The 57,671-nt window shown below is 52.6% G+C and carries 49 protein-coding genes (1 of these 49 running past the window's edge); 13 read left to right on the top strand and 36 right to left on the bottom strand.

From position 1 onward, the window contains the following. Positions 1-8: 8 nt before the first annotated feature. The 11 genes from HEN33_RS09940 to yfhM form a co-directional block, all read right to left on the bottom strand. The gene (locus HEN33_RS09940) at positions 9-224 is read right to left on the bottom strand and encodes a zinc ribbon domain-containing protein (protein WP_000422357.1); all 216 of its coding nucleotides are present in this window, start codon (positions 222-224) and stop codon (positions 9-11) included. Positions 225-286: 62 nt separating this feature from the next. Further along, positions 287-1,759, bottom strand: coding sequence for a ribosome biogenesis GTPase Der (gene der, locus HEN33_RS09945; protein WP_001353036.1), 1,473 nt, complete (start codon positions 1,757-1,759; stop codon positions 287-289). A gap of 117 nt (positions 1,760-1,876) precedes the next feature. Then, positions 1,877-3,055 carry an outer membrane protein assembly factor BamB gene (gene bamB / locus HEN33_RS09950; RefSeq protein WP_001177040.1) on the bottom strand — a complete coding sequence of 393 codons (1,179 nt, stop codon included), beginning with the start codon at positions 3,053-3,055 and terminating at the stop codon, positions 1,877-1,879. Between the two features lie 10 nt (positions 3,056-3,065). Next, positions 3,066-3,686: an ancillary SecYEG translocon subunit YfgM gene (yfgM, locus tag HEN33_RS09955; RefSeq protein ID WP_000409211.1), complete on the bottom strand. Its 621-nt coding sequence runs from the start codon at positions 3,684-3,686 to the stop codon at positions 3,066-3,068. A gap of 17 nt (positions 3,687-3,703) precedes the next feature. Then, on the bottom strand, positions 3,704-4,978 hold the full coding sequence (hisS, locus tag HEN33_RS09960) for a histidine--tRNA ligase (RefSeq protein WP_176263808.1): 1,275 nt from the start codon (positions 4,976-4,978) through the stop codon (positions 3,704-3,706). 110 nt (positions 4,979-5,088) lie between these two features. Further along, positions 5,089-6,207, bottom strand: coding sequence for a flavodoxin-dependent (E)-4-hydroxy-3-methylbut-2-enyl-diphosphate synthase (gene ispG, locus HEN33_RS09965; protein ID WP_000551807.1), 1,119 nt, complete (start codon positions 6,205-6,207; stop codon positions 5,089-5,091). Between the two features lie 26 nt (positions 6,208-6,233). After that, a complete protein-coding gene (gene rodZ / locus HEN33_RS09970; protein ID WP_032184883.1) occupies positions 6,234-7,247 on the bottom strand; it encodes a cytoskeleton protein RodZ in 1,014 nt (337 codons plus the stop codon). A 284-nt stretch (positions 7,248-7,531) separates the two neighbouring features. Then, the gene (locus HEN33_RS09975; RefSeq protein ID WP_000003317.1) at positions 7,532-8,686 is read right to left on the bottom strand and encodes a bifunctional tRNA (adenosine(37)-C2)-methyltransferase TrmG/ribosomal RNA large subunit methyltransferase RlmN; all 1,155 of its coding nucleotides are present in this window, start codon (positions 8,684-8,686) and stop codon (positions 7,532-7,534) included. A 149-nt stretch (positions 8,687-8,835) separates the two neighbouring features. Further along, positions 8,836-9,267, bottom strand: coding sequence for a nucleoside-diphosphate kinase (gene ndk, locus HEN33_RS09980; RefSeq protein ID WP_000963837.1), 432 nt, complete (start codon positions 9,265-9,267; stop codon positions 8,836-8,838). A gap of 148 nt (positions 9,268-9,415) precedes the next feature. Continuing rightward, positions 9,416-11,728, bottom strand: coding sequence for a peptidoglycan glycosyltransferase PbpC (gene pbpC, locus HEN33_RS09985; RefSeq protein WP_176263809.1), 2,313 nt, complete (start codon positions 11,726-11,728; stop codon positions 9,416-9,418). Beyond that, positions 11,729-16,690 carry an alpha2-macroglobulin gene (gene yfhM, locus HEN33_RS09990; RefSeq protein ID WP_176263810.1) on the bottom strand — a complete coding sequence of 1,654 codons (4,962 nt, stop codon included), beginning with the start codon at positions 16,688-16,690 and terminating at the stop codon, positions 11,729-11,731. A gap of 205 nt (positions 16,691-16,895) precedes the next feature. Here yfhM and sseA point away from each other — a divergent pair, with 205 nt between their 5' ends. Next, positions 16,896-17,741, top strand: coding sequence for a 3-mercaptopyruvate sulfurtransferase (sseA, locus tag HEN33_RS09995; protein WP_160523792.1), 846 nt, complete (start codon positions 16,896-16,898; stop codon positions 17,739-17,741). A 342-nt stretch (positions 17,742-18,083) separates the two neighbouring features. Continuing rightward, positions 18,084-18,209 carry a small toxic inner membrane protein TimP gene (timP, locus tag HEN33_RS26810; protein WP_001380605.1) on the top strand — a complete coding sequence of 42 codons (126 nt, stop codon included), beginning with the start codon at positions 18,084-18,086 and terminating at the stop codon, positions 18,207-18,209. 31 nt (positions 18,210-18,240) lie between these two features. Here the strand turns inward: timP and sseB are convergent, their stop codons facing one another. The 11 genes from sseB to trmJ form a co-directional block, all read right to left on the bottom strand. Beyond that, entirely contained in the window at positions 18,241-19,017 is a 777-nt protein-coding gene (sseB, locus tag HEN33_RS10000; protein ID WP_176263811.1) for an enhanced serine sensitivity protein SseB, read from the bottom strand. Between the two features lie 142 nt (positions 19,018-19,159). After that, positions 19,160-20,443 (bottom strand): aminopeptidase PepB, encoded by a 1,284-nt coding sequence (gene pepB / locus HEN33_RS10005; protein ID WP_000133572.1) that lies wholly within the window; start codon positions 20,441-20,443, stop codon positions 19,160-19,162. A gap of 177 nt (positions 20,444-20,620) precedes the next feature. Beyond that, a complete protein-coding gene (iscX, locus tag HEN33_RS10010) occupies positions 20,621-20,821 on the bottom strand; it encodes a Fe-S cluster assembly protein IscX (RefSeq protein WP_000523616.1) in 201 nt (66 codons plus the stop codon). 11 nt (positions 20,822-20,832) lie between these two features. After that, positions 20,833-21,168 (bottom strand): ISC system 2Fe-2S type ferredoxin, encoded by a 336-nt coding sequence (gene fdx, locus HEN33_RS10015; RefSeq protein WP_001124471.1) that lies wholly within the window; start codon positions 21,166-21,168, stop codon positions 20,833-20,835. Between the two features lies 1 nt (position 21,169). Next, entirely contained in the window at positions 21,170-23,020 is a 1,851-nt protein-coding gene (gene hscA, locus HEN33_RS10020) for a Fe-S protein assembly chaperone HscA (protein ID WP_032184890.1), read from the bottom strand. A 16-nt stretch (positions 23,021-23,036) separates the two neighbouring features. Then, positions 23,037-23,552 carry a co-chaperone HscB gene (hscB, locus tag HEN33_RS10025; protein ID WP_000384413.1) on the bottom strand — a complete coding sequence of 172 codons (516 nt, stop codon included), beginning with the start codon at positions 23,550-23,552 and terminating at the stop codon, positions 23,037-23,039. 95 nt (positions 23,553-23,647) lie between these two features. Further along, positions 23,648-23,971, bottom strand: a complete 324-nt coding sequence (gene iscA / locus HEN33_RS10030) for an iron-sulfur cluster assembly protein IscA (RefSeq protein WP_000028953.1) — start codon at positions 23,969-23,971, stop codon at positions 23,648-23,650. A gap of 16 nt (positions 23,972-23,987) precedes the next feature. Then, complete coding sequence (iscU, locus tag HEN33_RS10035) at positions 23,988-24,374, bottom strand: Fe-S cluster assembly scaffold IscU (protein WP_000331707.1); 387 nt, start codon at positions 24,372-24,374, stop codon at positions 23,988-23,990. 27 nt (positions 24,375-24,401) lie between these two features. Further along, entirely contained in the window at positions 24,402-25,616 is a 1,215-nt protein-coding gene (gene iscS / locus HEN33_RS10040) for a cysteine desulfurase (protein ID WP_001295373.1), read from the bottom strand. 240 nt (positions 25,617-25,856) lie between these two features. Next, a complete protein-coding gene (gene iscR / locus HEN33_RS10045) occupies positions 25,857-26,345 on the bottom strand; it encodes a Fe-S cluster assembly transcriptional regulator IscR (RefSeq protein WP_001241357.1) in 489 nt (162 codons plus the stop codon). A 269-nt stretch (positions 26,346-26,614) separates the two neighbouring features. Further along, positions 26,615-27,355: a tRNA (cytosine(32)/uridine(32)-2'-O)-methyltransferase TrmJ gene (gene trmJ, locus HEN33_RS10050; RefSeq protein ID WP_000940023.1), complete on the bottom strand. Its 741-nt coding sequence runs from the start codon at positions 27,353-27,355 to the stop codon at positions 26,615-26,617. 118 nt (positions 27,356-27,473) lie between these two features. Here trmJ and suhB point away from each other — a divergent pair, with 118 nt between their 5' ends. The 3 genes from suhB (at position 27,474) to csiE (ending at position 30,747) form a co-directional block, all read left to right on the top strand. Further along, positions 27,474-28,277, top strand: coding sequence for an inositol-1-monophosphatase (gene suhB / locus HEN33_RS10055; protein ID WP_000553451.1), 804 nt, complete (start codon positions 27,474-27,476; stop codon positions 28,275-28,277). Between the two features lie 144 nt (positions 28,278-28,421). Beyond that, entirely contained in the window at positions 28,422-29,276 is an 855-nt protein-coding gene (locus HEN33_RS10060; protein ID WP_176263812.1) for an alpha/beta hydrolase, read from the top strand. Between the two features lie 190 nt (positions 29,277-29,466). Beyond that, complete coding sequence (gene csiE, locus HEN33_RS10065) at positions 29,467-30,747, top strand: stationary phase inducible protein CsiE (protein ID WP_032184892.1); 1,281 nt, start codon at positions 29,467-29,469, stop codon at positions 30,745-30,747. Here csiE and HEN33_RS10070 read toward each other — a convergent pair. Together HEN33_RS10070 and hcaR are read right to left on the bottom strand one after the other, a co-directional pair. Next, the gene (locus HEN33_RS10070; RefSeq protein WP_176263813.1) at positions 30,739-31,878 is read right to left on the bottom strand and encodes a 3-phenylpropionate MFS transporter; all 1,140 of its coding nucleotides are present in this window, start codon (positions 31,876-31,878) and stop codon (positions 30,739-30,741) included. The genes csiE and HEN33_RS10070 overlap by 9 nt on opposite strands. Positions 31,879-32,038: 160 nt before the next feature. Next, entirely contained in the window at positions 32,039-32,929 is an 891-nt protein-coding gene (gene hcaR, locus HEN33_RS10075) for a DNA-binding transcriptional regulator HcaR (protein ID WP_000423269.1), read from the bottom strand. A gap of 135 nt (positions 32,930-33,064) precedes the next feature. On the opposite strand from hcaR, the gene hcaE reads away from it, so the two are divergent. From hcaE to HEN33_RS10105, 6 genes are all read left to right on the top strand, one after another. Next, entirely contained in the window at positions 33,065-34,426 is a 1,362-nt protein-coding gene (hcaE, locus tag HEN33_RS10080) for a 3-phenylpropionate/cinnamic acid dioxygenase subunit alpha (protein ID WP_000211172.1), read from the top strand. After that, positions 34,423-34,941 carry a 3-phenylpropionate/cinnamic acid dioxygenase subunit beta gene (hcaF, locus tag HEN33_RS10085; protein ID WP_105288180.1) on the top strand — a complete coding sequence of 173 codons (519 nt, stop codon included), beginning with the start codon at positions 34,423-34,425 and terminating at the stop codon, positions 34,939-34,941. Before hcaE ends, hcaF begins: the two co-directional genes overlap by 4 nt. Continuing rightward, positions 34,941-35,261, top strand: coding sequence for a bifunctional 3-phenylpropionate/cinnamic acid dioxygenase ferredoxin subunit (locus HEN33_RS10090; protein WP_001080102.1), 321 nt, complete (start codon positions 34,941-34,943; stop codon positions 35,259-35,261). The genes hcaF and HEN33_RS10090 overlap by 1 nt, the downstream gene beginning before the upstream one ends. Continuing rightward, a complete protein-coding gene (gene hcaB, locus HEN33_RS10095) occupies positions 35,258-36,070 on the top strand; it encodes a 3-phenylpropionate-dihydrodiol/cinnamic acid-dihydrodiol dehydrogenase (protein ID WP_001281367.1) in 813 nt (270 codons plus the stop codon). The genes HEN33_RS10090 and hcaB overlap by 4 nt, the downstream gene beginning before the upstream one ends. Positions 36,071-36,079: 9 nt before the next feature. Continuing rightward, positions 36,080-37,282, top strand: coding sequence for a phenylpropionate dioxygenase ferredoxin reductase subunit (gene hcaD, locus HEN33_RS10100; protein ID WP_176263814.1), 1,203 nt, complete (start codon positions 36,080-36,082; stop codon positions 37,280-37,282). Positions 37,283-37,378: 96 nt separating this feature from the next. After that, complete coding sequence (locus HEN33_RS10105) at positions 37,379-37,801, top strand: DoxX family protein (RefSeq protein ID WP_032264704.1); 423 nt, start codon at positions 37,379-37,381, stop codon at positions 37,799-37,801. Positions 37,802-37,960: 159 nt separating this feature from the next. On the opposite strand, the gene HEN33_RS10110 is transcribed toward HEN33_RS10105, so the two are convergent. The 6 genes from HEN33_RS10110 to HEN33_RS10135 all read right to left on the bottom strand — a co-directional run bounded on the left by HEN33_RS10110 (position 37,961) and on the right by HEN33_RS10135 (position 46,890). Next, positions 37,961-38,833: an aldose 1-epimerase gene (locus tag HEN33_RS10110; RefSeq protein WP_176263815.1), complete on the bottom strand. Its 873-nt coding sequence runs from the start codon at positions 38,831-38,833 to the stop codon at positions 37,961-37,963. A gap of 11 nt (positions 38,834-38,844) precedes the next feature. Further along, on the bottom strand, positions 38,845-39,939 hold the full coding sequence (locus HEN33_RS10115) for a zinc-dependent alcohol dehydrogenase family protein (protein WP_000700837.1): 1,095 nt from the start codon (positions 39,937-39,939) through the stop codon (positions 38,845-38,847). 32 nt (positions 39,940-39,971) lie between these two features. Next, entirely contained in the window at positions 39,972-40,970 is a 999-nt protein-coding gene (locus HEN33_RS10120) for an ABC transporter permease (RefSeq protein ID WP_176263816.1), read from the bottom strand. A 24-nt stretch (positions 40,971-40,994) separates the two neighbouring features. Next, positions 40,995-42,506, bottom strand: a complete 1,512-nt coding sequence (locus HEN33_RS10125) for a sugar ABC transporter ATP-binding protein (protein WP_176263817.1) — start codon at positions 42,504-42,506, stop codon at positions 40,995-40,997. Positions 42,507-42,528: 22 nt separating this feature from the next. Beyond that, positions 42,529-43,512, bottom strand: coding sequence for a substrate-binding domain-containing protein (locus HEN33_RS10130; RefSeq protein WP_176263818.1), 984 nt, complete (start codon positions 43,510-43,512; stop codon positions 42,529-42,531). A gap of 96 nt (positions 43,513-43,608) precedes the next feature. Further along, on the bottom strand, positions 43,609-46,890 hold the full coding sequence (locus tag HEN33_RS10135) for a DUF5107 domain-containing protein (protein WP_176263819.1): 3,282 nt from the start codon (positions 46,888-46,890) through the stop codon (positions 43,609-43,611). A gap of 117 nt (positions 46,891-47,007) precedes the next feature. On the opposite strand from HEN33_RS10135, the gene HEN33_RS10140 reads away from it, so the two are divergent. Then, positions 47,008-48,201, top strand: coding sequence for an ROK family protein (locus HEN33_RS10140; RefSeq protein ID WP_176263820.1), 1,194 nt, complete (start codon positions 47,008-47,010; stop codon positions 48,199-48,201). A 197-nt stretch (positions 48,202-48,398) separates the two neighbouring features. Here the strand turns inward: HEN33_RS10140 and glyA are convergent, their stop codons facing one another. Then, a complete protein-coding gene (glyA, locus tag HEN33_RS10145; protein WP_000919159.1) occupies positions 48,399-49,652 on the bottom strand; it encodes a serine hydroxymethyltransferase in 1,254 nt (417 codons plus the stop codon). Between the two features lie 327 nt (positions 49,653-49,979). Between glyA and hmpA the strand changes: the two genes are divergently transcribed. Then, positions 49,980-51,170 (top strand): NO-inducible flavohemoprotein, encoded by a 1,191-nt coding sequence (gene hmpA, locus HEN33_RS10150; protein WP_176263821.1) that lies wholly within the window; start codon positions 49,980-49,982, stop codon positions 51,168-51,170. Positions 51,171-51,213: 43 nt separating this feature from the next. On the opposite strand, the gene glnB is transcribed toward hmpA, so the two are convergent. From glnB to purL, 5 genes are all read right to left on the bottom strand, one after another. After that, entirely contained in the window at positions 51,214-51,552 is a 339-nt protein-coding gene (gene glnB, locus HEN33_RS10155) for a nitrogen regulatory protein P-II (RefSeq protein WP_000717691.1), read from the bottom strand. Between the two features lie 60 nt (positions 51,553-51,612). After that, positions 51,613-52,947 carry a two-component system response regulator GlrR gene (gene glrR, locus HEN33_RS10160; protein WP_012599921.1) on the bottom strand — a complete coding sequence of 445 codons (1,335 nt, stop codon included), beginning with the start codon at positions 52,945-52,947 and terminating at the stop codon, positions 51,613-51,615. Then, the gene (gene qseG / locus HEN33_RS10165; RefSeq protein WP_176263822.1) at positions 52,937-53,650 is read right to left on the bottom strand and encodes a two-component system QseEF-associated lipoprotein QseG; all 714 of its coding nucleotides are present in this window, start codon (positions 53,648-53,650) and stop codon (positions 52,937-52,939) included. The genes glrR and qseG overlap by 11 nt, the downstream gene beginning before the upstream one ends. 164 nt (positions 53,651-53,814) lie before the next feature. Continuing rightward, on the bottom strand, positions 53,815-55,242 hold the full coding sequence (gene qseE / locus HEN33_RS10170; protein WP_176263823.1) for a two component system sensor histidine kinase QseE/GlrK: 1,428 nt from the start codon (positions 55,240-55,242) through the stop codon (positions 53,815-53,817). Between the two features lie 575 nt (positions 55,243-55,817). Further along, positions 55,818-57,671 carry the final stretch of a phosphoribosylformylglycinamidine synthase gene (gene purL, locus HEN33_RS10175; protein ID WP_176263824.1) on the bottom strand. Its footprint extends 2,034 nt past the window's final position, so only the last 1,854 of its 3,888 coding nucleotides appear in the window; its start codon lies beyond the right edge, outside the window — the gene reads right to left on this strand; it ends in the stop codon at positions 55,818-55,820.

Raw genomic sequence — 57,671 nt, forward strand, 5'->3', positions numbered from 1 at the left:
AAATAATATTAAGCAACAATAAATTCAACGCGCTTTTTGGATATTAAACCGTGCCCATGCTGGCAGAAATAATCTACTGCACCACAAGCTTTTAACACCTGTAATGGCTGATGGCAGTCAGGACAAAGCGCCTGAATGGTGAAATCTTTGGCACAAGTTGCACAGTGGGCAGTTTCACCGTTGCGTTCGAGAGGGTTATGGCAGGTTGGGCAGTTGAGTTCCATAAATACTCCTCGCCTGTTGTTCAGTTTCCCTCTCCGTTTGGAAAGGGAAACCAGATAAGTGATTACTTACTTTTCTTAATATGCTTCATCAAACGCTTACGCTTGCGCATCTGGGTCGGCGTCAGGGTGTTACGCTTGTTCGCATATGGGTTTTCCCCTTCTTTGAACTGAATACGAATCGGCGTACCCATCACGTCCAGAGACTTGCGGAAGTAATTCATCAAGTAGCGTTTGTACGAATCAGGCAGGTCTTTCACTTGGTTGCCGTGAATCACCACAATCGGCGGATTGTAACCACCGGCGTGGGCATATTTCAGCTTCACACGACGCCCGCGAACCAGCGGCGGCTGGTGATCTTCAACCGCCATGGTCATGATACGCGTCAGCATAGATGTCCCCACACGACGGGTGGAGCTGTCATACGCTTCACGTACTGACTCAAACAGGTTACCAACGCCGCTGCCGTGTAATGCAGAGATAAAATGCACACGGGCGAAGTCGATAAAGCCCAGACGGAAGTCCAGCGTCTCTTTTACTTGCTCTTTCACTTCCTGGCTCAGGCCGTCCCACTTGTTCACTACAATGACAAGTGAGCGCCCACTATTGAGAATAAAGCCCAGCAGGGAGAGATCCTGATCGGAAATACCTTCGCGAGCATCAATCACCAACATCACCACGTTGGCATCTTCAATCGCCTGCAATGTTTTGATTACGGAGAATTTCTCTACCGCATCGGTGATTTTGCCGCGTTTACGTACGCCCGCAGTGTCAATGAGTACATACTCACGCCCATCGCGTTCCATTGGAATGTAGATACTGTCACGCGTAGTGCCCGGCATGTCGTAAACTACGACGCGTTCTTCGCCAAGGATACGGTTAGTGAGTGTAGACTTACCGACGTTAGGACGACCCACTATCGCCAGTTTGATTGGCAGACTTTGCGGGTCAAAGTCGTCTTCCTCTTCTTCTTCGCCGTTCTCTTCCGCTTCAAATTGCGCCCAGTACTCAGCGTCTTCATCCACTTCTTCTTGTGGTGCGATATCTTCCATCCACGGCAACAGCACGTGCTCCAGCAGACTTAATACGCCACGACCGTGAGACGCGGCGATAGGATAGATTTCACCTAAACCGAGCGAATAAAAATCAACAACGGCCTGATCCGGATCCAGACCATCGGTTTTGTTTGCCACCAGGAAGGTCGGTTTTTCGCGGGAGCGCAGATGTTTAGCAATCGCTTCATCCGCAGGCATCAGGCCCGCGCGCGCATCCACCATAAACAGTACGACGTCCGCTTCTTCAATCGCCAGCAGCGACTGTTCCGCCATGCGGGTTTCTACACCGTCTTCTGTTCCGTCAATCCCGCCAGTATCAATACAGATAAACTCACGGCCTTCAATTTCCGCACGACCGTACTTACGGTCACGAGTCAGACCCGGGAAATCCGCAACCAGCGCATCTCGGGTGCGAGTTAGACGGTTAAATAACGTGGATTTTCCTACGTTAGGGCGCCCGACAAGCGCGACCACAGGTACCATGTTTAAAGCCTCATTTTTATAAATCATCAGACAACGCACGCTATATTCGTGTCGTTGTTAAAAACAGGAAAACGGCCCCTGTCCAGGAGCCGTTTTCAAAGTGAACGACAGAGACGATTAACGTGTAATAGAGTACACAGTCCCGTCTTTTGCCTGGATCAGCAGTTTGCCGTCAGCGGCAACCGGTTCAGTCTGGAAACCGGAACTATCAACTTTTTGCTGGGCAACGAAACGACCATCTTCGACGTTGATCCAGTGCAGATAACCTTCACTGTCACCTACCACCAGGTTGCCATTATACAGCACCGGAGAAGTCAACAGGCGATGCAGCAGATCGCTTTGTGTCCACAGCGTAACGCCGCCATCAATGGTCAACGCCATCACCCGGTCATTTTGATCGACCAGATAGATGCGGTTGCCGTCGACGATGAAATCATTCACCGAACCCAGTTCGCGCTTCCACATAATCTGACCGCTGCGCAGATCAAGCGCCGTCAGGTTACCATTATAGGCCAGCGCGAAAACAACGCCGTTAACAATGACGGGAGTCGTGTCAACATCGCTCAGGCGGTCAATTTCGGTAGAACCGGTCGCCTGGGAAATACGCTGCTGCCAAATCATCTGGCCCTGTTCCATTAGCACTGCGCTGACGCGACCATTATCGCCACCCACGACGGCCGCACCAAAAGCCGTTGCTGGCGCAGACTCGCCACGCAAAGAGAGTGAAGGCATATCGAGGTTAACTGTCCATTTGACAGCGCCGTCAGCTTCGTTCAGGGCTTGCAACTGACCATTACTGGTGTGGATTAACACCAGACCGTCGCTGACCACCGGGCGAGAAAGCGCTTCACCCGCGACTTTAGTCTGCCATGCCACAGTACCATCACTGGTATTCAGCGCGTAAACCTGCGCCTTTTCGCTACCAATGTAGACATGTCCGCCAGACACGGTCACGCCGCCAGAAAGTAATGCAGGCTCTTTAGAGAACCAGCCATCTTTCTCGGCCAGACTGACAGACCAGATTTCTTTGCCATCATCCGCATTCAGCGCTTTTACTAAACCAGCGCGGTCTGCTGCATAGACAACGTTGTCCGCCAGTGCCGGATGAAGATTGGAATAGAAGTTGCCAATGCCGCTACCCACGGAAGTGCTCCACGCCGTGGTCGGCGTAAACTGGTTTTCAACGGTCGGCAATGGGGACATCTTTACCACATCTTCTTCGCTGTTAAACAGCGAACAGCCGCTTAAAAGGGTAACGGAAAGCAGTCCTGGCAGCAGTAATTTACGCAATTGCATCGGGTCCCTCTCAGATGGACAAATTATTAATTTTCATCTGCATCATTTCGCTCAGTGCCGGGGTAACATCGCTTTTCACGCCAGCTTCCCATGCACTACGCGCACCTTGCTTATCACCTTTGCTCAGCAATGCTTCGCCACGCAGGTCGGCAACAATGGCAGCCCACCCTTCACCTTTGATGGTATCGAGGGTTTTCAGCGCGGCATCAGCCTGCTTGAGCTGTACCTGAACGCGGGCAAGACGCAGATTTATCACGGCTTTGAGATTTTCATCGCTCGTGTCCGCCAATCCCTGTTGTAACTGGGTGGCAGCTTTCTCTAGTTCATTTTTGTCAACAAATTGCTGCGCAAGTTCCAAAGAAGCCAGCGCACCATAGGTATTTTTATTTTCAGCAGCAAATTTTTCCGCCGCCGGGATGCTATCCGGTTTGCCTTCGCTCACTGCGGTAACCGCATTTTGATAGGCAAGAGAAGCGGAGCGTGTAGAATCAACCTGATGGCTGTTCCAGTAGCGCCAGCCAATCAATGCGCCAACGCCCAAAATCACCCCAACAGCCAGTGCTTTGCCATTTTCAGCAAAAAAGCGTTTAACCGCTTCAACCTGGTCGTTTTCGTTCTCGTAAATTTCCACGCTGTCCTTCTCCTTCCTTAACCCAGTAACGTGCGCAAATGCGCGGCTACGCTATCCTGCGCAACTGCCGTTTGCTCACCAGAGCGCAAATCCTTCACTACTGCTGTGCCGTTAGCCACTTCAGACTCACCCAGCACCACAGCAACGCGGGCGCCCCATTTATCAGCACGGGCAAACTGCTTCTTAAAGTTGCCGCCGCCGTGGTTGGTCATCAGTTTCACGCCCGGTAATTCATCACGCAGACGCTCTGCTAATGCCATAGCCGCAGATTGTGTGTCAGCACCTGAAGCCACCAGATATATATCGACAACAGGATCGGCTTTAAATTCCGGATTAACGGCCTGAACTAACAATACAAGACGTTCGAGGCCCATCGCGAAACCGACTGCCGGTGTTGCACGACCACCCAGTTGTTCCACCAGACCGTCATAACGACCGCCTGCGCACACGGTGCCCTGGGAACCGAGGCTGTTAGTCACCCACTCAAAAACAGTACGGTTATAGTAGTCCAGACCACGCACCAGACGCTGGTTTACGGTGTAAGCGATACCCGAGCTCTCCAGCAGTTTGCACAGACCAGCAAAGTGCTCACGAGATTCCTCGTCAAGATAGTCACCTAATGCTGGGGCGTCGTTGAGAAGGGCCTGCACTTCCGGATTTTTGGAATCCAGCACGCGCAGCGGGTTAGTGTACATGCGGCGTTTGCAGTCTTCGTCCAGCTTTTCTTTATGCTGCTCAAGGAATGCAACCAGCGCATCGCGATAATTGGCGCGTGCTTCCAGCGAACCGATAGAGTTCAGCTCAAGAGTTACGTGTTCAGAGATACCCAGCGCACGCCACCAGCGGGCGGTGAGCATAATCAGTTCAGCGTCGATATCAGGACCTTGTAGACCGAAAACTTCGCAGCCCAACTGGTGGAACTGACGATAACGCCCTTTCTGCGGACGCTCGTGACGGAACATCGGCCCGATATACCACAGACGCTGTTCCTGATTGTACAGAAGACCATGCTCGATGCCGGCGCGTACACAGCCCGCCGTCCCTTCAGGGCGCAGGGTCAGGCTGTCGCCATTGCGATCCTCAAAGGTGTACATCTCTTTTTCAACCACGTCGGTGACTTCACCAATCGCACGTTTGAATAGCGGGGTCTGCTCTACAATCGGCAAGCGGATTTCACTGTAACCGTAGCTGCCGAGCACGTTTTTCAGTGTGCCTTCAATGCGCTGCCAGATGGCCGTTTCGCCAGGCAGGTAATCGTTCATGCCGCGAATGGCTTGAATGTTTTTTGCCACGTTTATTCTCTTTCTGAATATAAAAATGAACCCTCAACGCGCCCCTCAATATTTCGGGAGCCATGCGGGTTCAATCATACACGGGAAGCGAGGCGCTTCCCATCACGTTATTATTTTTCAACCTGCTGAACGTCAATTCGACGCGCTTCATCCAGTTGGCTGGCTTTCGCACGAATGCGCGCTTCCAGCTGGTCGATCATATCGTTGTTGTCCAGACGGTCTTTGCGCACGCCATCTTCATAGAGGCCGCTTTTCTTGTTGCCGCCGGTGACGCCGAGTGTAGAAACCAGCGCCTCACCTGGTCCATTCACCACGCAGCCGATAATCGAAACGTCCATCGGGGTGATGATATCTTCCAGGCGTTGCTCCAGGGCGTTAACCGTACCGATAACGTCAAACTCCTGACGCGAACAGGTCGGGCAGGCGATGAAGTTGATCCCGCGCGAACGGATACGCAGCGATTTCAAAATATCGAAACCGACTTTGATCTCTTCGACCGGATCGGCCGCCAGCGATACGCGCAGCGTGTCGCCGATGCCTTCAGACAGCAGCAGGCCTAAACCAATGGCAGATTTTACTGCCCCACTACGTGCGCCACCCGCTTCGGTGATCCCAAGATGCAGCGGTTGATCGATCTGTTTTGCAAGCAAACGATAAGACTCAACAGCGAGGAAGACGTCAGACGCTTTCACGCTGACTTTGAACTGATCGAAGTTCAGGCGATCGAGATGATCAACATGACGCATGGCAGATTCCAGCAACGCCTGCGGCGTCGGTTCGCCATACTTTTCTTGCAGATCTTTTTCCAGCGATCCAGCGTTAACGCCAATACGGATCGGAATGTTTTTATCGCGCGCACAGTCAACCACCATGCGGATGCGTTCTTCATTGCCGATATTGCCAGGGTTAATACGCAGACAATCGACGCCGTATTCCGCTACTTTCAGCGCAATGCGATAGTCGAAGTGGATGTCAGCCACCAGCGGCACGTTAACCTGTTGTTTGATGAGCTTGAACGCTTCTGCCGCGTCCATCGTCGGTACGGAGACACGGACGATATCAGCGCCAACACGTTCCAGCGCCTTAATTTGATTGACCGTAGCTTCGACGTCTGTCGTACGCGTATTGGTCATGGACTGTACGGCGATGGGGGCACCATCGCCAATCGGCACATTCCCAACGTAAATACGTGTTGATTTTCTACGTTGAATTGGAGCCTGGTTATGCATGAAAAATCTCCCGCGTTACCCGTCTGTTACTGCGCCGGTGATTGTTCGGCATTTAGGGTCAGACGCGCAACCTGGTTAGTTCTGATAAAACGACTCAGATCGACAGGTTTCCCTTGATACTGGATCTGTACTGCGGCTGGCGCACCAATTTTCAGTTTGTACGGAGCCTGGCCGGTTAAGTTCAAATTACCGTCTTTACGCTGCATACCGCTAAACAGTTTTTTACCGGTAGCGTCAGTGACTTCCAGCCAGCAATCGGCAGTAAAGTTCATCACCAACGCATTCGGGTCAGCCGCCGGCGTGGTCACGCCAGCCTGATCGGTTGGCAACGGCGCAGCACCATCTGGCGTTGTTGTTGCCGTTGGTGCCGGGGTCGCAGCGGTATCAACATTTGCCTGCGAAGGTGAAACAACTGCATTCTGTTGTGAATCAACAGCTGGTGCTGGCGAAGTTATGGCAGGTGTTTGCGTGTTAGTTGCGGTAGTATCCACAGACGCTGGCGGCGTGGACGTCGTAGTCGGGTCTGTGGTTGTCGACGTATCTAACGGAACACTCTGCCCCTGTTCGTTATTACTGCTCAGTTCCGCAGAAGATTGATCGGCCATAGTAGTGATCTCTTCCTGCTGAGCTTTGTGGTCTTGCCACCACCAGGCACCGCTCAGGCCAATAACCACAAACAACACCAGCCAGGTGAAGGTCATCAGCCAGCCGTCACGTTTTTTGCGGCGTTTACCGAGGGAAAAACTCTGCATCGGCGCAACTTTTGCAGCTCGTAGTGGAGCCTGTTTTTCCAGCCCCGGTAGCAGTTCTTCTTCTGGAATATGTACCAGACGCGCATAAGAGCGGATATATCCGCGCAGGAATGTTGAAGCAAGATCGGCAGGTGCCTTATCTTCTTCAATGTCGCGTACCGTGGAAACCTTCAGGCAAAGTCGCTCAGCAACGGCCTGCTGACTAAGTCCTAGTTGTTCGCGAGCATTACGCAGGCGAGCGCCGGTAGTAAGTGCTTCATTTTGGTCGTGCGTGGCTTCAGTATTCATTCGCTGCAGGTACGTTTAAATGAGAATTGAGATGCCGGTGAACCATCATGCTCACCCACACCGCGAAACATCCGTTAAGTTAACCGTTATCATACAGTATAAGACCGTCTGTGTGCTCGTGACAAAGCCCACATTCACTAAGGCTAACTTACTGTTGCATCGTTACATACTGCCTTAAAGTCAGCAAAAACGCACCGTTAATATTGACCAGACAATTGCAACTTAATACTTCATTCATAAAAGATTACGCCACGGTACATAAAGTAACCGTGGCGTAATGGCTATCAGACCGCTTTAATGTCGATGGCCTCACCCTGCATTCGTTTACGCAGGGTACGTTTCGTACGGTCGATAACATCGCCCGCCAACTGACCACAGGCAGCATCGATATCATCACCACGAGTTTTACGCACAATAGTGGTGAAACCGTAGCTCATCAGCACTTTAGAGAAACGGTCGATACGACTGTTTGAGCTGCGTCCATACGGCGCGCCAGGGAACGGGTTCCACGGGATCAGGTTGATCTTACACGGCGTATCTTTCAGCAGCTCCGCCAGTTGGTGCGCGTGTTCAGTGCCGTCGTTAACGTGATCAAGCATCACGTATTCAATAGTGACTCGGCCCTGATTGGCGTTAGATTTCTCCAGATAGCGGCGCACCGCAGCAAGGAACGTTTCGATATTGTACTTTTTGTTGATCGGCACAATTTCGTCACGAATTTCGTCGTTCGGCGCGTGCAGGGAAATTGCCAGCGCTACGTCGATCATATCGCCCAGTTTATCCAGCGCCGGAACTACACCGGAAGTGGAAAGCGTCACGCGACGTTTAGACAGACCAAAACCAAAGTCATCCAACATGATTTCCATCGCCGGAACGACATTGTTCAGGTTGAGCAGCGGCTCGCCCATACCCATCATCACGACGTTAGTGATTGGGCGCTGACCGGTGACTTTTGCTGCGCCGACGATTTTCGCCGCACGCCACACCTGGCCGATAATTTCCGATACCCGCAGGTTGCGGTTAAAGCCCTGCTGGGCGGTGGAACAGAATTTACACTCCAGCGCACACCCCACCTGCGAAGAGACGCAGAGCGTGGCGCGGTCGTCTTCCGGGATATACACCGTTTCGACGCGCTGATCGCCAACGGCAATCGCCCATTTAATGGTGCCGTCAGATGAACGCTGTTCTTCAACCACTTCCGGTGCGCGGATTTCCGCCACCTCTTTTAGTTTGCCGCGCAACACTTTGTTGATGTCGGTCATCTCATCAAAGTTGTCGCAGCAATAGTGATACATCCACTTCATCACCTGATCGGCGCGGAAGGGTTTTTCACCTAAATCTTTAAAAAACTCCCGCATCTGCTGACGGTTGAGATCCAGCAGGTTGATTTTTCCATCTTTCGTGGTGACGTTTTCAGGTGTGACTAATTGTTCAGACATATGCTATTCCGGCCTCGTTATTACACGTTATGGCCCCTGGAGGGTTGAAAAAAGAAACGCCCCGGTGAGCGGCTGCTCGTCCGGGGGCGCTGCATTGTACAAATTCTGGCGCACGGATGCCACGTTTGCACGCGGCATTTACGAAATTATTAACGGGTGCGCGGGCACACTTCGCCTTCGCCGAAGAAATAAGCGATTTCGCGAGCGGCAGATTCGACGGAATCAGAACCGTGGGTACCGTTTTCGGTCAGGCTGTCAGCGTAATCAGCACGCAGAGTACCAGCCAGTGCGTTTGCCGGATTGGTCGCGCCCAGCAGATCGCGGTGACGCTGAACGGCGTTTTCACCTTCCAGCACGGAAACCACGATCGGGCCAGAGGTCATGAATTCAACCAGACCATCAAAGAACGGTTTTCCATCGTGTTCAGCATAAAAGCCACGAGCCTGTTCAACGGTCAGGTGCAGCATTTTGGTGCCGACAATTTTGAACCCTGCAGCTTCAAAGCGCGCAAAGATATTGCCAATGACGTTTTTTGCTACCGCGTTCGGTTTGATGATGGAAAAAGTACGTTCAATAGCCATTTTTACCTCTGTAAATTATTCTGTTGTTGTCTGTACCAGCGTACGAGATGGCGCGGATTATAATGAGCAACAGGGCCGTTGACTATTGATGAAGGTAACATTTTTTTAAAATAAAACGAGTTTAAGCAACAAATATGAGCAAAACAGACTACTGCATGACAAATCTCACTGTCGCCACCTGCCCCATTTCGTCCATTACCAGCAATTGATAATCGCCTTTCTCTGTCAAATGCAGAGTCACGTTACGCCCGCGTTCAGCTAACGGTTCACCATTAAGAAACCACCAGCGTTCGCCTGTTCCTCCGCTTAATTGTACTGGTAATGACGCATCAGTAGCTCCTGGCAGACGTTTGATAATTACGCCATCACGCACACCAATCAACTGTAAAGGTACCTGAGCATCACGACCATACGGCGGGCAATTTGTTGATGCCCCAGGTAAGCGCGCTGCTCGTCGTTCAGCAGCAGGTAGCCAGGGTTCAAGTGGTAATGGCCAGACATTAATCATTTCTTGTCGAGCCTGAGGACAATCAGCGGCAACACGTTTGCCGTTTTCATCCAGCCAGATGGGGAAACGAATGCCATTAATGCCTTCCTGCTCGGGCAGTAACAGAGTTGGCGGCTGGCTCCCGTCCAGCAGCCAGGTGGCAAGACGACGGCGGCAATTGCTATCGCCTTCTGGCAATGATTGCCCACCAGGCCAGCAGATAACGCCACGGCTTACAGAATCAGGACGCGGGTCTTCCGGCAGATTCGCACTGCGCGACAGTAAGATATTATTGACCTGATTCAACAGCGGTACGGCGCTGGCAAAGCCAAACTGACCGACAACGGGCGTACCGTCCGGTCTGCCAGTCCAGATCCCAATTACGTAACGAGCGTTAACGCCAATAGCCCATGCATCGCGATAGCCATAACTGGTTCCTGTTTTCCACGCCAGTGGTACGACGCGTGGCAAAGCGCCATCCGGAAGCGGCTGCGCTTCATCTGCCATAATACGGCGGATAATCCACGCGGCCCCCGGCGACATTAACGGTCGCTCAAGTAATGGGTCCCCCGGCTGTAAGCGCAACTTACCCGCCTTACCGTGGCGAGCAAATGCGGTATACGCTGCAGCCATATCCTCCAGTTTTGCACCTGCGCCGCCGAGAATGAGCGAAAGATTCGGTGCAGCGCCGTTGGGCAGATATAACGGCAATCCAACATTGCGTAACTTTGCCGCAAACCGTTTCGGCCCATAGGCTTCCAGCACCTGCACAGCAGGTAAATTCAGAGAGCGCACCAGCGCCTCGCTCATGCTGATCGGGCCATGAAAACCGCTGTCAAAGTTGCCTGGTCGATAATCACCAGTGCGCCGGGGAACGTCTTGCAACAGCGATGCAGGGTGGATCAACCCTTCATCCAGCGCCAGACCATAAACAAACGGTTTGAGTACCGATCCCGGCGATCGGATCGCATTGACCATATCGACATGCCCAAAGCGGGAATCATCATTAAGATCAACCGATCCTACCCAGCCGCGCACACTCATATCAGTATGATCAACAACGATCATTGCCAACGAACTGCGCGGTGGCAACCGTCCTTTCCAGTTTTGCGCCAGTTCTTCCAGACGACGCTGTAAACCAGCATCCAGCGTAGTAACGATTTTGTCGCTTTTGCTTTTACCGAGCATCATGCGCGAAAACAGCGGTGCCAGTTGTGGCATTTGTCTGGGTGCCAACCAGATGGGCTCTTCACTAGATTCTTTTACCTGCTCACGGGACCACACACCTTGCGCAGCCATCCGATTGAGCACTTTATTACGTGCGGCCTCGGCACGTTCCGGCCAGCGATCCGGACGCAGTCGGCTGGGCGCTTGTGGTAACACCGCCAGCATTGCCGCCTCGGAATAGCTTAAATTCGCAGGCGATTTTCCGAGATATGCCCAACTTGCCGCACCGATCCCCTGCAACGTACCACCAAACGGAGCGCGATTAAGATACAAGGTCAGAATGTCACGTTTAGACAAGTGCCATTCCAGTTGAAACGCGCGCCAGAGCTGGCGAATTTTGCCGCCAAAAGTTTTGGGGTGAGGATCAAGCAGACGAGCAACCTGCATGGTGAGTGTGCTGCCGCCGGAAATAACCCGTCCCGAAGTGAGATCTTGCCATGCTGCGCGCGCCACCGAGAATGGATTCACCCCCGGATGCTTCCAGAACCAGCGATCTTCATAATTGATCAGTGCTTCAAGGTAACGCGGAGAGACATCTTCGATGGTTACCGGATAGCGCCAGATGCCCTCAGCATCGGCGAAACGCCAGAGTGGCGTACCATCCTGCGCCACGACTACGCGTGCGGGATTGACTTCATGCAATGGCAGGGGCCAGAGTTTATCTGCTCCCCACGCGGCAAAAAAAAGGAGAAAAGGCGCAGCTGCCAGCGCTATCCAGCAGCCGCGTTTGGTTAACAGGCGAGGCATTTACGGTCTGACAATCAACAGATCTTCAGCCGCGCCAGTCGCCCGCCAGTGGGGAACATACATCGATTCCACCATTGGTTGCGGAACATTGTATGTTCCCGGCGTTACCGCCCGCGCCAGATACACCAGCGTGACTGGTTGATATTCATCAACGGCAACCGCCGCCACAAAGCGATCGTCACGGAACTCAATGTGCTTAATGTTCGCTTGTTGCATTTGACTGAGTAGGTTTTGCACTTCGCTACCACTTTGCCCCAGGCTGGCGCTGCCGTTAGCCAGGTTCTGGTTTTCCAGTTCCAGGCCCGCAGGCAGTAAATCAACGACCAAAGCATCCGGCACGCTGTTACTGGCTTTGACCTGCACCCAGACCAGTACCAGATCGCCGCTACGTAACGAATCCAGCGATTTGCTCTTACCGTCAGTGCCAAGAATATGGCGCTCGATTTGCAGCACATTGCTCGCCGGTAAAGGGGCGGATTGCGGATAACCGCTGGCATCCACACGCAGCCATAACGGCTGATCGCCACTGTTGGTCACCTGTAAGGTGGCAAGTTGATCGCTATTCAGATTGCTGGTTTGCGCTTTCTCACCTGTCAGCAGCTCAGCAGAGAAAGACGTTTGCGCCTGCCATTTGCCCGGTAAATCCTGAATCGTACGGGCAGCCAGGAACAGCGCGTTGCTTTCCTGAGTTGATAACCAGCGTTCACCGAACGCCTGCTGCGAAAGTGTGTTCAGCAGAGGGTACTGCTCATCGGGTAGCAATTTGTTCTCTTCCAGCAAGGAGAGCATCAATGCGTTGTCGCGCAGTGGACTACCGTAATCACCCAGCCATATCCGCTCATCACTATTGCGCGGCGTTTTCAGTGCCAGCACAATCGCTTCTTCACCACGCGTTGCATCGCCCATGGTTTTCAGCGCAACGCCAAGTTGCAGCAGCGGTAATCCAGACGCAGCATCGGCACGATGCTCCCAGATTTCACGCAGCGCACCCAGCGGTGCCTTTTGCTGACGGGCCAGCACCAGCGCAGCGTAAGACTGTACGGCGAATTTACTGGCTTTGAGATTATCCGCATACGGAATCGACATCATGCCCGGATCTTGTAAATAGCGCAGTAGACGCTCATTCCCCCGGTTAATGGCTTCTGTCGGCACGCTGTAACCCTGCTCACCTGCGCGGACCAGGAAATCCATCACGTAAGCCGTCAGCCAGTACTCTTCATCACCGTTTTTATCCCACAGCGCAAAGCCACCGTTATCACGTTGCATTTGCAGTAAACGAGAAATGCCGATATCGACTGCCGCACGGCGCTTCTCATCACTGTCGCCTTTGATTCCCAACGCCTGCAGTTGGGCTGCGTTGGTGTAAAGTGACGGGAACAGGCCGCTGGCGGTTTGCTCCAGACAACCGTACGGATACGCTTTTAACTCTTTGATATAACGTGCAATATTCAACGGTGCTTTGCCGCTCAACAACAATTGCCCTTCCAGCGTAACAGGCGAGAAGTTTTGCAATCCATCAGCTGGAATCGCCCATGTCTCACCAGGCTGCAACGCCGTACCGTAATTGACGGTTTGTGCCGGAAATGCCGGACGGACACCCATTTTCCACTGCTTATGCTGATCGGCAACGGTTTCGCCCGGTAACGCTAACCCGCTAATAGTGGCCTGAATTTCACCATCACCATAACCCGGCAATGCTCGCACCGGGATAAACAGCGTGGTTCGCACGCCCGGCGCTAATTCAACGGCTGCGGGTGAATCGCTAACCAGTTCAAGCAAGCCACTGGCGGTCAGAGCAACGTTCAGTTTTTGCGGTTTATCGGTAAGATTAGTGATATCCAGCGTCAGACGTGAGGTGTCACCGCTGGCCATAAAGCGCGGCATATTCAGTTCTGCTATCACCGGTGCGGCAACAACCACTTTGCTTTCGTTGCTACCGAAATCATCTGCCGTCCATGCTTGTGCCATGACGCGCAATTCACCGTTAAAATCACCAATCGGCAATGTAACCGTGCCTTCGCCCTGTTCGTTGAGTGTTACCGGTAGCGCCTGTTGCGCAACAATATTGACGTGATTTACTGGCGGTTTACCCCCGCGTTTCAGTTCATCACCATCGCCACCAAAACGCAGAGCTGCCAGACGCCCCTGACCTTCAATAACCTGACCGTAAATATCGTAAATATCTGCGCCATAGCGTTTCTGACCAAAGAATGCCTGCCACGGATCTGGCGTGACATAATCAGTAATATTCAGCACACCGCTATCAACCGCAGACACCAGCACATTCACCTGTTTTGGCATCTCACCATTTTTATTGCTGGCTTTAATTTTCACGGTTAATGGCTGATTGGGGCGTATTTTCGCTGGAGTTTCCAGCGCCAGATCGAGACGACGGTTTTCATCGCCAAGCGGCAAATGCAACACGCCAACTGCGCGTTTTGGCGTCGCGGAGCGGGATTTATCGCCAGGACGTACCACCAGCGTACTTAAATAAAGATCATGACGATTCCAGGTTTTATCGACCGGAATCGTCAGATCCAGCCCTTGTGCCGGAACATCAATCTCCTGCCACCACAGCGGCCCTTCACTGGACTCGACCATCGCATAGCCTTTACCCGCCGTTGGCGCGGCAATGTGCAACTTAATGGTATCACCAGGGCGATAACTGGCTTTATCCAGTTTCAGCGTGACACGGTCTGGTCGCACAGCACCGCTACCGTCGCTATTGTCCTGCCAGCTATAGCCAGCCCAGAAACGCACACTACTGACCGCTTCATTCGGCGCTTTGACTTCCAGACGATAAGCGCCCCACTCTACCGGGAAACTGACTTTACCGGTTTCATCAGCCTGAAGATCCAGTGTTTGTTCATTTTCGATCAGATCTTTTTGATCAAACTGTGACTGCCAGCCTTCATCTTCTGACCAGTTCCAGTAGTAATCGCGGCGTTCGCGAATCAGGCGCACTTGTAAGCCAGACACAGCTTTTTTGACGCCCTGTGCATCGCTATAAACGATGTCAAAAGCGGCGTTACTGCCTTCATCAACAATGGGCTGTTTTACCGTGCTGTCAGTGCGATAATCGTAAACCGATTTCGAGGCGAATTGCGGACGGATCCCCGGCAATGCATCGGCAGGCCAGATAGCCTGCTCAGCACGGCGCGTCACCGGGCGACCGCCAGACTCCAGCAAACTGCCCTGGAAAATAACCTGTAATGGGGAATGCGTTTCCTTCCACTGGCTTTCTGTAGAAACTTCGCCGCGCCCTTTATCATCCAGCGTCAACTGAACTTCATCCAGCGTGCGCGAAAGGTTTTCAGCAGCTATATCGCCGAATTCGAAACCAGGTAAGGCTGACACAGCTTCACGCAGTGGGCGCAGGAAAAGTTGCCCTTGCAAAGTATTACCATTAGCAGGCGCCCCGTACAGGTAGTAACCCACCACGGAGAATTTCACTTCATCTTTCGGCGTTAGCGGGGTTTTCTCACCGGTCAGATTCAGCGCCATGCGCTCTGGCATAAAATCTTCGACGTGGAAATTCCACATCCGATACTGGTTATCGCCCGTGTTGGCTCGGATATGCCACATGCCGGTGGCCGCATTACTATCGAGTGGCCAGGTAAAGTGATAGAGGCCATTCTCCGGCTGACTAACGACGCTCCTGAGTACCTGCCCGTCGGGTTTAATTACGTCCAGCTTGATGGGTTGATCGGGCAACGCTTTACCGTCTGCATCACGCAATAAACCATTAAGGATGACTGTTTCACCCGGGCGATAAAGATCGCGCGGGCCAAACATGAAAAACTGTTTGTTATAGCCTGGCGCGCCAGCAATGTTAAATTCTGCTAAGTCCAGCGCCGGAAGTTTTAAATCGAGTAGCGTTGTCTGACCGTCTTTACGCGCCAACAGTAATGCCGCGTTTTTATCATTTTCCAGCTGCACATGCCCCTGGGCATCACTGGTTGCCTGAGTCAGAGTCTGCCCTTTCTCATTTAATAATGAGACTTCAACTCCTTGCTGGGCCGCGCCGTTTTCCAGGCTTTGGGTAAAGATATCCAGACGATTGTGATAACGGTGGGCCGATACGCCGATATCACTTAATGTAAACAGCGTCGCGGGATTACTGTAATCGTAACGTCCAGCCTGATTCATCACAGCCAGATACACACCCGCCTGCTGAAGCGGTTTGATATCACCCAGCGGCAGCAATAATTTTTCACGGGTGTTACGCGCAGGATTGAGATCAAAACGTCCGGTATAAACCAGATCCGCCATTTGCAGCAGTTTGTCTGACTGCCAGTTCGCCAGCGAATTTCGGTATTCCCATTGGCTAATAAATGCTGGCAGAGATTCTGGCTTAACACGGAAGAAGTTAACATCGACATTGTTAACATTGAGCGCCATTACCGGCAGCCCTTCAATGACTTTTCCAGGCAGCAGCGAACCACGGCTGGCAAAACCGACGCTGGGCTGGATATCGCGGGTAGTTATAGTTTTTTCGTAATCTTTACTGAAGGTTGCGTTGTTGAGTGCCTTGACCTCCTTGCCAATAGTAACGATCAAATCACGTTTCGGCTCGAGGTGGCGTAAACGCAGCTCTTTAAGATTATCTGACAACTCCCAGGCACCATCCACTTTGCCGCTCTTTTTATCGACGACGTGAATAACGCGCGAGAAATCCTGATCCGGGTCGAGAGGGATAGAGAAAGTCAGCACCAGCGTGGCTGCGCCATCGAGTTGGACTTCAGACAGATCCAGCAATGTCAGCGCCTTACCGGCACTCTGTTGTGCCAGTTTTTGTCGCTCCGGTGCAGAGAGTTTTGCTGAACTCGCGTTTTCTGAAGATGCCGCTTTAGTAACTTCAGAAGGCGCATCTTTTTTCACCGCTGTTGGCGCGTTATCGTTGTTGTCGCACCCTGCCAGCGCCAGCATTAGCATGCAGGCGGCTACGCGTAACTTTTTCATTTATCATCCCTGCCACAATGGCCCGTTAGCAACGTCGAGTAATTATTATGCGTGAGAATTTACGTTATGTAATTCAGTATCGCGCCCATGGAATCCGAATTTTAGTGAGAATTGTGGCTCAGACAGCCAAATCAGCCTCTTTTGCTTGTCGCTTTTCACCAAACATCCGACAATTTAGCCTAACCCGGCAAAAATGGAGATGCCTATGTCCACGACATGGTTTGTAGGAGCCGACTGGCTCGCCGAACATATTGATGACCCGGAAATTCAGATTATCGATGCCCGCATGGCACCGCCTGGACAGGAAGATCGTAACGTTGCCCAGGAGTATCTGAATGGACATATTCCCGGCGCAGTGTTTTTCGATATCGAAGCGCTTTCTGATCACAATTCCCCGCTTCCGCACATGCTGCCGCGCCCGGAAACGTTCGCCGTTGCAATGCGTGAGTTAGGCGTTAACCAGGATAAGCACCTGATTGTCTATGACGAAGGTAATCTTTTCTCAGCCCCACGTGCATGGTGGATGCTGCGCACCTTTGGTGTAGAGAAAGTGTCGATTCTGGGTGGTGGACTTGCAGGTTGGCAGCGTGATGATCTGCTATTAGAAGAAGGTGCAGTAGCGCTGCCAGAAGGTGAGTTTAACGCTGCGTTTAATCCTGAGGCTGTGGTGAAAGTAACCGATGTGTTATTGGCAAGCCATGAAAATACGGCGCAAATTATTGATGCCCGCCCGGCTGCACGTTTTAATGCAGAAGTTGATGAACCTCGCCCAGGTTTACGTCGCGGGCACATTCCCGGCGCGTTGAACGTTCCGTGGACAGAACTAGTACGAGAAGGCGAACTAAAAACGACCGATGAACTGGATGCGATATTTTTTGGTCGCGGTGTCAGCTACGACAAACCAATTATCGTCAGTTGCGGTTCTGGTGTAACGGCAGCCGTGGTTTTGTTAGCACTCGCGACGCTGGATGTGCCAAACGTGAAACTATACGACGGCGCATGGAGTGAATGGGGCGCACGGGCCGATTTACCGGTTGAGCCAGAGAAATAAGCTTTTTACAGGCAATAAAAAACCGCCGAATTTGGCGGTTTTTTATTGCTGGTCTGGTTCGCGGCCTTTCCAGCAGGTTGACTTGTGTTGCCGGAGCAACGCAGGCACCCCACAGTGTTGAAATACTCTCTTTTATGCCTGGCTAAGTCAAGATAATAAATAGAGTAATTATTCAAATATGAGAGTATTATTCGTGACGGCCCTTTTCGCCGTCTCGCAAACGGGCGCTGGCTTTAGGAAAGGATGTTCCATGACCGTAAATGCAGGCACCCCACAGCGCTTGCTATCGCGGCAATATCGCCAGTGGTGCTGTCGTGATGCGGTCTTCGCATGGACCGCACAATGAAGATACGGTGCTTCTGTATCGTACTTATTGTTTCTGGTGCGCTGTTAACCGAGGTAAATAATAACCGGAGTCTCTCCGGCGACAATTTACTGGTGGTTAACAACCTTCAGAGCAGCAAGTAAGCCCGAATGCCGCCCTTTGGGGCGGCATATTTTAGATTATCCGATTCTGTTTAAAGTCACGCAAAAAACCACCCCAGCGACGTTCATAGAATGGCGCAATATGTTCGGTAATAAAGTGGCTAATTCCTTTTTCCCCTTTTTTCACCTGACAAATATCGATTGGTTCATCGCCAGGTAATGTATCGGTCGCTACACTTCCCGCCGCCTGAATAATTTCTTCGATATCACCATCGGCTTCAATGCCAATAAGTAAATTAGGCTGTGCCTCTTCGTTCTCTTTAATTGAACAAATAAAAGCACGCTTCACTGGCTTAATGGTTTTAAATAAGGTGGTGAGTGAATCAATCATTTGTGCTGGCGGCTCTGCGACTTCCGATAATATCAGCGATTCACCGCCTTCCAGTACTTCCTGACTACTCAGCGGATTTCCTTCTTCACCAATCAACAAACTGATTTCACGCGGCATAAACTCTTTACCGGTTGGCAGTTTGGCATTAAGGAAGAGCGTTTCGCCAAGGGTCATCTCAAACAATGTGCGAACGGGCATTACGACAAATGCCTGTTCGCCGTCGACCGTCTGTTGAAGTGCTTCTAACGAGGTGAAAAAAGGAATGACGCTGGTACCGTCTTCTTTTTCCCAGTGCTGTAAATCAAGCGCGCTATCTTCAACCACAGCCTCGCCCTGTGCCGCCGTACCAGGCACCCAGACGGTGGATTCCAGTAGAGTACGGAAAAAGGCCGGGCGGTGCGCCGGTTCGGTTGCTGCTTTTTCCAGCAGAGCTTCAAGTTCGTTTTTTGTTTCGGACATAAGAACCACAATTCATTCAATGTTCGGGGCACAAGTGCCTGATGCGCTACGCTTATCAGGCCTACAAGGGAATCGCAATTTTTTGAATTCACAATACTTTGTAAGCCGGATAAGGCGTTTACGCCGCATCCGGCATATTAGTTTACGCCGTTAACAGATTAGCAATCGTGCGCACACCCAGCCCGGTCGCACCCGCAGACCACTGTTCAACCGGTGCTTTACGGTAAGTCGCCGAACAGTCGATATGCAGCCAACCTTGTTTATAGTTCTCAACAAAGTGCGACAGGAAGCCCGCCGCCGTACTTGCACCCGCCGGATACGCCGCGCTTCCGGTATTGTTCAGTTCCGCAAAGTTAGATGGCAGCTGGCTACGGTGGAACTCCGCCAGCGGCAGACGCCAGAACGGTTCGTTCTCCTGGGCGGCACTCTCCAGTAGGCGACCGGCCAACGCATCGTCAAAACTGAACAGCGCGTGATAATCATTACCTAGCGCGGTTTTCGCCGCACCGGTGAGTGTCGCGGCATCGATAATCAGTTCCGGTTTCTGCGCACTGGCGTCAATCAGGCCATCTGCCAGAACCAGACGCCCTTCCGCATCGGTGTTCATGACTTCGACTTTTTTACCGTTGCGATAGGTAATGATATCCCCCAGTTTGAACGCGTTGCCGCTAATCAGGTTATCCGCACAGCAGAGGAACAGCTTCACGCGCTTGTTCAGTCCGCGCGTAATGGCAAACGCCAGCGCTCCGGTAACCGTTGCCGCGCCGCCCATGTCCGACTTCATTGAGTCCATAAATGCGGTCTGTTTGATGCTGTAGCCGCCGGAATCAAAGGTGATGCCTTTACCTACCAGGCACGCGTACACCGGCGCTTCTTTATCGCCAGTTGGGTTGTAATCCAGCGCCAGCAATACCGGGGAACGTTCTGAACCACGCCCGACAGTGTGCAGCCCCATATAACCTTGATCACGAAGATCTTCACCTTTGGTGATCCGGTAAGTCACACGATCGCCTGCGACGTTGCTGATCAGATCAACAGCACGCTGTGCCAGTTGCGATGGCCCCAGTTCTTCTGCTGGTGCGTTGATGGTGTCACGCACCCAGTCGATGATCATCAGGCGGTTATCCAATTCCTGACGCTGGGCATCGTCCAGATCCGGCCACTCCACTTTACGTGTGCCTTTCGGAGCTTTGTAACCTTGCCAGAATGCCCAGCAACGATCCGCATCCCAGCCTTCACCGCTTAGCTGAACATGCTTGATGCCCAGACCGTCAATCTTGCGCGCCGCACGCTGGATTAGCCCCAAATCGTCTGCCCCGTTCAAATGCAGGGTAATGCCATCATTATTAATGCTGTAAGTCGCTTTTTCTCCCCAGCGCGCGTCGGCAGGTTGGGTCGAGAGGGTAATCTTCATCGCTTCTGTCATTTTAGTTATCCTTATTTGTAAAAGGGCCGCCAGTTGGCAGCCCCAGGATTTTTCCGCTAAATGATTCGCGTTGCAGGAAGGCGGCAAGTGAGTGAAGCCCCAGGAGCATAGATAACTATGTGACTGGGGTGAACGAGTGCAGCCAACGCATCTGCGGCGTGAAGCATGACGCGGAAATCACTCGGCTTCGTCCAGCCAGACTAATAAAATCGCTTCGAGGATTTTCTCGTTCGATGCCTGCGGGTCGTCGTCGAAATCTTCCAGATCGCAAATCCACTGATGCATATCAGTGAATCGAACCGTTTTCGGATCAAGATCGGGATATGCATCGTACAGTGCTTCGCCAATTTCGCGGCTATCGGTCCACTTAAGTCCCATACTAACCTCTGTTAATGCTCACGCGCATGGTTGATAGTGTAACGCGGAATTTCGACCACTAAATCTTCGTCGGTAACGCGCGCCTGGCAGCTTAAACGGCTTTCCGGCTCCAGCCCCCAGGCTTTGTCCAGCATGTCGTCTTCCTGCTCTGAGCTTTCCGGCAGCGAATCAAAACCTTCACGAACGATGCAGTGGCAGGTGGTGCAAGCACAGGATTTTTCACAGGCGTGTTCAATCTCGATGCCGTTACGCAGCGCAACGTCGAGAATGGTTTCACCGCTATTCGCTTCCAGAACAGCGCCATCAGGACAGAGATCCTGATGAGGTAAAATAACAATCTTTGGCATATTAAACCTCGTCCACGGAATGGCCCTTCAGCGCACGACGAACCGACTGGTCCATGCGGCGAGCGGCGAAATCCTGGGTTTGTTTGTCTACGTTTTTAATCGCTTGTTCGATGGCGTCAACATCATCGCCCTGCGCCACTTCACTCAGGTGAGCGGCAGCATCGTCAATGACCTGACGTTCTGCGGCGCTTAACAGCGCGGCATCAGCAGCCAGCGCGCCGTGCAAACTTTCCAGTACACGCGCTGCTTCTACTTTTTGTTCAGCCAGCATACGGGCTTTTACGTCCTGCTCGGCATAGCTCATTGAGTCTTTGATCATCGAAGCGATTTCACTGTCGGTCAGACCATAAGACGGTTTAACCTGAATAGACGCCTCAACGCCGGTGGATTTCTCCATCGCCGTCACGCTCAAAAGACCATCAGCATCGACCTGAAACGTTACGCGAATATGCGCGCCGCCAGCCGGTAGCGCCGGAATACCACGCAGCGCAAAACGCGCCAGCGAGCGGCAGTCCTGCACCAGCTCACGCTCACCCTGCATTACATGGATAGACATCGCCGTCTGACCATCTTTAAAGGTGGTGAAATCCTGGGCGCGCGCCACCGGAATTGTGGTGTTACGCGGGATCACTTTCTCCACCAGGCCGCCCATGGTTTCCAGGCCCAGCGACAGCGGGATCACATCAAGCAACAGCATTTCGCTGTCCGGCTTATTACCCACCAGAATATCCGCCTGAATCGCCGCGCCAATAGCGACGACTTTATCCGGGTCGATGGAAGTCAGCGGTGGACGACCGAAAAATTCACCCACCCGTTCACGCACCAGCGGCACGCGGGTAGAACCACCAACCATCACCACTTCCAGTACGTCGTCAGCCTCAACGCCCGCGTCTTTCAGCGCACGACGACAAGCCAGTAAGGTTCGTTTTACCAATGGCGCGATCAGTTCATTGAATTGTTCACGGCTGATTTCACCCTGCCAGCCCGCAACATTCACGGTCACAGAGTCCGCATCGCTCAGCGCGATTTTGGCCGCAATGGCGGCATCCAGCAGTTCACGCTGAACGCGGTTATCGCTACGGTCAGGAATGCCCGCCTGTTCGCGAATGTAATCTGCTAACAGATGGTCAAAGTCATCGCCGCCGAGCGCGGAATCACCGCCGGTCGCCAGCACTTCGAACACGCCGCGACTTAAGCGAAGAATGGAAATATCAAACGTCCCGCCACCGAGGTCATAAACAGCGATCACGCCTTCCTGACCGGAGTCCAGTCCGTAGGCGATAGCCGCAGCGGTCGGTTCGTTAAGCAAGCGCAGAACATGCAGCCCAGCCAAACGCGCCGCGTCTTTGGTGCCCTGACGCTGGGCATCGTCAAAGTACGCCGGAACGGTGATAACGACACCATCCAAGTCGCCTGCCAGGGCTTCAGTTGCCCGCGCCGCCAGTGCTTTGAGGATGTCCGCAGAAACGCGCACCGGATTCAGCAATCCCGCTGCTGTTTCAATCATCGGCAAGCCGTTTTCGCTGGCCTGGAATTGATAAGGCAAATGCGGGTAGCGTTGCTGGATATCAGCCAGCGAGCGCCCCATCAGGCGTTTAACAGAACTAATGGTGTTGGCGGTGTCAAGCGCTGCGTTAGTGCGCGCGTCATAACCCACCGAATGCCCCTGCTGTTGATAGTGAACAACAGAGGGCAGCAGGTGACGGCCTTCATGGTCGGCTAACGTTTCGGCCTGACCGCTGCGTACTGTCGCCACCAGCGAGTTGGTTGTGCCCAGGTCAATACCGGCCGCCAGACGACGCTGATGCGGCGCAGCACTCAAACCAGGTTCACTAATTTGTAATAAGGCCATGTTTAGCTTCCAGAAATTAAAAATCGAGCAGTTTTTCTTCGAGTTGTTCGGCACTGCTTCGCAGTTTATCGAGAAAACGCAGCTTACGCACGGTATCCGCCGCCGCGTCCCACGTCTCGTTGTCTAACTGTTCAACCATCAACTGATGGCGGGTATCAAACATCTTTTTCACACGTTTGATAAAGCTTTCCAGCCGTGCTTCATCTTTCGCCTGTTCGATCTCGTCCAGTTCTTCGCGAAGCTCCAGCTGTTCCATCAGGAACGCGGTGTCGCGCACAGTATGCTGCTCGCTGGCGAGATCAAAACCGTGCAAAGAAAGTAAATATTCCGCGCGCATTAACGGATGACGCAGCGTTTGCCAGGCCTGGTTAATGGTTGCAGATTGCTGTACGGCGGCGAGTTGTTCCGCCTGGCTTCCGCTGGCGAATTTATCAGGATGATACTGACGTTGTAGATCCTGAAAACGCAGGCTCAGTGCCTGGGTATCGAGTTGATAACGGGCAGGCAAGCCAAAGAGGGTGAAGTAATCCATAACATTCTCAGGGCTGCGATCCGCCGCAATAACGACGAATCAGGTAAAACAAACCCCACGCGCAGCTGACCACGGTGGGGTTATCGGTATGCGCATCAAACGTGGAAGCTTTCGCCGCAACCACACTCATCTTTGACGTTCGGGTTGGTAAATTTAAACCCTTCGTTCAGGCCTTCTTTTACGAAATCCAGTTGCGTACCGTCCAGAAATTGCAGGCTTTTGCCATCGACCACGACTTTCACGCCTTTGTCTTCAAACACGATGTCTTCCGGCGTCGGTTCGTCAACAAATTCCAGTACATAAGCCATACCTGAACATCCGGAGGTTCTCACACCCAGACGCAGGCCAAACCCTTTGCCGCGGTTAGCCAGAAAGGTATTTACTCGCGCTGCTGCACTGTCGCTCAGTGTAATCGACATAACCAAACCTCAACTCTTATTTTGCTTCACGTTTGCTTTTATAGTCCGCAATGGCGGCTTTGATCGCGTCTTCTGCCAGAATAGAACAGTGAATTTTCACCGGCGGCAGTTCAAGTTCTTCAGCAATATCGGTGTTTTTGATCGCCTGTGCTTCGTCGAGAGACTTCCCTTTCACCCATTCGGTGACCAGGGAGCTGGAAGCGATAGCGGAACCGCAGCCGTAAGTTTTAAAACGCGCGTCTTCAATGATACCTTCATCGTTGACTTTAATCTGCAACTTCATCACGTCGCCACAGGCCGGTGCACCCACCATGCCGCTGCCCACGTTCTCGTCGTTGTTGTCGAAGGAACCCACGTTACGCGGATTCTCGTAATGATCGATAACTTTTTCGCTGTAAGCCATTATAAATTCTCCTGATTCCGATACCGATTAATGATGTGCCCATTCGATGCTGTTCAGATCCACGCCCTGCTTGTACATTTCCCACAGCGGAGAAAGGTCACGCAGACGACCGATGGATTTACGAACTAACTCGATGGTGTAGTCGATCTCTTCTTCAGTAGTAAAACGACCTAAAGAGAAACGGATAGAGCTATGTGCCAGCTCGTCGTTCAGCCCCAGCGCGCGCAGCACGTAGGACGGTTCGAGGCTTGCCGACGTACAGGCGGAACCGGAAGAAACCGCGAGGTCTTTCAGTGCCATAATCAGCGACTCACCTTCAACGTAATTGAAGCTGACGTTGAGAATGTTCGGCGCACCGTGTTCCAGGTCACCGTTCAGGTAAACTTCTTCGATATCTTTGATGCCGTTCCACAGACGGTTACGCAGGCCGCGCAAACGTTCCATCTCGGTCGCCATCTCTTCTTTTGCGATGCGATAGGCTTCGCCCATCCCGACGATCTGGTGAACAGGCAGAGTACCGGAACGCATACCGCGCTCGTGACCGCCGCCGTGCATTTGTGCTTCGATACGTACACGCGGTTTACGACGCACATACAGCGCACCGATACCTTTCGGGCCGTAGATTTTGTGACCGGAGAAAGACATCAGGTCAACTTTCAACTGGCTCAGGTCGATAGGCAGTTTGCCCACGCTCTGGGTTGCATCAACGTGATAGATAATGCCACGAGCACGGCACATTTCGCCGATAGCCGCGATATCCTGCACCACGCCGATTTCGTTATTTACGTGCATGATGGAAACAAGGATGGTGTCGTCACGCATCGCTGCTTCGAGTTCTTTCAGGTCGATAATACCGTTACGCTGCGGTGCCAGGTAAGTGACTTCAAAACCTTCGCGCTCCAGCTGACGGCAGGTATCCAGTACCGCTTTGTGTTCGGTTTTGCTGGTGATGATGTGCTTGCCTTTTTTCTGATAAAAGTTAGCAGCACCTTTGATCGCCAGGTTGTCAGATTCGGTAGCACCAGAGGTAAAGACAATTTCACGCGGATCAGCGCCAACCAGATCGGCAATCTGATTACGAGCGATATCTACCGCTTCTTCAGCCTGCCAGCCGAAACGGTGAGAACGGGAGGCCGGGTTACCAAAGGTTCCGTCCATCGTCATAAACTGCATCATTTTCTCGGCAACACGCGGGTCCACCGGCGTGGTTGCGGAGTAGTCGAGATAAATCGGTAATTTCATTGCTCTATAAACTCCGTACATCACTCAATGCAAGGAACCAGGCTACCGGCTGGATGTACGACCGTGTTTACGGAGCGCGAGACGCCCCGGCCTGATTCTAATATCTTGTTATCTTTAACCTAACTGTTTCGGGTTTCAGCAAGTTGACAAACTTACGAATCTCCGGGAGCTTACATAAGTAAGTGACCGGAGTGAGTATGTGCAGTCAACGCAGATGCAACACGAAACAGGACGGTTAAATTAAGCGCGTAACTTAACGTCGATCGCGTCTTGTGTGCGGGTGCGTGGCGCGTCGTGAGTATGCTGACGACCAGATACATCCAGCACTTCCTGGTTATTAACCAGTTCGCCTAAAGTTATGTTGTTGAGAAAACCGGTGAGGCGGTCGCTCAAATCACGCCACAGCGCGTGGGTCAGGCATTTATCGCCCCCCTGGCAGCCGCCTTTACCCTGACAACGGGTAGCATCTACAGATTCATCAACGGCGCTAATTACTTCGCCAACGGCGATGCTGCTGGCATCTTTGCCTAACAAATAACCACCGCCTGGCCCGCGTACGCTGGAAACCAGACCATTTTTACGCAGACGGGAAAACAGTTGTTCCAGATAAGAAAGGGAAATTCCCTGACGTTCGGAAATATCAGCCAACGGTACCGGGCCCGCTTCAGAGTTGAGCGCAACGTCAAGCATTGCGGTCACGGCATAGCGCCCTTTAGATGTCAGTCTCATGTCTTACTTCACCTCAAACTCGCCCCTGCCCGGGGTTTTTTATTGTAAAAGTGGGGGTATTGCATAGCAGGGTCAAGTCTGACATTCCCGAGTAAATTGGTCAACTATTTACTTGACTGATTTAGTCGGGTATTTAACCTTCAGTGCCATTTTTTTATCGTGGCGTTTGTACCTGTTGTCGGGTGCGGCGTAAACACTTTATCCGACCAGGGGTTCAGTACAATGTAGGCCTGACAAGACGCGTTAAGCGCCGTATCAGGCAACCTCGGTTATTCGGCCTTGTTACCTTTATTCTGCTGCTCAATAGAAGCCAGAATCCCGCGCAGGATATTCAACTCCTGGCTTTCCGGGCGCGCACGGGTAAACAGACGACGCAGCTTATTCATCACCTGCCCCGGATGGTTTTCACGGATAAAGCCGGTTGCCAGCAGCGTTTGTTCAAGATGACCGTAAAAACGTTCCAGATCATCGACCAGCGGATACGGCGTCTCGTCATGTTCAACCTGCTCGCTGTTCTCCTGAGTCGCCAGCCAGGCCATGCGCACTTCATAGGCAATAACCTGAACAGCCATCGCCAGGTTCAGCGAACTGTATTCCGGGTTAGCGGCAATGGCGACATGATAATGGCACTTTTGCAACTCTTCATTGGTCAAGCCAACGCGCTCACGACCAAAAACCAGTGCCACCGGCGTATTTGCCGCTTCAGCGACGCTTTTCAAACCGCATTCGCGCGGGTCGAGCATCGGCCACGGCAGCGTGCGGGAACGTGCGCTGGTGCCAACCACCAGGCTACAACCGGCTAACGCTTCGTCGAGTGTATCGACAATGTGAGCATTACCAATCACATCGCTGGCCCCTGCAGCCAGAGCAATCGCCTGGGAGTCAGGTTTCACCAATGGATTAACCAGCCACAGATTGGTTAAGCCCATTGTTTTCATGGCACGGGCAACAGAACCCATATTGCCGGTGTGTGACGTCTCCACCAGCACAATTCGAATATTTTGCAGCATTGTCTTTCTTCGTCTAAAGATTATTTGCGCATCTTATCATAAAACGAAGACAGATGCCGATCTCGCTGCTATACTCTGCGCCGTTTTCCCGTTCTTTAACATCCAGTGAGAGAGACCGATGCATCCGATGCTGAACATCGCCGTGCGCGCAGCGCGCAAGGCGGGTAATTTAATTGCCAAAAACTATGAAACCCCGGACGCTGTAGAAGCGAGCCAGAAAGGCAGTAACGATTTCGTGACCAACGTAGATAAAGCTGCCGAAGCGGTGATTATCGACACGATTCGTAAATCTTACCCACAGCACACCATCATCACCGAAGAAAGCGGTGAACTTGAAGGTACCGATCAGGATGTTCAATGGGTTATCGATCCACTGGATGGCACTACCAACTTTATCAAACGCCTGCCGCACTTCGCGGTATCTATTGCCGTTCGTATCAAAGGCCGCACTGAAGTTGCTGTGGTTTATGATCCTATGCGTAACGAACTGTTCACCGCGACTCGCGGTCAGGGCGCACAGCTGAACGGCTACCGTCTGCGCGGCAGCACCGCTCGCGATCTCGACGGTACTATTCTGGCGACCGGCTTCCCGTTCAAAGCAAAACAGTACGCTACCACTTACATCAACATCGTCGGCAAACTGTTCAACGAATGTGCAGACTTCCGTCGTACTGGTTCTGCGGCGCTGGATCTGGCTTACGTTGCCGCAGGTCGTGTTGACGGTTTCTTTGAAATCGGTCTGCGTCCGTGGGATTTCGCCGCAGGCGAGCTACTGGTTCGTGAAGCGGGCGGCATCGTCAGCGACTTCACCGGTGGTCATAACTACATGCTGACCGGTAACATCGTTGCCGGTAACCCGCGCGTTGTTAAAGCCATGCTGGCGAACATGCGTGACGAGTTAAGCGACGCCCTGAAGCGTTAATTTCTCTGGCGGGTGATTTCTCTCACCCGCCCTCGCCTTTCAGGCGCTATTCCGAAATGCTTCCTCACTGCTTTACTTTCTTTCGTCACTCTCCCACCATCTTTCCCCGATTAATGGATGATAAAGAAGTCGCAAGGAAAGGTTATGGCACTGCCAGTGAACACACGCGTTCTCAAAATTCTGTTTATTCTCTTTGTTGTTGCCTTCTGCGTTTATTTAGTGCCGCGCGTTGCCATCAACTTCTTCTATTATCCCGACGACAAAATTTACGGCCCCGACCCCTGGTTGGCGGAATCCGTCGAATTTACAGCTAAGGACGGTACTCGTTTGCAAGGCTGGTTTATCCCTTCTTCGACAGGCCCCGCTGACAACGCCATCGCAACCATCATTCATGCTCACGGCAATGCCGGAAATATGTCCGCCCACTGGCCGCTGGTCAGTTGGTTACCCGAGCGTAATTTCAACGTTTTTATGTTTGATTATCGCGGGTTTGGTAAATCAAAAGGCACGCCGTCTCAGGCCGGATTGTTGGACGATACGCTAAGTGCCATCAATGTGGTGCGCCATCGCAGTGATGTAAACCCACAACGACTGGTGCTGTTCGGGCAGAGTATTGGCGGGGCGAATATTCTTGATGTCGTTGGTCAGGGTGATCGTGAGGGCATACGTGCAGTGATCCTCGACTCCACATTTGCCTCTTATGCAACCATTGCCAACCAGATGATCCCCGGCAGTGGCTACTTACTTGATGAGAGTTACAGCGGCGAAAATTACATCGCCAGCGTCAGCCCGATCCCAGTTTTACTCATTCACGGTAAGGCCGATCACGTTATCCCATGGCAGCACAGCCAAAAGTTGTATGATCTGGCAAAAGAGCCAAAACGTTTAATCTTAATCCCTGACGGCGAACACATTGATGCTTTTTCCGATCGTCACGGTGATGTTTATCGCGAACAAATAGTGGATTTTATCCTTAGCGCGTTGAATCCGCAGAACTAACCCATGATCGCTAGCGCGATAATCATTCACAAATCCACCTTTAGACAAGCTAATCCACTGGTCAGAACAGTTTAAGATGAGAAAAATTCTGTGACGCTTGCCAACATTTCTGATGATTAGCATTCCCTTCGCCATTTCCCTGGGCAAACTTTAGCTATTCTTATCAATTATGCTTATGGGAGATCTACAGATGATGCCTACGCTTGCTTCACCATCTGTCCTTTCGGCTCCCCAGCGCCGCTGCCAGATCTTGCTGACACTCTTTCAGCCGGGGTTGACCGCCACCACGGCAACCTTCAGCAAGCTTAATGGTGTGGATGATGATATTGCCAGTCTTGATATCAGCGAAACAGGACGGGAGATCCTGCGCTATCATCAACTCACACTGACTACTGGTTATGACGGTAGCTACCGGGTTGAAGGCACAGTGCTTAACCAACGTTTGTGTTTATTTCATTGGCTACGACGTGGTTTCCGTCTGTGTCCGTCATTTATTACCAGCCAATTCACACCCGCTCTGAAGAGTGAACTAAAGCGGCGCGGAATTTCGCGTAACTTTTACGACGATACCAATCTACAAGCGTTAGTAAATCTCTGCTCTCGACGGCTACAAAAACGCTTTGAATCGCGCGATATTCATTTCCTGTGTCTGTATCTGCAATATTGCTTGCTGCAACACCACGCTGGCATTACGCCTCAGTTTAATCCGCTCCAACGTCGCTGGGCAGAATCCTGCCTGGAATTTCAGGTAGCGCAGGAAATTGGACGCCACTGGCAGCGTCGGGCGCTCCAGCCTGTACCGCCTGATGAGCCACTATTTATGGCATTACTTTTTTCCATGTTGCGAGTTCCCGATCCAATTCGGGATGCGCATCAGCGGGATAGACAATTGCGTCAGTCTATCAAACGTCTGGTAAACCATTTTCGTGAGCTGGGAAATGTTCGTTTTTATGATGAACAGGGGTTATGCGATCAGCTTTATACTCACCTCGCCCAGGCGTTAAATCGCAGTTTGTTTGCCATCGGTATTGATAACACCCTGCCAGAAGAGTTCTCCAGACTGTACCCACGCCTGGTGCGCACCACCCGCGCGGCGCTGACCGGATTTGAAAGTGAATACAGCGTCCATCTTTCTGATGAGGAAAGCGGTCTGGTCGCGGTGATTTTCGGTGCCTGGCTAATGCAGGAAAACGACCTGCATGAAAAACAGATTATTCTACTGACCGGGAATGATAGCGAGCGTGAAGCGCAGATTGAGCAGCAGTTACGTGAACTAACGTTACTGCCGCTCAACATTAAGCATATGTCGGTAAAAGCATTTTTGCAGAGAGGTGCTCCACGCGGCGCGGCACTGATTATTGCGCCTTACACCACGCCGTTACCGCTCTTTTCACCACCGCTGATCTACACAGATCTGACGCTGACAACACACCAACAGGAGCAGATCCGCAAAATGCTCGAATCAGCATGAGGGAACAACTTTCGGGCGCAAGAACATTGCCGGAAGCGCCACCAGCGCCATCACCCAGAACACGCCGTGGCCCAGATATTGATACAGGAAACCGGCGAAGGCGGTCATGATGGCGATACTACCGCCCATTGCAACGGCAGAGTAAACCGCCTGCAAACGAATGACTTCGCTACCCTGGCGGGCGGCAATATAACGCATGGCCGCCAGGTGGCAGACCGTGAAGGTGCCGCAATGCAGAATTTGCACCACTATCAACCACGGCAACGCCGTCGTTGCTCCCATAATTCCCCAGCGCATTACGCCGCTAATCGCCGAGATCAGCAGCATATCGCGTGCACTACAACGGCGGAAAAGTTTATTACTCAGCGCAAAAATAATGACTTCTGCCACCACGCCCAGCGACCACAAATAGCCCACCGCTGAAGCAGAATACCCAGCTGCCTGCCAGTAAATAGCGCTAAAACCGTAATAGGCTGCATGCGCTCCCTGTAATAAACAAACGCAGGCCAGAAAGCGCCAGTTCTGGCGGACCAGTGTCAGCCAGGCTGGCCCTCCCGTGCTCTCCTGCTGACGGCTAGCCCCTTGTGGCTGAATCGTTGGACGAATGAGAAATCCGAGCAGCATGGACGCCACGCCCAACGTCAACAGCGCGAGGATCACCCGATAATCCAACATACTGACCAGTTTGCCTGTCAGCGCCGAGCCAATGACAAACGCCACCGAGCCCCACAGTCGCACTTTGCCGTAATCAAGCGGGAACTGTTTTTGCCATGTATTCGCCAGTGCATCGGTCAACGGTACCAGCGGTGAGAAAAAGAGGTTAAAGCCAATCATCACCACCATCAACCACGCTACATGCGCCCCCGCCCAGAAGGCGACAGCAAAGAGAAGTGTCAGCAGTGCCAGTACGCGCAAGGCGGAAATCAGGCGGGAAGGATCGCTAACGCGGGGCGCGATGATCAAACTCCCGAGAAAACGGGCAACCAGACCAGCCCCCAATAACAGGCCGATAGTTTCTGGCGTTAAGCCAATCCCCTTAAGCCAGACGCTCCAGAAAGGTAGAAAAATGCCGTAACTAAAAAAGTATGTGAAATAACCGAGCGCCAGCCAGCGCGTGGATTGCAAAACCATGAGTCCCTCCCGTCAGGAGGCGTTAGTCTGGGGTTAATCGAATGTTGGTGCAAGTTGAAAAATAAGAATATTCGAGCCTGCTTCCCGATGTCTGTAACGCCTGTTCGCAAGCACTAAAAAAGCTGCGCCCCACAACGCACCTTGCAAAATTATTGCGTATTTATGCCGTTACGCTTGCCAAACGTTCCTGCACAATGGCGATGAAATCGCGTAATGCCGGTTTCATTTCGCCTTTCTTCCACGCCATTAGTAGGGCAATGGAAGGCACATTTCCGGCAATTGGCCGAAATACCACCTGCCCGGTATTAAAATTATTCATATAACCGGGTATCAAAGTTACGCCAAGCCCCATCCCCACCAAATTCATCGTTACCAGAATATTGGTTGCCACCTGGACGATATTCGGCTGGCTGTTTTCTTGCGCAAACCACTCCTTAACGATCGGCGCAAGCGAACCGGAATACGCCGGATCGGTACTAACGAAATTCACGCCATCCAGCTGCGCGGCGGTGATCTCTTTTTCTTGTGCTAAAGGATGATCAACCGGCAACACCACCACTAATGGTTCGTCAAAAAGTTCCAGATAATCAATCTCCGGGCTATAGACAGGATGGCGCATTAAGCCGACATCCAGTTCACCACGGCGAATTTTTTCTTCCTGTTCCGTGGTAATTAAACTCACCAATTCGATCAAAGTTTCTGGCTGTTTCAGTCGGAACATGGGCAATACTTTTGGCAGTAAATTCACTTCCGCCGATGGCACAAAACCGATGATTAAATGCTTATCTTCCTGAACAATTTTCCGCGCCCGTTGTTTGGCATTTTCCGCTTGTTCCAGGATTGCCTGCGCGTCCTGGAGAAAACATTCTCCCGCCGCCGTCAACGCGACTTTACGTTTATCACGTACCAGTAGCGGAACACCAACACAGTTTTCGAGATCGCGGATCTGGCTGCTTAACGAAGGCTGTGAGGTATGCAGTTTTTCCGCCGCACGGGTAAAGTTCAGTGCCTGCGCCACTGCGACGAAATAGCGTAAATGCCGTAGTTCCATCACCTGCCCCTTGTTATCGAAAAAACGTCTCAGTTGGTAGAAATTAACTATTTCACATATCAGCAACCAACCAGCAACATCCTTATGGCACAAAAATAGAAGGTCAATACATCTTATCTTTCAGGATTAAAAAATATGACCACACCCTCAGATTTGAACATTTACCAACTGATTGACACCCAAAACGGTCGGGTTACTCCGCGTATTTATACCGACCCGGATATTTACCAACTGGAGCTTGAGCGCATTTTCGGTCGTTGCTGGCTGTTTCTCGCTCATGAAAGCCAGATCCCTAAACCCGGTGATTTTTTTAACACCTACATGGGAGAAGATGCGGTTGTCGTGGTGCGCCAGAAAGACGGCAGCATCAAGGCGTTTCTCAACCAATGCCGCCATCGAGCCATGCGTGTGAGTTATGCCGATTGCGGCAACACTCGCGCCTTTACCTGCCCGTATCATGGCTGGTCTTATGGTATTAACGGCGAGTTGATTGATGTACCGCTGGAACCTCGCGCCTACCCACAAGGGCTGTGTAAATCCCACTGGGGGTTAAACGAAGTTCCCTGTGTGGAGAGTTATAAGGGGCTGATTTTTGGCAACTGGGATACCTCCGCGCCGGGCCTGCGTGATTACCTGGGTGACATTGCCTGGTATCTGGATGGCATGCTGGATCGTCGCGAAGGCGGCACCGAAATTGTCGGCGGCGTACAAAAGTGGGTGATCAACTGCAACTGGAAATTCCCGGCAGAGCAGTTCGCCAGTGACCAGTATCATGCTCTGTTCAGCCATGCTTCTGCCGTTCAGGTATTAGGAGCGAAAGATGATGGCAGCGATAAGCGTCTCGGTGATGGACAAACCGCCCGCCCGGTGTGGGAAACCGCCAAAGATGCGCTGCAATTTGGTCAGGACGGTCACGGTAGCGGTTTCTTCTTTACTGAAAAACCGGATGCTAATGTCTGGGTCGATGGCGCGGTTTCCAGCTATTACCGCGAAACCTATGCCGAAGCAGAACAACGTTTAGGTGAAGTTCGCGCCCTGCGCCTGGCGGGTCATAACAATATTTTCCCCACGCTTTCCTGGCTCAACGGCACTGCCACACTCCGCGTCTGGCATCCGCGCGGCCCTGATCAAGTTGAAGTGTGGGCGTTCTGTATTACTGATAAAGCAGCCTCCGATGAAGTTAAAGCCGCTTTTGAAAACAGCGCCACTCGTGCTTTTGGTCCTGCTGGTTTTCTCGAGCAGGATGACTCGGAGAACTGGTGTGAAATCCAGAAATTGCTGAAAGGTCACCGCGCCCGCAACAGCAAACTGTGTCTGGAAATGGGGCTTGGTCAGGAAAAACGTCGCGACGACGGCATTCCAGGCATTACAAACTATATCTTCTCAGAAACGGCCGCCCGTGGAATGTATCAACGCTGGGCCGATCTCCTGAGCAGCGAAAGCTGGCAGGAAGTGCTCGATAAAACCGCCGCATACCAGCAGGAGGTGATGAAATGAGTGCGCAGGTTTCACTGGAGTTACATCACCGCATTAGCCAGTTTCTCTATCACGAAGCCAGTCTGCTGGATGACTGGAAATTTCGTGACTGGCTGGCGCAGCTCGACAAAGAGATTCGTTACACCATGCGCACCACGGTTAACGCGCAAACGCGTGACCGCCGCAAAGGCGTTCAGCCACCGACAACCTGGATTTTTAATGACACCAAAGACCAGCTGGAGCGGCGAATCGCGCGTCTGGAAACGGGCATGGCCTGGGCAGAAGAGCCGCCGTCGCGCACCCGTCACTTAATCAGCAACTGCCAGGTAAGCGAAACCGACATCCCAAACGTATTTGCCGTAAGGGTGAATTATCTACTTTATCGGGCACAAAAAGAGCGCGATGAAACATTCTATGTTGGAACGCGTTTCGACAAAGTTCGCCGTCTGGAAGATGACAACTGGCGCTTGCTGGAACGGGATATCGTCCTGGATCAAGCGGTGATCACTTCCCATAACCTGAGTGTACTGTTCTGATGAATCGAATTTATGCGTGTCCCGTTGCGGATGTGCCGGAGGGTGAGGCTCTCCGGATAGATACCTCGCCCGTCATCGCCTTGTTCAACGTGGGCGGCGAGTTTTATGCCATTAACGATCGTTGCAGCCATGGTAATGCGTCGATGTCAGAAGGGTATCTGGAAGATGACGCCACGGTGGAGTGCCCGCTGCACGCCGCCAGTTTTTGCCTGAAAACGGGGAAAGCATTATGCCTGCCCGCCACCGATCCGCTAACCACTTATCCAGTACACGTTGAAGGTGGTGACATCTTCATCGACTTACCGGAGGCGCAGCCATGAGCGATCTGCATAACGAGTCCATCTTTATTACCGGCGGCGGATCGGGATTAGGCCTGGCGCTGGTCGAGCGATTTATCGAAGAAGGCGCGCAGGTTGCCACGCTGGAACTGTCGGCGGCGAAAGTCGCCAGTCTGCGTCAGCGATTTGGTGAACATATTCTGGCGGTGGAAGGCAACGTGACCTGTTATGCCGATTATCAACGCGCGATCGATCAGATCCTGACTCGTTCCGGCAAGCTGGATTGTTTTATCGGCAATGCGGGCATCTGGGATCACAATGCCTCACTGGTTAATACTCCCGCAGAGACGCTCGAAACCGGTTTCCACGAGCTGTTTAACGTCAACGTACTCGGTTACCTGCTGGGCGCAAAAGCCTGCGCTCCGGCGTTAATCGCCAGTGAAGGCAGCATGATTTTCACACTGTCAAATGCCGCCTGGTATCCCGGCGGCGGTGGCCCGCTGTACACCGCCAGTAAACATGCCGCAACCGGACTTATTCGCCAACTGGCTTATGAACTGGCACCGAAAGTGCGGGTGAATGGCGTCGGCCCGTGTGGTATGGCCAGCGACCTGCGCGGCCCACAGGCGCTCGGGCAAAGTGAAACCTCGATAATGCAGTCTCTGACGCCGGAGAAAATTGCCGCCATATTACCGCTGCAATTTTTCCCGCAACCGGCGGATTTTACGGGTCCGTATGTGATGTTGGCATCGCGGCGCAATAATCGCGCATTAAGCGGTGTGATGATCAACGCTGATGCGGGTTTAGCGATTCGCGGCATTCGCCACGTAGCGGCTGGGCTGGATCTTTAAGGAAGCACGATGAAAGAAAAAACGATCATTATTGTCGGTGGTGGGCAAGCGGCGGCAATGGCTGCGGCCTCGCTACGCCAGCAAGGGTTCACCGGTGAGCTGCATCTGTTTTCCGATGAGCAACATCTTCCTTATGAACGCCCCCCGCTCTCGAAATCCATGTTGCTGGAAGATTCCCCGCAGTTACAGCAGGTGTTACCCGCTCACTGGTGGCAGGAAAACAACGTTCATTTGCATTCCGGTGTAAACATCATAACGCTGGGCCGCGACACACGAGAGTTAGTGTTAACCAACGGCGAAAGCTGGCACTGGGATCAGCTGTTTATAGCAACGGGCGCGGCAGCCCGACCACTGCCGTTGCTTGATGCACTGGGAGAACGCTGCTTTACCCTACGCCATGTCGGCGATGCCGCCAGACTGAGAGAAGTTCTGCAGCCCGAACGGTCAGTAGTAATTGTCGGTGCCGGAACTATTGGTCTGGAATTGGCGGCCAGCGCCACACAGCGTGGTTGTAAAGTGACAGTTATTGAGCTGGCGACAACAGTGATGGGGCGTAATGCGCCACCGCCCGTGCAACGCTATCTTTTGCAGCGCCATCGGCAGGCTGGTGTGCGCATTCTGCTCAATAATGCCATTGAACATGTGGTCGATGGTGAAAAAGTAGAACTGACGCTGCAAAGTGGCGAAACGCTTCGGGCCGATGTGGTGATTTACGGTATTGGTATCAGCGCCAACGACCAACTGGCTCGCGAGGCCAACCTTGATACTGCCAATGGTATTGTCATTGATGAAGCTTGCCGCACCTGCGATCCCGCGATCTTTGCCGGTGGCGATGTGGCAATCACCCGTCTTGATAATGGTGCACTACACCGCTGCGAAAGCTGGGAAAACGCCAATAACCAGGCGCAAATTGCCGCTGCCTCAATGTTGGGGCTACCGCTTCCGCGACTGCCGCCGCCGTGGTTCTGGAGCGATCAGTACAGTGATAACTTACAGTTTATTGGCGATATGCGTGGCGATGACTGGATTTGTCGTGGCAACCCGGAAACTCAGAAGGCGATTTGGTTTAATCTGCAAAACGGCGTGCTTATCGGTGCAGTCACGCTGAATCAGGGCCGTGAGATTCGCCCAATCCGCAAATGGATCCAGAGCGGCAAAACGTTTGATGCGAAACTGCTGATAGATGAGGACATCGCGCTTAAATCACTGTAACCAGGATAATTAGCGAATATCTCAACGCCTGGGGCGTGGCGAGGTACCAGAGTGTGTATTACGTTTAAATCACATTATCTTGCAAAGGGATTGGTTATGAACACACTACGTTATTTTGATTTTGGTGCTGCCCGCCCCGTTTTGTTATTAATTGCCCGTATCGCCGTGGTCTTAATTTTCATTATTTTTGGTTTTCCCAAAATGATGGGCTTTGACGGTACGGTCCAATATATGGCCTCGCTGGGCGCGCCAATGCCGATGCTGGCAGCGATTATTGCGGTAGTTATGGAAGTGCCCGCCGCGATTTTAATCGTGCTTGGCTTTTTCACCCGTCCGCTGGCGGTGCTGTTTATTTTCTACACGCTGGGTACAGCGGTAATTGGTCACCATTACTGGGATATGACCGGCGATGCCGTCGGGCCAAATATGATTAATTTCTGGAAGAATATCAGCATTGCAGGCGCATTCCTGCTGCTGGCGATTACCGGGCCTGGAGCGATTTCTCTCGATCGACGTTAGGAAAGATGCCGGATGCGGCGTGAACGCCAGATCCGGCCTACCGTTCCAACACCGATTGTAGGCCTGATAAGACGCGGCAAGCGTCGCATCAGGCATAGTCCGCCGAGTGCTACAAAATCGAAATTACCCCGTAGGCTTGTGCATCCGGCATTTTATAAATTACAGCAACTCCACCCGCAACGACATCTCTGACGTTGTTGATTCCCCCGGCGCAAGCGCAATGAGGTCACCTCCTTCCGGGCGATGATGGTCATCCGGCGCATGGCTCATCGGTTCCAGACAGAAGAAATCAAACGCATATCCTTTATCAAACGCCGGATCGGAAACAAAGATGAAATAACACGGTGCCGGCGGCGTCGTTTCCATGATGATGGCATAACTCTCCTGCGGCTGCTCAATGCGGGCCTGACCATTCCATCCGGCAAAGCCATTGTTTACCCACTGGCGCGGCAACGGCGCGAGCTGGTTGAAATCCAGCTGCTGCGGTAGCTGCTTGCAAAACTCCCCCGCCAGCCACTGCTCCCGTTCCAGCCAGTAACCGCTCGCCTGTGCCTGAATCCGCGTTTGCGACGACAACGGAAAATAAGGATGCCAGCCGGTACCAAATGGCAGCGTCTCTGTCCCTTGGTTGGTGACAGAGAGCGTCACCGTCAGCGTATCTGCCGTTAAATGAAACGCCTGACTTACCCGATACTGATAAATACCTGTGCGATGTTCATATACCAGACACAAGCTTTCATCGCTGCGCGAGACACATTGCCACTCGCCCAGCCAGCCGTCGCCGTGCAGATAGTGCGCATCCCATTCAATATTCGGTTGCAGTTGATACTCACGCCCCTGCCAGACAAAATGGTTGCCGCTCACCCGGTTTGCAAACGGCACCAGCGGAAAACAAGAGGCATCGGTTGCCACACCGCTTTTTTTACCGGGACGTAAGAGCGGCGTCACGTCACGCCAGAAGCCTTCGATGACGCCGCCCCGGTCAGAAACGTCCAGCTTTAGCGGCCCGTGAGATAAGGTATAGATGGTCATCCGCTGACTCCTTAATCCGGGAAGTTAATCACAACTTTCCCGCATTTGCCGCTCGCCATCAGCGCATAGGCATCACCTGCCTGTTCCAGCGTGAAGCGGTGGGTAATGGCGTTACGCGGCCACAGTTTCCAGTCCGTTAAATCGTGGGCGCATTTTTCCATATGGAACAGACTGGTCACCCAGGAGCCAATAATCCGCCGTTGATGATGCATCAGATCAGCGCTAACCTCGAACTCCACTTTTCCGGTTTCCCCGATGTAAACCACCCGTCCCCAGTCAGCAGTGGATTGCAACGCCAGTAAGCGACCTGCGGCATTACCGGAACAATCGAGCGCAACATCCGCGCCGCCGTGGGTAAGTTCGGCGATAATCTGCGGCAGACCTTCAGTGGTTGCTAAATAACCATGATCCATCACCCCTAACTGTTTCGCCATTGCCAGACGTTCCGGCAGCATATCAACGCCGATGATCCTTTTTGCACCGCGACCTTTCGCCAGCATCATCGCCATCATGCCGACCGGCCCCAGACCGACCACCAGCACGTTATCACTGCCGGAAACTTCGCCGCGCAAAATCCCTTCATACGCTGTACCAACGCCGCAACTGATAAACGCACCATCTTCATAGCTCAGCGCGTCCGGCAGGAGGATCAGATCTTTTTCTTCCGCCAGCAGGTATTCGGCATGACCGCCGTCACGCTGCCAGCCGTAAGCGGCTTTTCCTTCGCCAGTACAAGAGATAGGAAAACCGCGACGGCAGTTCGGGCAAAAACCACAGCCAGAAATGTGATACACCAGCACGCGGTCGCCCTCTTTAAAATGGCGACAACCTTGCCCCATCGCCACAATTTGCCCGCACGGTTCATGACCATTGATAAATCCCTGGTATAACGGTTTATCGGGCGCCGCCGCCGTGGCACGGTGCTGATGATAGATATAGTGGACATCGCTTCCGCAAATCCCGGAGGATTTCATTTTAATCAGTACCTGGTTAATCCCCGGCGTAGGCACCGCAACTTCCCGCAGATCGACGGTCGAATTTCCTGGTAAATAAGCTGCCAGCATCGTTTTCATAATTCCCTCATTAACAATACGATTAATTTTCATCCCTGCCGCACCCGCGCCAGGGGCGTTAAGGTTTAGCGTGTCGCTTTACTGCTTCGCTGGGTCAGCAAGATATTCGCCAGGACCGCCACCACGATGATGACGCCGCGCACCACCTGCTGGAAAAAAGAGTTAATCCCGAGCAACACCAGACCGTTACCGATTAGCGTAATCACCAGCACACCAAGCAACGTACCGAACAAGGAACCGCGACCGCCGGAAAGTGCCGTACCGCCGACCACGACCGCAGCGATGACGTCAAACTCCAGACCGTTTGCCGCACCTGCGTTACCAGAACCGAGGCGAGCTGCCAGCAAAATGCCGGTCACCGCCGCTAATAATCCCGAAAGGGTAAAAATAAGAATGCGCACCCGACGAACGTTGATACCGCACAACTGCGCTGCCGTCGCATTACCGCCAACAGCAAAAACCGAGCGCCCGAAGGCGGTTTTGCGGCTGATGAACACAAACAGTGCAAACAACACCATCATGATCAGCGCGGATACTGGCACACCGAGAAATTGTCCCCCCAGCCAGTCCAGTACCTCGTTTTCGTCAATCGGCACTGGCAGGGCGTTAGTCATAAACAGCCCCATTCCGCGCAGGGCGCTCCACAGCCCCAGCGTGGCAACGAAACTGGGCACGTTAAACACGCCGCGCAGCACGCCCGCCAGCGTCCCCATCAGCGCGCCTAACAGCAACACCAGCAGACAAGCAATCGCCAGCGGAACGTCAAATTGCAGCAAAAATGCCAGGCACACCGAGACAAAAGCCACCATTGGTCCAACGCTGACATCAATTTCACCGGAGATAATAATCAGCGTCATTGCCCAGGCGGCGATCCCGATGGTGGCAGCATCGCGCAGCACGTTCATTTGGTTATTCAATGAGATAAAGCCCGGTGCGTTCAGGGAGAAGACCAGATAAAGAATGGCGATTACCACCAGCAAACCAATCTCATTAATATGGCGACTGACAAATTGTTTGAGCGAGACGCTCTTGCCCTGCGGCAATGATAATGACGAAGCAGACATCTTCAGGTTCCTCGGTAAAATTCATCAGTGCACAGACAGAATGGCGGACATCAGCTCATCCACATTGACCGGCGAGTGAAACTCCTGCGAGAACGTACCGTGCTGTAATAACAGGATGCGGTCGCACACCAGCGGCAACTCCTCCACTTCACTGGAGATAAACACCACGCTTTTCCCTTCGGCAGCCAGCTCGCGGACAATACGGTAAATCTGCTGTTTGGCTTCGATATCGACGCCGCGCGTTGGCTCGTCGAGCAATAAAATCTGGCTGGCGGCATAGACCCAACGACCGATCACCACTTTTTGCTGATTGCCGCCAGAAAGCGTGCCGATGGGCGTTTCGCTACTGGCGGCCTTGACCGTCATCCGCTGCATCACCTCTTCGGTCAGGCGGCGGATGGTGGACCATTGCAGCACACCGTTGGCGCTGATTTTTTGCCGATTGGTCAGTACCGTATTTTCGTCAACGCCCAGCCAGGGAATGATCCCCGCTTCTTTGCGGTTTTCTGGCGTATAGCCAATGCCGCGTTTCAGCATCTCGCCGTAATCGGGGCGCGTGATTTTCTCGCCGTTGATAACAATTTCGCCCTGTTCATACGTCTCCAGTCCAACAATCGCCTTCAGCAATTCACTGCGCCCTGCCCCCAGCAGGCCAGCAATGCCGAGCACTTCGCCACGACGTAGCGTAAAGCTGATATTCTCCAGCTTGGGCTTATGGCGTAACGCACGGACTTCCAGCACGGCTTGATCCATAATTTCCTGAGGGGCAACCGGCGCAATATCAACGTGATCGCGCCCGAGCATTAGCGACACAATATGATGCGTAGAGGTGTTTTCGAGCATCACATCGCCCGCCACCTGACCATCGCGCATAACGGTGGCACAGGAGGCAATGCGGCGAATTTCTTCCATCCGGTGGCTGACATAAATCACCGCCACGCCCAGTGCCGACATCTTTTTCACGGCGCTTATCACCAGTTCAACTTCCGCACTGGCAAGCGAGCTGGTGGGTTCATCAAGAATGACCACGCGCGGCTCGCCCTTCATCACCCGCGCAATTTCCACCAGCTGCTTTTGCGCCGGGCTTAGTGTTGAAACAAGTTGTTCAGGACTAACGTCAACGCCCAACGCCTGCAAGCAACGTTGGGCGTCCTGCGCCATTTGCAGGTAATCAATCATGCCGTTGCGGCGGGGCCACTGACCGAGGCAGAGGTTTTCCGCCACTGTCAGCCCTTCCACCAGACTTAATTCCTGATAAACCGCGCGTACCCCCAGTTCAGCGGCACGGCGAGTCAGCGTAGCTTCGTCGCCTTCCAGTCGCGTCTCGCCAATCCAGATATCACCGCTATCCGGACGTTCGCTACCGGTAAGCATTCGAATGAGGGTCGATTTTCCCGCACCGTTTTTGCCTAACAGCGCGCGAACTTCGCCTTTATTGAGCGTAAAGTTAACGTTATCCAGCGCAACGACGCCGGGGTAACGCTTATTTCCTGCCACCACTTTTGCTACCGGAACTGCCTCTGTTGCCGTGAACATAGGGACCTCTGCGAATCAGCGATTAGGGCAGACCATCAACGTGCGTTGCCAGCCACTGTTTACCGTCTTCCGTTTTGGTATAGAGATCGATTGGTACCTGAATCACTTTTTCACCGTCGGCTTGTTTATTGATAACCTTCAATGTTTGCGCGAAAACAGCATTGCCCATTTTCTTACCGGAAATATCCACTACCGCTTTCAGCACCTGGTTATTTTCCAGTTCCTGTGCAATTTCAGTGGTCATATCCGAACCGAAAACGGCAATTTTTCCAGCCTGATTTTGATTACGTACCGCTTTTACCGCGCCGAGTGTCGCTCCACCCGATTCCCCCATAATGGCGTTGAGATCTGGCGTGGAGATAATCAGTTTTTCACCAACAGAAATCGCTTTATCTAAAACAGTCCCCTCCTGATTAGCGACAATTTGCGCGCCGGGAACACGGATTTTTAATACTTCTTCAAACCCTTTACGGCGCTGCACACAAACTTCAAAGGCTTCGCAATTGATGACGGCAATTTTCGGCTGGTCAATTTTGTTGGCAATAAAATAATCGGCGGCAGCGTTACCCAGTTTTTTACCAAATTCCAGCGGATCGCCGACCAGATACGCCGAGACATATTTATCGACACCTTTTTGATTAATACAGGTGTTGTAGCAAATCACCGGAATACCCGCTTCACTGGCGCGACGAACGGTACGGCTACTGCCATTTTCAGACACTGCCGATAAAATAATGGCATCGACATTACGCGCCACGAGGGTATCAACAAAGGTACTTTCTTTCGAAATATCGCCCTGGGCGTTAGTTTCAATTAACTGTACCTGTACTGAAGAATCTTTTGCCGCATCCTGAACGCCCTGGCGCACTCCAGCGTAATATCCCTGGGTATCAAGGTATATTGCGCCAATGGTCATTTCTTTATCCGCAGCCCTGGCAAATAAAGCGCTACCTAATAGCGTAGCCATTAATAATAGATTACGGGTTGTTCTCATTTTTTTAGGCATAGTGCCTCCTGTAGGGTTTTTATTTACAACGGCTTATTTTAATTATTTGAGCGTGAGCGGCAGCGCGTGCCGCTCAAATATTACAGTTAATAGTGTTTAGTGAACGTAGCTAAAAATAAAAGGCATCACGGTGGTAAATAATGCCGCTTTCGGCCAGGCTGGATTAATCGCCGTCAATTCAGCGCGAGCAGATTCGTATTGCGCAATCTCGCCTAATCCCGCAGCCGCCAGCATCGCCACCATCAGACATTTTTCTTTATGTTGCTGTTGTAAATCGCCATACAGCGACAACAAGTCAGGCTGCGAGACGGCAAAGAAATCCGCTTCGATACTGGTTTTTGCCATCTCTTGCGCCCACTGTTTCATTTCACTAAACAGTTGCTGTGCGGTTTGTTGTTCGCCCAGTAATCGCAGCGCCATCCCTTGCCAGAAGAGATAATCAACCGGTTGATCGTTGTAATAACTGTGGATGTTAATGGTGCGATCACCCGTCGCCGCCAGACGTAAACAACGCGTCGCTGCAGTTTCATCGCCCTGGGCTTTGGCACATATCGCCTGCCAGAACCAGATGTCGTTGTCAGTTTGCCCCGGTAAACGGCCTTCGCTTAAATTCTCCGGATAATGCAGCGCGGCATGAAGCAGTTCGCTGGCCTGCTGCGGCTCTCTGGCATCAAGATGCTGCCAGGCGCGTAATAACTGGTTGAGGATAAACTGGCTGGTGACCTTCCCTTCCCCGCCTTCCCACGGGTGGAATTTGCGCGTGGCGAGAATCTCTGCCGCTTTGTCGGCCTGACCCGTGAGATGCCACAAATTGAGCAGTTCTGCGGTCATGTCGTCGCGTTTCAGCGCAATTTCCAGATTATTTTCCAGACGCGCCAGTCGTTTCTCCGGTGTGGCTCCACTTAACTTATCAAGCAAATCCCGTTCGAAAAGCAGACGTGCATCCTGCGGCGCAAGCTGATAAGCATTATCAAGATAACGCGCAGCCAGTTCATAATCGTGTTGCTTATTCCACGCATGGATTGCCAGCCCACGCCATCCGTCGGCAAACTCCGGCGACATCTCAACGCAACGCTGCCATAAGGCAATGGCTTTGCCGTAGCTGCGCTTGTTGTAGTAAAAGCAGGCCAGTAAATGACGGGCAAACCAGCACTCTTCAATACTCTCCAGCGCCGCAACCTCTTCCAGCGTATTAGGGAAACGGACAAACTGCGGGAAGACATCAATAGCTTTTGCGACCAGTTCTCCGCGTTCAGCTTTTAGCAGCAAACTGGCTTGCAGGTAAAGCGGTAGCGTGCGCTGACAGTCCAGTGCGTTCAGCATCTCTGCCGCCAGAGCGGGCATGCCCCAGTTAATCAGTTGCCCGGCGGTCATCAGGGCGTTAACGTCGCGTCCCTGACACAGACCTCGCCACTGTACGAGGGCAGATTCGCTACGACCATCGAACCAGTTCAGCCACCACAGAGTGGCGTTCAGCGGATAATCACGCAGCAACTTCTCTCGCTGCAAACGCGCGTTGTCCTGACGACCACTTAACACCAGCAGCAGGTTATGCAGGCAAAGCACTTCCTGATTGGTTGGGCAGGCGCGAAGACTTTGTTGGCAAAAATCCAGACCCGCGTCGAAGTGACCATTACGCGCCGCCAGCCGTGCCAGACCATAATAGCCACCGGCTTTACTGTTGCCGCTCCAGACCGCACGCCAGAAATCCTCTTCGGCTTGTTGATATTGCCCCTGACGTTCGTAAGCACTGGCGCGAATTAAACTCGCCTGTCCGCACTGCGGGTTTTTGTTCAACGCATGTGCGCGTTTCAGCGCCTGAGTGGCATACGCCACCGTTTGCGGGAAGTCGGCGCGGTTATATTCCAGCATCGCCAACGCCAGGTTACAGCGATAATCCAGTGGGTCCAGCGCCACACCGCGCAGGTAGTAATCGAACGGTGAACGGCTGGCATGATGATATTGCTCCAGATGCTGACCGATAAACCAGGCTTCATCTGTACTGGTAATGTCTTGTGCTGCCAGTGGCGCTTTGGCGACGTCCGGCAACGGCAACTCTTGCGGCTGATGTTCCTGATAACTCAGTACGATATTGCCGTCAGCATCGGAGAGTTCAATGGTTAGTCTGTCAGGATTGATACCATGCAACACGCCCTGAATGGCGTTCGCTGGTGTCAGAGCAACGGCATCGTCGAGTAACGCGTTGCATCTGCCGATTTCGCGGATCGCCAGCCGGTATCCGTTCAACGGGGAGATGGCATACAGCCCCCACTCAATCCCCCGCTCACTACGCTGGAGTTTAATCACCGCATCGCGGGAGGCGTTTTGCACCATGCCCAGAGAATGATAAGGCAGGAAATACTGCTCGAAACGCTTCTCTTCGTAAGCATCAAGCCAGGTAAAATCGGGCTGGTTATCGGCAAAAATACCCGTCATCAGTTCGATATACGGGCCGTTATTGTCGGTCAGGCTCTTATCCCACGCCTGGCCGAATTCACTGTGTCCCCAGCTCCACTGTTTTTTACCTGGCGCGATGTGGTGGTTGGCAACGTGTAGCAAACCGCCATCTTCATCGTGACACCATGCGCCAACAAAATCGTACTGCGATTTTTCGGCCATATACGAAGTCGGCACTGGCACATTTTTATAGCGAGAAATATCCACTCCGGCGGAGTAGTCCACTTTGTAGTAAGTGCCGGTAGCGATAGGGAAAGCTGAAACAGCCCGTTTGCCGTGATCAAACACCGCCGTTACATCCGGCGGGAAAACGCTCTGATGCCCTTCGCCACCTTTCACTGCCGGGTTGGCCCACCACAAGAAATGACGCGGCGTGGCATTGCCGTTATAGACGCGGCTGGCAATCTCCAGCGCCGCACGGTCAGGGCGCAGCGTAAAGCCGGTCATCACCTGTAAACCGTGCATCGGCTCCGTTTCGCCAACCCACACAGTTTGTGCGCCGTCTTCATGGGCTTCAAGGGTGAAATCAACGGGCATAAAGGTGGTCGGGCGATGGTGTTGCGGCCAGTTAAACTCAATCCCGCCCGAAATCCACGGCCCCAATAGCCCTACCAGCGCCGGTTTAATCACCTCATTGTGATAGACAAAATCGCGCTGTTTCACTTTATCCCAAGCGCGATGCACCCGACCGCCCAACTCCGGCAGGATCATCACTTTGATGTAGTCGTTTTCCAGCCACACCGCTTGCCAGGATTTCAGGACTTTCTGCTCGCTTAGCGTATCGGTCACGCCGTAGGGATAAACCGCGCCGGACGATCCCTGATAAACGCGATTTTCCAGGAACATAGGGTGTATATCCTGCGGCCCGGTTTCATAAGTCGAGATCTCAACGCGCTCTTGCCACACTTTTACTGGAGTCATGGTGCCCTCAATATTAACAAGACATACTGAATTAAAAGATTTGTGGCAGTGTATTGAACAATCTGGCAATGTTTTCGCGGAATAATCACGCAATTAACTAAACAAGGTTTAGTGAATATGAGAGCCTGCATTAACAATCAACAGATCCGCCACCATAACAAATGCGTGATTCTGGAACTGCTGTACCGGCAAAAGCGCGCCAATAAATCAACGCTGGCCCGGCTGGCGCAAATTTCAATTCCAGCGGTCAGTAATATTTTGCAGGAGCTGGAAAGCGAAAAACGGGTGGTGAATATCGACGATGAAAGCCAGACGCGCGGGCACAGTAGCGGTACATGGCTGATCGCGCCGGAAGGTGACTGGACGCTGTGCCTGAACGTAACGCCCACCAGCATTGAGTGTCAGGTCGCTAATGCCTGTTTAAGTCCGAAAGGCGAATTTGAGTATTTTCAGATTGATGCACCGACACCGCAGGCTCTGTTGTCCGAAATCGAAAAATGCTGGCATCGTCATCGTAAACTGTGGCCGGACCGTACTATCAACCTGGCGCTGGCAATCCACGGTCAGGTTGATCCAGTGACTGGCGTGTCGCAAACCATGCCGCAAGCGCCGTGGACAACGCCGGTTGAGGTGAAGTATCTGCTGGAAGAGAAGCTGGGCATTCGGGTGATGGTCGATAATGACTGCGTGATGCTGGCGCTGGCGGAGAAATGGCAAAATAATTCGCAAGGACGGGATTTCTGCGTGATCAACGTTGATTACGGTATTGGCTCGTCGTTCGTGATTAACGAGCAAATTTATCGCGGCAGTTTGTATGGTAGCGGACAGATTGGTCACACCATCGTTAATCCGGATGGTGTCGTCTGCGACTGCGGACGTTATGGCTGCCTGGAAACCGTCGCCTCGTTAAGTGCATTAAAAAAACAGGCGCGGGTATGGCTAAAATCACAACCGGTTAATACTCAGCTTGATCCTGAAAAATTGACTACCGCGCAGTTAATCGCTGCCTGGCAGAGTGGAGAACCGTGGATCACCAGTTGGGTTGACCACAGTGCCAACGCCATTGGTTTGAGTCTGTATAACTTCCTCAATATCCTCAATATTAATCAGATTTGGCTGTATGGTCGCAGCTGCGCCTTTGGTGAGAACTGGCTTAATTCCATTATTCGCCAGACAGGATTTAACCCGTTCGACCGTGACGAAGGACCGAGCGTGAAAGCGACGCAAATTGGCTTTGGGCAATTAAGCCGCGCACAGCAGGTTCTGGGGATTGGCTATTTGTATGTTGAGGCGCAGTTACGACAGATTTGATGGCGCGATAACGTAACAAGGCTTCCCTAAGGAAGCCTTGATGATCACAAACGAAAAATTGCCTGATGCGCTACGCTTATCAGGCCTACACGGAGATTGCAATATATTGAATTTGCAATAATTTGTAGGCCGGATAAGGCGTTCACGCCGCATCCGGCATGAACAACGAGCACATTGTCAGCAAATCACCGTTTCGCTTATGCGTAAACCGGGTAACGTGCGCAGATGTCGAGAACTTTACCTTTGATGCGCTCGATAACGGCTTCATCATTGATGCTGTCCAGCACGTCACACATCCAGCCAGCCAGTTCTTTCGCTTCGGCTTCTTTAAAGCCACGACGTGTAATCGCCGGAGTACCCACGCGAATACCGGAGGTTACAAACGGGCTCTTCGGATCGTTCGGTACGCTGTTTTTGTTGACGGTGATGTTAGCACGGCCCAAAGCGGCGTCAGCTTCTTTACCGGTCAGGTTTTTATCAACCAGATCAACCAGGAACAGGTGGTTATCAGTACCGCCGGAAACCACTTTGTAACCGCGCTCCAGGAATACTTCTACCATCGCTTTAGCGTTTTTCGCAACCTGCTGTTGGTAAGTTTTGAACTCAGGTTCCATCGCTTCTTTCAGAGCAACCGCTTTACCAGCGATTACGTGCATCAACGGGCCGCCCTGACCACCAGGGAAAACGGCAGAGTTCAGTTTTTTGTACAGTTCTTCGCTACCGCCTTTCGCCAGGATCAGGCCGCCGCGCGGACCCGCCAGGGTTTTGTGAGTGGTGGTAGTCACTACGTGAGCATGAGGAACCGGGTTCGGGTAGACGCCAGCAGCGACCAGTCCCGCAACGTGCGCCATATCAACGAACAGGTAAGCACCGATGCTGTCAGCGATTTCACGCATTTTCGCCCAGTCAACCACGCCGGAATATGCAGAGAAGCCACCGATGATCATTTTCGGCTTGTGTTCTTTGGCTTGTTTTTCCAGATCGGCGTAGTCGATATGACCGGTAGCATCGATACCGTAAGGAACGATGTTGTACAGTTTACCGGAGAAGTTAACCGGAGAACCGTGAGTCAGGTGACCGCCATGTGCCAGGTTCATACCCAGAACGGTGTCGCCGGGTTCCAGCAGCGCGGTGTAGACCGCAAAGTTCGCCTGGGAGCCGGAGTGCGGCTGGACGTTAGCGTAGTCAGCGCCGAACAGTTCTTTCGCGCGATCGATCGCCAGTTGTTCAACGATATCAACATACTCGCAACCGCCGTAGTAGCGTTTGCCCGGATAACCTTCAGCATATTTGTTGGTCAGCTGAGAACCCTGCGCCTGCATTACGCGCGGGCTGGTGTAGTTTTCGGAGGCGATCAGTTCGATGTGCTCTTCCTGACGTACTTTTTCCTGCTCCATAGCCTGCCACAGTTCGGCATCATAATCGGCAATGTTCATTTCACGCTTTAACATCCGCATCTCCTGACTCAGCTAACAATAAAATTTTCGGCCTTTATAGGCGGTCCTGTTGGACAACGGCGAACAGTATAACCGAATCATTGTGCGATAACAGGTCTTGACAAAGGAATTTACGCAAACGATTACCTTCAGGCTGCGCAAGGCTTTGGAGAATAAAGAGCTTGCAACCGTAAACGGATTTCTTTTCAGGTTTGTGATGCAAATTTTTCACTTCATCACATTCTTTCTGAAAAACACCAAAGAACCATTTACATTGCAGGGCTATTTTTTATAAGATGCATTTGAGATACATCAATTAAGATGCAAAAAAAGGAAGACCATATGCTTGACGCTCAAACCATCGCTACAGTAAAAGCCACCATCCCTTTACTGGTGGAAACAGGGCCAAAGTTAACCGCCCATTTCTACGACCGTATGTTTACTCATAACCCAGAACTCAAAGAAATTTTTAACATGAGTAACCAGCGTAATGGCGATCAACGTGAAGCCCTGTTTAACGCTATTGCCGCCTACGCCAGCAATATTGAAAACCTGCCTGCGCTGTTACCAGCGGTAGAAAAAATCGCTCAGAAACACACCAGCTTCCAGATCAAACCGGAACAATACAATATCGTCGGTGAACACCTGTTGGCGACGCTGGACGAAATGTTCAGCCCGGGCCAGGAAGTACTGGACGCGTGGGGTAAAGCCTATGGCGTACTGGCTAATGTATTTATTAATCGCGAGGCGGAAATCTATAACGAAAACGCCAGCAAAGCCGGTGGCTGGGAAGGTACTCGCGATTTCCGCATTGTGGCTAAAACACCGCGCAGCGCACTTATCACCAGCTTCGAACTGGAGCCGGTCGACGGTGGCGCAGTGGCGGAATACCGTCCGGGGCAATATCTCGGCGTCTGGCTGAAGCCGGAAGGTTTTCCTCATCAGGAAATTCGTCAGTACTCTTTGACTCGCAAACCGGATGGCAAAGGCTATCGTATTGCGGTGAAACGCGAAGAGGGCGGGCAGGTATCCAACTGGCTGCACAATCACGCCAATGTTGGCGATGTCGTGAAACTGGTCGCTCCGGCAGGTGATTTCTTTATGGCTGTCGCAGATGACACACCAGTGACGTTAATCTCTGCCGGTGTCGGTCAAACACCAATGCTGGCAATGCTCGACACGCTGGCAAAAGCAGGTCATAGCGCTCAGGTAAACTGGTTCCATGCGGCAGAAAATGGCGATGTTCATGCCTTTGCCGATGAAGTTAAGGAACTGGGGCAAGCACTGCCACGCTTTACCGCGCACACCTGGTATCGTCAGCCGAGCGAAGCCGATCGCGCTAAAGGTCAGTTTGATAGTGAAGGTCTGATGGATTTGAGCAAACTGGAAGGTGCGTTCAGCGATCCGACAATGCAGTTCTATCTCTGCGGCCCGGTTGGCTTCATGCAGTTTGCCGCGAAACAGTTAGTGGACCTGGGTGTGAAACAGGAAAACATTCATTACGAATGCTTTGGCCCGCATAAAGTGCTGTGATTTGAGGTTGCCGGATGGAGACATCCGGCAACCCTGACGCGGTTTAAATTGCCGCGTCGTCCTCTTCGCCAGTACGGATACGAATGACCCGTGCCACGTCAAAGACGAAAATTTTACCGTCACCGATTTTGCCGGTTTGCGCCGTGCGAATAATCGTATCTACGCAGATATCGACAATGTCGTCCGGCACGACAATCTCAATTTTCACTTTCGGCAGAAAATCCACCATATACTCCGCGCCGCGATACAGCTCGGTATGGCCTTTCTGGCGGCCAAAACCTTTCACCTCGGTGACCGTCATGCCGGTAATGCCGACTTCAGCCAGTGCTTCGCGGACATCGTCCAGCTTGAAGGGTTTAATAATCGCATCAATCTTTTTCATGCTATTCCTTGAAAAGGTCGCCTGTCTTTTGATCTGCTAAACGTAACACATAACGCCAATTCATTCCTTGAAATCGTTTGCATCCAGCTCGTGTCGGGAAAGCAGTTTATAAAATTCTGTCCGGTTGCGCCCCGCCATTCTCGCCGCGTGGGTGACATTACCTTTGGTGATTTGCAGCAGCTTACGCAAGTAGTTGAGTTCAAACTGATTACGCGCCTCAACAAAGGTTGGCAGAGCCGTATTTTCGCCCTCCAGCGCCTGCTCGACTAACGCATCACTAATCACCGGAGATGATGTTAGCGCCACGCACTGTTCAATCACGTTGACCAACTGGCGCACATTACCCGGCCAGCTCGCGGTCATCAGTCGTTTCATTGCATCGGTGGAGAATGCGCGGACAAACGGTTTATGTCGCTCTGCCGCCTGGCGCAATAAGTGGTTTGCCAGTAGCGGAATGTCTTCTGTGCGCTCCGCCAATGCCGGAATTTTCAGACTGACAACGTTGAGGCGATAGTAGAGATCTTCACGGAATTCCCCGCGCGCCATCGCCTTTGGCAGGTCACGGTGAGTGGCGGAAATAATCCGCACGTCGATATCAATATCGCGGTTGCTGCCCAGCGGGCGCACTTTGCGCTCCTGCAACACGCGTAGCAGTTTGACCTGCAACGGTGCGGGCATGTCGCCAATCTCATCGAGAAACAGCGTACCGCCTTCCGCCGCCTGGAATAAACCTTCGCGATTGCTGACAGCGCCAGTAAACGCGCCACGCGCATGACCAAACAGCTCGGACTCCAGTAATTGCTCGGGCAATGCGCCACAGTTAATAGCAATAAACGGCTTGCTGTTGCGCGGGCTGGCGTTGTGGATCGCCTGGGCAAAAATCTCTTTCCCGGTACCGCTCTGACCGTTAATCAAAACGCTAACATCTGACTGCGCCACCAGCCTCGCCTGTTCCAGCAAACGCAGCATCAGCGGGCTGCGGGTGACAATCGCCTCGCGCCAGCGTTCGTCGGTGGTTGGCGCGGATTGTTCCAGCGCATCATCAATTGCCTGATACAGCGCGTCTTTATCGACGGGCTTGGTGAGGAAACTGAACACGCCCTGCTGTGTCGCGGCAACCGCATCGGGAATGGAGCCATGCGCGGTGAGGATGATTACTGGCATACCTGGCTGCACTTTCTGGATTTCAGCAAACAGTTGCATACCATCCATTTCATCCATCCGCAGATCGCTGATGACTAAATCTACTTTTTCGCGATTCAGTACCCGCAATCCTTCAGCTCCACTTTCTGCCGTGACCACGCTGTAGCCTTCGCTGGTCAGACGCAAGCCAAGCAGTTTCAGCAATCCTGGATCGTCATCGACCAGTAATAAATGCGCAGGTTTATGGCTCATCAGGAGTGACCTCATGGGTAGATGGCGCGGGCTTTTCACTCTCGTGCGGCGTATCCGGCGAGAAATTGCCAGCCGGTTTGCGGGTAGAGAGCTGACGTTCAATATCGGTCAGATTTTCCAGCTTGCGGGTGGTGAGCTCCAGTTGCTGCTGTAGAACGTGATGTTGCTGGCGCAAAGTATCCAGTTCGCTGTCGCTGGACTGCTGGAGTTTGCTGTAGCGTTGGCGCTCTTCCGCCAGTTGCAGTTGCAGCGCCTGACCGTCGCGCCAGAGTTGATACAGTGGGCGAACCTGTGCCGGGATCTCGGTACTTAACGCATCAATGCGCGCGACCAGCTGGCGGCGCTCATAAGGCGTAATTTTGGCGTCGGCGAGCAAAATCCCTTGTTTGAAGGTATTTTGCCAGCTGCCGTCGTCATATTGGCGGGCTTGCTGACGCGACTGCGCAGGCATTAAACGATCAGCACAATCCATCACCCGCAGCCAGTAAAGCGGATTGGTTTCGGTTGACTTACCTTGCAGTGCCCAGATGTCGCTGCATTCAGTAGAAAGATAGTCAGCCAGTTGATAAACCGGAATTTTTTCTTCTGCTGGCGTATCAATAGCTGGCTTATTGTGACTCTGCACGCAACCCAGCAATGCCAGACATGGCAGCCCTGCCAGCCATAGCCGTCGGGGCAATAATCGTTGAAAAATGTGTCGCATATTCACCAGACTTAAAACCTATCCCAGTGGGCGTAATTGTTGCAGGCAGTTTGGACATGGACAGCGCGGAGAAACCGGAGCGTACACGTAGTACGTAAGGATTTCGAGCACTGCACGGGACCAAACTGGCAAATAAAATAGCCTGATGGGATAGGCTCTTAACATTATTTCGTGTTTTTCGACGACGGTAATTCAATGCGGAAGCAAACCTCTTGCCCGCTCTCGTCGACCAGATACAGTTCCCCCTGCATACGGCGAATACAATCCCTGGCAATGCTTAATCCCAGACCGCTGCCCTTCACCGCCCCTTTTCGCTGGTGGCTTCCCTGAAAAAAGGGTTCGAAGATCATGGCGCGTTCCTCTTGCGGAATGGGTGTGCCCGTATTGATGACATCAATATAAACCCGCGCGCCATGTAAACTGCTGCGAAGGCAAATGTTACCGGATTCAGCCCCGTAGTGCACCGCATTGGAGTAAAGATTATCCAGTACGCTCATCAGCAGCATTGGCTCCGCCAGGCAAGCTGTTGCTTTGAGATCGACGTCGGTATGCATCATTTTAGCCCGTGCGGGCAGGCTATGAGCAGAAACCACTGTCTCCACCAGTGGCGCTAACTCAACATTCTCCAGTTCCACCGCACCGTCCGCCTGTTTACGGTTGTAATCAAGCAGTTGTTCGATCAGTTTTTGCAAATTGCGGCTGCTGCTATCAAGGATGCTCACCACCTCTTTTTGCTCGGGCGTAAGCGGCCCGACAACCTGGTCAGCCAGTAATTCAGTGCCCTCGCGCATACTCGCCAGCGGGGTTTTTAATTCATGAGATAAATGTCTTAAAAATTGATGACGTTGGGATTCCAGCCATGACAGGCGCTCACTTAACCAAAGAATACGTTGCCCAACCGAGCGTAACTCACTCGGTCCACTGAACGAAACGCTATTGCCCAGAGAACGCCCTTCCCCCAGACGGTTGATCATCCGTTCAATATTTTTCACCGGGCCGATAATCATCCGCGTGAAGAGCAGCACCATCACCAGACTTACCAGAAATAACACCAGCGATTGCCAACCAAAATATTGCCCACGTTCGGCGATTTCACGCTGAAGCTGCTGTCCACGAGAGAACACCACTGTGCGCGTGGCCTGTACCATTTCGGTATTGGCGCTGGCAAAGGCTTCCAGACGCGCGGCGGCGGCAGCATCGGGACCGCTGTTGTTACACTGAAGTTGAGCCAGATTGTTCAAGTCCTGACGCAATGCCTGGTATAGTTTATCGTCCGGCAGTACGCCTGCGTGGGCATCGAGCATTTCGCTATAACGCTTGCGCTGGCTTTGATAAACCTTCGCCAGGGTTGGGTCATCCAGCACGCAATACTGACGGTAGCTACGCTCCATCTCCAGCGCCGCGTTGGTCATCGCTTCACTGCGCCGGGCATCAATAAGCGTAGTGCGGTTAACCAGCGCCGCCTGATCGCTAAGCGCATTCAGGCTTTGCCAGGCTTGCCATGCCAGCACCAACAGGGGTAGCAGAATCAGCAAAAATGCCAGCATTACCAGTTGTCGTAATGAGCGGGGAAAAACGGGCCAGCGTTTCAAGGTGTTACTCTCGTCAGACGCGAATAGCCTGATGCTAACCGAGGGGAAGTTCAGATACAACAAAGCCGGGAATGACCCGGCTTTGTTATGGAATAAGGCGGTGCCTAACTCGACGTTTCGCCCGAGGGTTGATATAGCTAAGCTGATATCAGAAGTTGGACGGCAGGCACCTTGTTGTGCGTCATTCGAATTTTATGTAGCACGTCCCGAAGGGGCTGACATAAGTCGGTGAATGAGCCACTGATGACTATTATGCAGTAACTGTGCCAATAAATAAAATAGTTTGGTAACGTACTGATTATACGTTTTTTTGATGGATTTATGACTTCTTCGCTATTTGGGTGTAAATCAGCCATTGTGTCGCTAAAAAGAGACACCTTAAGATAAATTTATTAGATCCAAATAAAATCAATCAATTAAATGTCGCCAAAAAGCGACACGGTAAACCACCCATTGTCGTGATTTACAGACACAAAAAAAGCTCCCGGAGCTGGGAGCTTTTTTTGTGGTCGGCGTTTAATGCCGGATGCGGCGTGAATGCCACATCCGGGCAGCAAAACCAATAGCTTGACGACTTACCCCAACTGCTTACGCGCATTGCGGAAAATACGCATCCATGGGCCATCTTCCCCCCAGTTTTCCGGATGCCAGGAGTTACTGACAGTACGGAAAACACGTTCCGGGTGCGGCATCATAATGGTGACTCGACCATTTTCAGTCGTGACCGCCGTAATACCATTCGGAGAACCGTTCGGGTTAGCCGGGTAGGTTTCAGTGACTTTGCCGAAGTTATCGACATAGCGCAGTGCCACCAGCCCTTTGCTTTCCAGTGCCGCCAGATGCGCCGCATCGCGCACTTCCACGCGTCCTTCGCCGTGAGAGACAGCAATCGGCATCTGCGAACCCACCATCCCTTGCAACAGCAGAGACGGGCTTTGGGTCACTTCTACCAGGCTGAAACGCGCTTCAAAGCGATCGGAGGTGTTACGCACGAAACGTGGCCACAACTCGCTACCTGGGATCAGTTCGCGTAGGTTAGACATCATCTGGCAACCGTTACATACCCCCAGCGCCAGCGTTTGCGGACGGTGGAAGAAGGTTGCAAACTCATCGCGTACACGGTCATTGAACAGGATAGACTTCGCCCAGCCTTCACCAGCCCCCAGCACGTCACCGTAGGAGAATCCGCCGCACGCTACCAGAGCGTGGAAATCCTCCAGGCCCGTGCGTCCAGCCAGCAGGTCGCTCATATGCACATCGATTGCATCGAAGCCTGCACGGTGGAAAGCTGCCGCCATTTCAACATGCGAGTTCACCCCCTGCTCACGCAGCACGGCAACTTTCGGACGCGCACCAGTGGCAATATACGGTGCTGCCACATCTTCGTTGATATCAAACGACAGTTTCACATTCAGGCCCGGATCGGCGTCGTTAGATTTCGCCTGATGTTCCTGATCGGCACACTCCGGATTGTCACGCAGGCGCTGCATCTGCCAGGTAGTTTCTGCCCACCAGACACGCAACGTGGTGCGGCTTTCGCTGAATACAGTCTGCCCGTTGGCGGTAATTACAAAACGGTCACCGGAAACCGCCTGCCCAACATAATGGACGCAATCAGCAAGCCCATGCTGTGCCAGTACCGCTTCAACTGCTTCACGGTCAGCGGCTCGAACCTGAATCACCGCACCCAGTTCTTCGTTAAACAACGCCGCCAGGCGATCGTCGCCCAGAGAGGCGATATCCGCTTCAATACCGCAATGACCGGCAAAGGCCATTTCCGCCAGCGTCACCAGCAGGCCACCGTCAGAGCGGTCGTGGTACGCGAGCAGCTTACGCTGTGCAACCAGCGCCTGAATCGCGTCATAGAAGCCTTTCAGTTGCGCGACATCGCGTACATCTGCCGGTTTGTCGCCAAGCTGACGATAAACCTGCGCCAGCGCCGTTGCACCCAGCGCGTTATTGCCTTTGCCCAGATCAATCAGCAGCAGTGCGTTATCTTCGGTAGAAAGCTGCGGCGTGATGGTGTGACGCACATCTTCCACGCGGGCAAATGCAGAAATCACCAGCGACAGCGGCGACGTCATTTCGCGCTCTTCGCTACCTTCCTGCCAGCGGGTTTTCATCGACATGGAGTCTTTACCCACCGGAATCGTCAGGCCCAGCGCCGGACAAAGCTCTTCGCCCACCGCTTTAACGGCTTCATAAAGGCCCGCGTCTTCACCTGGATGACCTGCTGCCGCCATCCAGTTAGCGGAAAGTTTAATGCGTTTGATATCGCCAATCTGCGTAGCGGCGATGTTAGTTAATGCTTCACCGACCGCCAGGCGGGCAGAAGCGGCGAAATCCAGCAGTGCAACTGGCGCACGTTCGCCTATTGCCATCGCTTCACCGTAGTAACTGTCGAGGCTGGCGGTAGTGACTGCGCAGTT

The sequence above is a fragment of the Escherichia sp. 94.0001 genome, assembly GCF_013369155.2.
GTDB classification, from domain to species: Bacteria; Pseudomonadota; Gammaproteobacteria; order Enterobacterales; family Enterobacteriaceae; genus Escherichia; species Escherichia coli_F.

Coding starts and splice junctions, on each gene's coding strand:
- hcaB (WP_001281367.1), top strand. CDS start 35,258: ATGAGCGATCTGCATAACGAGTCCATCTTTATTACCGGCGGCGGATCG.
- HEN33_RS09975 (WP_000003317.1), bottom strand. CDS start 8,686: ATGTCTGAACAATTAGTCACACCTGAAAACGTCACCACGAAAGATGGA.
- HEN33_RS10115 (WP_000700837.1), bottom strand. CDS start 39,939: ATGAAAATTAATCGTATTGTTAATGAGGGAATTATGAAAACGATGCTG.
- HEN33_RS10060 (WP_176263812.1), top strand. CDS start 28,422: ATGGCACTGCCAGTGAACACACGCGTTCTCAAAATTCTGTTTATTCTC.
- HEN33_RS10110 (WP_176263815.1), bottom strand. CDS start 38,833: ATGACCATCTATACCTTATCTCACGGGCCGCTAAAGCTGGACGTTTCT.
- suhB (WP_000553451.1), top strand. CDS start 27,474: ATGCATCCGATGCTGAACATCGCCGTGCGCGCAGCGCGCAAGGCGGGT.
- HEN33_RS10140 (WP_176263820.1), top strand. CDS start 47,008: ATGAGAGCCTGCATTAACAATCAACAGATCCGCCACCATAACAAATGC.
- fdx (WP_001124471.1), bottom strand. CDS start 21,168: ATGCCAAAGATTGTTATTTTACCTCATCAGGATCTCTGTCCTGATGGC.
- qseG (WP_176263822.1), bottom strand. CDS start 53,650: ATGCGACACATTTTTCAACGATTATTGCCCCGACGGCTATGGCTGGCA.
- timP (WP_001380605.1), top strand. CDS start 18,084: ATGAAGATACGGTGCTTCTGTATCGTACTTATTGTTTCTGGTGCGCTG.
- pepB (WP_000133572.1), bottom strand. CDS start 20,443: ATGACAGAAGCGATGAAGATTACCCTCTCGACCCAACCTGCCGACGCG.
- hcaD (WP_176263814.1), top strand. CDS start 36,080: ATGAAAGAAAAAACGATCATTATTGTCGGTGGTGGGCAAGCGGCGGCA.
- hscA (WP_032184890.1), bottom strand. CDS start 23,020: ATGGCCTTATTACAAATTAGTGAACCTGGTTTGAGTGCTGCGCCGCAT.
- csiE (WP_032184892.1), top strand. CDS start 29,467: ATGATGCCTACGCTTGCTTCACCATCTGTCCTTTCGGCTCCCCAGCGC.
- glyA (WP_000919159.1), bottom strand. CDS start 49,652: ATGTTAAAGCGTGAAATGAACATTGCCGATTATGATGCCGAACTGTGG.
- sseA (WP_160523792.1), top strand. CDS start 16,896: ATGTCCACGACATGGTTTGTAGGAGCCGACTGGCTCGCCGAACATATT.
- ndk (WP_000963837.1), bottom strand. CDS start 9,267: ATGGCTATTGAACGTACTTTTTCCATCATCAAACCGAACGCGGTAGCA.
- hmpA (WP_176263821.1), top strand. CDS start 49,980: ATGCTTGACGCTCAAACCATCGCTACAGTAAAAGCCACCATCCCTTTA.
- ispG (WP_000551807.1), bottom strand. CDS start 6,207: ATGCATAACCAGGCTCCAATTCAACGTAGAAAATCAACACGTATTTAC.
- bamB (WP_001177040.1), bottom strand. CDS start 3,055: ATGCAATTGCGTAAATTACTGCTGCCAGGACTGCTTTCCGTTACCCTT.
- HEN33_RS10135 (WP_176263819.1), bottom strand. CDS start 46,890: ATGACTCCAGTAAAAGTGTGGCAAGAGCGCGTTGAGATCTCGACTTAT.
- iscU (WP_000331707.1), bottom strand. CDS start 24,374: ATGGCTTACAGCGAAAAAGTTATCGATCATTACGAGAATCCGCGTAAC.
- rodZ (WP_032184883.1), bottom strand. CDS start 7,247: ATGAATACTGAAGCCACGCACGACCAAAATGAAGCACTTACTACCGGC.
- iscS (WP_001295373.1), bottom strand. CDS start 25,616: ATGAAATTACCGATTTATCTCGACTACTCCGCAACCACGCCGGTGGAC.
- iscX (WP_000523616.1), bottom strand. CDS start 20,821: ATGGGACTTAAGTGGACCGATAGCCGCGAAATTGGCGAAGCACTGTAC.
- hscB (WP_000384413.1), bottom strand. CDS start 23,552: ATGGATTACTTCACCCTCTTTGGCTTGCCTGCCCGTTATCAACTCGAT.
- HEN33_RS09940 (WP_000422357.1), bottom strand. CDS start 224: ATGGAACTCAACTGCCCAACCTGCCATAACCCTCTCGAACGCAACGGT.
- yfhM (WP_176263810.1), bottom strand. CDS start 16,690: ATGAAAAAGTTACGCGTAGCCGCCTGCATGCTAATGCTGGCGCTGGCA.
- HEN33_RS10130 (WP_176263818.1), bottom strand. CDS start 43,512: ATGCCTAAAAAAATGAGAACAACCCGTAATCTATTATTAATGGCTACG.
- hcaE (WP_000211172.1), top strand. CDS start 33,065: ATGACCACACCCTCAGATTTGAACATTTACCAACTGATTGACACCCAA.
- HEN33_RS10070 (WP_176263813.1), bottom strand. CDS start 31,878: ATGGTTTTGCAATCCACGCGCTGGCTGGCGCTCGGTTATTTCACATAC.
- der (WP_001353036.1), bottom strand. CDS start 1,759: ATGGTACCTGTGGTCGCGCTTGTCGGGCGCCCTAACGTAGGAAAATCC.
- HEN33_RS10105 (WP_032264704.1), top strand. CDS start 37,379: ATGAACACACTACGTTATTTTGATTTTGGTGCTGCCCGCCCCGTTTTG.
- glrR (WP_012599921.1), bottom strand. CDS start 52,947: ATGAGCCATAAACCTGCGCATTTATTACTGGTCGATGACGATCCAGGA.
- HEN33_RS10125 (WP_176263817.1), bottom strand. CDS start 42,506: ATGTTCACGGCAACAGAGGCAGTTCCGGTAGCAAAAGTGGTGGCAGGA.
- iscR (WP_001241357.1), bottom strand. CDS start 26,345: ATGAGACTGACATCTAAAGGGCGCTATGCCGTGACCGCAATGCTTGAC.
- iscA (WP_000028953.1), bottom strand. CDS start 23,971: ATGTCGATTACACTGAGCGACAGTGCAGCAGCGCGAGTAAATACCTTT.
- hcaR (WP_000423269.1), bottom strand. CDS start 32,929: ATGGAACTACGGCATTTACGCTATTTCGTCGCAGTGGCGCAGGCACTG.
- HEN33_RS10090 (WP_001080102.1), top strand. CDS start 34,941: ATGAATCGAATTTATGCGTGTCCCGTTGCGGATGTGCCGGAGGGTGAG.
- trmJ (WP_000940023.1), bottom strand. CDS start 27,355: ATGCTGCAAAATATTCGAATTGTGCTGGTGGAGACGTCACACACCGGC.
- glnB (WP_000717691.1), bottom strand. CDS start 51,552: ATGAAAAAGATTGATGCGATTATTAAACCCTTCAAGCTGGACGATGTC.
- HEN33_RS10120 (WP_176263816.1), bottom strand. CDS start 40,970: ATGTCTGCTTCGTCATTATCATTGCCGCAGGGCAAGAGCGTCTCGCTC.
- hcaF (WP_105288180.1), top strand. CDS start 34,423: ATGAGTGCGCAGGTTTCACTGGAGTTACATCACCGCATTAGCCAGTTT.
- pbpC (WP_176263809.1), bottom strand. CDS start 11,728: ATGCCTCGCCTGTTAACCAAACGCGGCTGCTGGATAGCGCTGGCAGCT.
- sseB (WP_176263811.1), bottom strand. CDS start 19,017: ATGTCCGAAACAAAAAACGAACTTGAAGCTCTGCTGGAAAAAGCAGCA.